The 51,290-nt window shown below is 72.3% G+C and carries 72 protein-coding genes (2 of these 72 running past the window's edge); 19 read left to right on the forward strand and 53 right to left on the reverse strand.

Going from position 1 to position 51,290, the window contains the following annotated elements; genetic code table 11:
- Positions 1-821 carry the 5' portion of an SAM-dependent methyltransferase gene (locus ACH4PY_RS21910; RefSeq protein ID WP_398185264.1) on the reverse strand. The gene continues 361 nt to the left of window position 1, outside the view, so the window shows 821 of its 1,182 coding nt (coding positions 1-821); it begins with the start codon at positions 819-821; its stop codon lies beyond the left edge, outside the window.
- Positions 822-841: 20 nt separating this feature from the next.
- Complete coding sequence (locus ACH4PY_RS21915; RefSeq protein ID WP_398185266.1) at positions 842-1,450, reverse strand: CGNR zinc finger domain-containing protein; 609 nt, start codon at positions 1,448-1,450, stop codon at positions 842-844.
- A gap of 95 nt (positions 1,451-1,545) precedes the next feature.
- Here ACH4PY_RS21915 and ACH4PY_RS21920 point away from each other — a divergent pair, with 95 nt between their 5' ends.
- Positions 1,546-2,349 carry an MBL fold metallo-hydrolase gene (locus tag ACH4PY_RS21920; RefSeq protein WP_398185268.1) on the forward strand — a complete coding sequence of 268 codons (804 nt, stop codon included), beginning with the start codon at positions 1,546-1,548 and terminating at the stop codon, positions 2,347-2,349.
- A gap of 27 nt (positions 2,350-2,376) precedes the next feature.
- Here the strand turns inward: ACH4PY_RS21920 and ACH4PY_RS21925 are convergent, their stop codons facing one another.
- From ACH4PY_RS21925 to tsaB, 6 genes are all read right to left on the reverse strand, one after another.
- Complete coding sequence (locus ACH4PY_RS21925) at positions 2,377-2,994, reverse strand: hypothetical protein (RefSeq protein WP_398185271.1); 618 nt, start codon at positions 2,992-2,994, stop codon at positions 2,377-2,379.
- Entirely contained in the window at positions 2,988-3,497 is a 510-nt protein-coding gene (locus ACH4PY_RS21930) for a hypothetical protein (protein WP_398185274.1), read from the reverse strand. The genes ACH4PY_RS21925 and ACH4PY_RS21930 overlap by 7 nt, the downstream gene beginning before the upstream one ends.
- A gap of 67 nt (positions 3,498-3,564) precedes the next feature.
- On the reverse strand, positions 3,565-3,822 hold the full coding sequence (locus ACH4PY_RS21935; RefSeq protein ID WP_398185276.1) for a hypothetical protein: 258 nt from the start codon (positions 3,820-3,822) through the stop codon (positions 3,565-3,567).
- 3 nt (positions 3,823-3,825) lie between these two features.
- A complete protein-coding gene (gene tsaD / locus ACH4PY_RS21940; protein WP_398185279.1) occupies positions 3,826-4,917 on the reverse strand; it encodes a tRNA (adenosine(37)-N6)-threonylcarbamoyltransferase complex transferase subunit TsaD in 1,092 nt (363 codons plus the stop codon).
- Between the two features lie 23 nt (positions 4,918-4,940).
- Complete coding sequence (gene rimI / locus ACH4PY_RS21945; protein WP_398185861.1) at positions 4,941-5,405, reverse strand: ribosomal protein S18-alanine N-acetyltransferase; 465 nt, start codon at positions 5,403-5,405, stop codon at positions 4,941-4,943.
- 29 nt (positions 5,406-5,434) lie between these two features.
- Positions 5,435-6,100 carry a tRNA (adenosine(37)-N6)-threonylcarbamoyltransferase complex dimerization subunit type 1 TsaB gene (tsaB, locus tag ACH4PY_RS21950; protein ID WP_398185282.1) on the reverse strand — a complete coding sequence of 222 codons (666 nt, stop codon included), beginning with the start codon at positions 6,098-6,100 and terminating at the stop codon, positions 5,435-5,437.
- A 101-nt stretch (positions 6,101-6,201) separates the two neighbouring features.
- On the opposite strand from tsaB, the gene ACH4PY_RS21955 reads away from it, so the two are divergent.
- Entirely contained in the window at positions 6,202-6,741 is a 540-nt protein-coding gene (locus ACH4PY_RS21955) for a hypothetical protein (RefSeq protein ID WP_398185285.1), read from the forward strand.
- Between the two features lie 643 nt (positions 6,742-7,384).
- On the opposite strand, the gene tsaE is transcribed toward ACH4PY_RS21955, so the two are convergent.
- From tsaE to alr, 3 genes are read right to left on the reverse strand one after another with little or no spacing between them, the layout of a single operon-like run.
- Complete coding sequence (gene tsaE, locus ACH4PY_RS21960; protein ID WP_398185288.1) at positions 7,385-7,930, reverse strand: tRNA (adenosine(37)-N6)-threonylcarbamoyltransferase complex ATPase subunit type 1 TsaE; 546 nt, start codon at positions 7,928-7,930, stop codon at positions 7,385-7,387.
- Positions 7,931-7,973: 43 nt separating this feature from the next.
- Complete coding sequence (locus ACH4PY_RS21965) at positions 7,974-9,203, reverse strand: alpha/beta fold hydrolase (protein WP_398185291.1); 1,230 nt, start codon at positions 9,201-9,203, stop codon at positions 7,974-7,976.
- A complete protein-coding gene (gene alr, locus ACH4PY_RS21970; protein ID WP_398185293.1) occupies positions 9,196-10,347 on the reverse strand; it encodes an alanine racemase in 1,152 nt (383 codons plus the stop codon). The genes ACH4PY_RS21965 and alr overlap by 8 nt, the downstream gene beginning before the upstream one ends.
- Before the next feature lie 71 nt (positions 10,348-10,418).
- Between alr and ACH4PY_RS21975 the strand changes: the two genes are divergently transcribed.
- Positions 10,419-10,841: an SRPBCC family protein gene (locus ACH4PY_RS21975; RefSeq protein ID WP_398185296.1), complete on the forward strand. Its 423-nt coding sequence runs from the start codon at positions 10,419-10,421 to the stop codon at positions 10,839-10,841.
- Positions 10,838-11,341: a MarR family winged helix-turn-helix transcriptional regulator gene (locus tag ACH4PY_RS21980; RefSeq protein ID WP_398185299.1), complete on the forward strand. Its 504-nt coding sequence runs from the start codon at positions 10,838-10,840 to the stop codon at positions 11,339-11,341. The genes ACH4PY_RS21975 and ACH4PY_RS21980 overlap by 4 nt, the downstream gene beginning before the upstream one ends.
- 8 nt (positions 11,342-11,349) lie before the next feature.
- On the opposite strand, the gene ACH4PY_RS21985 is transcribed toward ACH4PY_RS21980, so the two are convergent.
- Positions 11,350-12,762 (reverse strand): NAD(P)H-hydrate dehydratase, encoded by a 1,413-nt coding sequence (locus tag ACH4PY_RS21985; protein WP_398185302.1) that lies wholly within the window; start codon positions 12,760-12,762, stop codon positions 11,350-11,352.
- Positions 12,763-12,837: 75 nt separating this feature from the next.
- Between ACH4PY_RS21985 and ACH4PY_RS21990 the strand changes: the two genes are divergently transcribed.
- From ACH4PY_RS21990 to ACH4PY_RS22000, 3 genes are all read left to right on the forward strand, one after another.
- The gene (locus ACH4PY_RS21990; protein ID WP_398185305.1) at positions 12,838-13,206 is read left to right on the forward strand and encodes a holo-ACP synthase; all 369 of its coding nucleotides are present in this window, start codon (positions 12,838-12,840) and stop codon (positions 13,204-13,206) included.
- A 113-nt stretch (positions 13,207-13,319) separates the two neighbouring features.
- Positions 13,320-14,324 (forward strand): type I pantothenate kinase, encoded by a 1,005-nt coding sequence (coaA, locus tag ACH4PY_RS21995; protein ID WP_398185308.1) that lies wholly within the window; start codon positions 13,320-13,322, stop codon positions 14,322-14,324.
- Positions 14,325-14,336: 12 nt separating this feature from the next.
- The gene (locus ACH4PY_RS22000; protein WP_398185311.1) at positions 14,337-15,305 is read left to right on the forward strand and encodes a DUF389 domain-containing protein; all 969 of its coding nucleotides are present in this window, start codon (positions 14,337-14,339) and stop codon (positions 15,303-15,305) included.
- Here the strand turns inward: ACH4PY_RS22000 and glmM are convergent.
- The 4 genes from glmM to ACH4PY_RS22020 form a co-directional block, all read right to left on the reverse strand.
- Complete coding sequence (glmM, locus tag ACH4PY_RS22005) at positions 15,302-16,660, reverse strand: phosphoglucosamine mutase (protein WP_398185314.1); 1,359 nt, start codon at positions 16,658-16,660, stop codon at positions 15,302-15,304. The genes ACH4PY_RS22000 and glmM overlap by 4 nt on opposite strands.
- Before the next feature lie 387 nt (positions 16,661-17,047).
- Positions 17,048-17,563: a 30S ribosomal protein S9 gene (gene rpsI, locus ACH4PY_RS22010; RefSeq protein ID WP_398185318.1), complete on the reverse strand. Its 516-nt coding sequence runs from the start codon at positions 17,561-17,563 to the stop codon at positions 17,048-17,050.
- A 39-nt stretch (positions 17,564-17,602) separates the two neighbouring features.
- Positions 17,603-18,046 (reverse strand): 50S ribosomal protein L13, encoded by a 444-nt coding sequence (gene rplM / locus ACH4PY_RS22015; RefSeq protein WP_398185321.1) that lies wholly within the window; start codon positions 18,044-18,046, stop codon positions 17,603-17,605.
- A gap of 291 nt (positions 18,047-18,337) precedes the next feature.
- Positions 18,338-19,960, reverse strand: coding sequence for an ABC-F family ATP-binding cassette domain-containing protein (locus ACH4PY_RS22020; protein ID WP_398185324.1), 1,623 nt, complete (start codon positions 19,958-19,960; stop codon positions 18,338-18,340).
- 135 nt (positions 19,961-20,095) lie between these two features.
- On the opposite strand from ACH4PY_RS22020, the gene ACH4PY_RS22025 reads away from it, so the two are divergent.
- A complete protein-coding gene (locus ACH4PY_RS22025; protein ID WP_398185327.1) occupies positions 20,096-21,667 on the forward strand; it encodes a hypothetical protein in 1,572 nt (523 codons plus the stop codon).
- A gap of 215 nt (positions 21,668-21,882) precedes the next feature.
- On the opposite strand, the gene truA is transcribed toward ACH4PY_RS22025, so the two are convergent.
- The 32 genes from truA to rpsJ form a co-directional block, all read right to left on the reverse strand.
- On the reverse strand, positions 21,883-22,740 hold the full coding sequence (truA, locus tag ACH4PY_RS22030) for a tRNA pseudouridine(38-40) synthase TruA (RefSeq protein WP_398185330.1): 858 nt from the start codon (positions 22,738-22,740) through the stop codon (positions 21,883-21,885).
- A 78-nt stretch (positions 22,741-22,818) separates the two neighbouring features.
- Positions 22,819-23,343, reverse strand: a complete 525-nt coding sequence (gene rplQ / locus ACH4PY_RS22035; RefSeq protein ID WP_398185333.1) for a 50S ribosomal protein L17 — start codon at positions 23,341-23,343, stop codon at positions 22,819-22,821.
- Between the two features lie 268 nt (positions 23,344-23,611).
- Positions 23,612-24,634 (reverse strand): DNA-directed RNA polymerase subunit alpha, encoded by a 1,023-nt coding sequence (locus ACH4PY_RS22040; RefSeq protein ID WP_033177813.1) that lies wholly within the window; start codon positions 24,632-24,634, stop codon positions 23,612-23,614.
- 139 nt (positions 24,635-24,773) lie between these two features.
- Complete coding sequence (rpsD, locus tag ACH4PY_RS22045) at positions 24,774-25,400, reverse strand: 30S ribosomal protein S4 (RefSeq protein ID WP_398185338.1); 627 nt, start codon at positions 25,398-25,400, stop codon at positions 24,774-24,776.
- 26 nt (positions 25,401-25,426) lie between these two features.
- A complete protein-coding gene (gene rpsK, locus ACH4PY_RS22050) occupies positions 25,427-25,831 on the reverse strand; it encodes a 30S ribosomal protein S11 (RefSeq protein ID WP_003956432.1) in 405 nt (134 codons plus the stop codon).
- A 68-nt stretch (positions 25,832-25,899) separates the two neighbouring features.
- Positions 25,900-26,280 carry a 30S ribosomal protein S13 gene (gene rpsM / locus ACH4PY_RS22055; RefSeq protein WP_398185341.1) on the reverse strand — a complete coding sequence of 127 codons (381 nt, stop codon included), beginning with the start codon at positions 26,278-26,280 and terminating at the stop codon, positions 25,900-25,902.
- 186 nt (positions 26,281-26,466) lie between these two features.
- On the reverse strand, positions 26,467-26,580 hold the full coding sequence (rpmJ, locus tag ACH4PY_RS22060) for a 50S ribosomal protein L36 (protein WP_003956441.1): 114 nt from the start codon (positions 26,578-26,580) through the stop codon (positions 26,467-26,469).
- A 27-nt stretch (positions 26,581-26,607) separates the two neighbouring features.
- Positions 26,608-26,829: a translation initiation factor IF-1 gene (gene infA, locus ACH4PY_RS22065; RefSeq protein WP_003956442.1), complete on the reverse strand. Its 222-nt coding sequence runs from the start codon at positions 26,827-26,829 to the stop codon at positions 26,608-26,610.
- Between the two features lie 131 nt (positions 26,830-26,960).
- Positions 26,961-27,797 (reverse strand): type I methionyl aminopeptidase, encoded by an 837-nt coding sequence (gene map, locus ACH4PY_RS22070; protein ID WP_398185344.1) that lies wholly within the window; start codon positions 27,795-27,797, stop codon positions 26,961-26,963.
- 133 nt (positions 27,798-27,930) lie between these two features.
- The gene (locus ACH4PY_RS22075) at positions 27,931-28,599 is read right to left on the reverse strand and encodes an adenylate kinase (RefSeq protein WP_398185347.1); all 669 of its coding nucleotides are present in this window, start codon (positions 28,597-28,599) and stop codon (positions 27,931-27,933) included.
- Positions 28,599-29,915 carry a preprotein translocase subunit SecY gene (gene secY, locus ACH4PY_RS22080; protein WP_398185350.1) on the reverse strand — a complete coding sequence of 439 codons (1,317 nt, stop codon included), beginning with the start codon at positions 29,913-29,915 and terminating at the stop codon, positions 28,599-28,601. The genes ACH4PY_RS22075 and secY overlap by 1 nt, the downstream gene beginning before the upstream one ends.
- 233 nt (positions 29,916-30,148) lie before the next feature.
- Positions 30,149-30,601, reverse strand: coding sequence for a 50S ribosomal protein L15 (gene rplO, locus ACH4PY_RS22085; protein ID WP_031524770.1), 453 nt, complete (start codon positions 30,599-30,601; stop codon positions 30,149-30,151).
- 2 nt (positions 30,602-30,603) lie between these two features.
- The gene (gene rpmD / locus ACH4PY_RS22090) at positions 30,604-30,786 is read right to left on the reverse strand and encodes a 50S ribosomal protein L30 (RefSeq protein WP_031524772.1); all 183 of its coding nucleotides are present in this window, start codon (positions 30,784-30,786) and stop codon (positions 30,604-30,606) included.
- The gene (rpsE, locus tag ACH4PY_RS22095) at positions 30,786-31,391 is read right to left on the reverse strand and encodes a 30S ribosomal protein S5 (RefSeq protein WP_398185354.1); all 606 of its coding nucleotides are present in this window, start codon (positions 31,389-31,391) and stop codon (positions 30,786-30,788) included. Before rpsE ends, rpmD begins: the two co-directional genes overlap by 1 nt.
- Before the next feature lie 49 nt (positions 31,392-31,440).
- Positions 31,441-31,824 carry a 50S ribosomal protein L18 gene (rplR, locus tag ACH4PY_RS22100; RefSeq protein WP_398185356.1) on the reverse strand — a complete coding sequence of 128 codons (384 nt, stop codon included), beginning with the start codon at positions 31,822-31,824 and terminating at the stop codon, positions 31,441-31,443.
- 2 nt (positions 31,825-31,826) lie between these two features.
- Positions 31,827-32,366: a 50S ribosomal protein L6 gene (gene rplF, locus ACH4PY_RS22105; protein ID WP_398185359.1), complete on the reverse strand. Its 540-nt coding sequence runs from the start codon at positions 32,364-32,366 to the stop codon at positions 31,827-31,829.
- A gap of 21 nt (positions 32,367-32,387) precedes the next feature.
- Positions 32,388-32,786, reverse strand: a complete 399-nt coding sequence (gene rpsH, locus ACH4PY_RS22110; RefSeq protein ID WP_031524780.1) for a 30S ribosomal protein S8 — start codon at positions 32,784-32,786, stop codon at positions 32,388-32,390.
- A 211-nt stretch (positions 32,787-32,997) separates the two neighbouring features.
- Positions 32,998-33,183 (reverse strand): type Z 30S ribosomal protein S14, encoded by a 186-nt coding sequence (locus tag ACH4PY_RS22115; RefSeq protein ID WP_031524782.1) that lies wholly within the window; start codon positions 33,181-33,183, stop codon positions 32,998-33,000.
- A 2-nt stretch (positions 33,184-33,185) separates the two neighbouring features.
- The gene (rplE, locus tag ACH4PY_RS22120) at positions 33,186-33,743 is read right to left on the reverse strand and encodes a 50S ribosomal protein L5 (RefSeq protein ID WP_398185363.1); all 558 of its coding nucleotides are present in this window, start codon (positions 33,741-33,743) and stop codon (positions 33,186-33,188) included.
- Entirely contained in the window at positions 33,743-34,066 is a 324-nt protein-coding gene (gene rplX, locus ACH4PY_RS22125) for a 50S ribosomal protein L24 (RefSeq protein WP_031524786.1), read from the reverse strand. The genes rplE and rplX overlap by 1 nt, the downstream gene beginning before the upstream one ends.
- Before the next feature lie 3 nt (positions 34,067-34,069).
- Positions 34,070-34,438 (reverse strand): 50S ribosomal protein L14, encoded by a 369-nt coding sequence (gene rplN / locus ACH4PY_RS22130; protein ID WP_031524788.1) that lies wholly within the window; start codon positions 34,436-34,438, stop codon positions 34,070-34,072.
- 130 nt (positions 34,439-34,568) lie between these two features.
- Positions 34,569-34,853: a 30S ribosomal protein S17 gene (gene rpsQ, locus ACH4PY_RS22135; protein ID WP_031524791.1), complete on the reverse strand. Its 285-nt coding sequence runs from the start codon at positions 34,851-34,853 to the stop codon at positions 34,569-34,571.
- On the reverse strand, positions 34,853-35,086 hold the full coding sequence (gene rpmC / locus ACH4PY_RS22140; protein WP_398185369.1) for a 50S ribosomal protein L29: 234 nt from the start codon (positions 35,084-35,086) through the stop codon (positions 34,853-34,855). Before rpmC ends, rpsQ begins: the two co-directional genes overlap by 1 nt.
- A complete protein-coding gene (gene rplP, locus ACH4PY_RS22145) occupies positions 35,086-35,505 on the reverse strand; it encodes a 50S ribosomal protein L16 (RefSeq protein ID WP_031524795.1) in 420 nt (139 codons plus the stop codon). Before rplP ends, rpmC begins: the two co-directional genes overlap by 1 nt.
- 6 nt (positions 35,506-35,511) lie before the next feature.
- Positions 35,512-36,342, reverse strand: a complete 831-nt coding sequence (gene rpsC / locus ACH4PY_RS22150) for a 30S ribosomal protein S3 (protein ID WP_398185373.1) — start codon at positions 36,340-36,342, stop codon at positions 35,512-35,514.
- Positions 36,342-36,689 (reverse strand): 50S ribosomal protein L22, encoded by a 348-nt coding sequence (gene rplV / locus ACH4PY_RS22155; protein ID WP_031524799.1) that lies wholly within the window; start codon positions 36,687-36,689, stop codon positions 36,342-36,344. Before rplV ends, rpsC begins: the two co-directional genes overlap by 1 nt.
- Positions 36,690-36,734: 45 nt before the next feature.
- A complete protein-coding gene (rpsS, locus tag ACH4PY_RS22160; protein WP_014178772.1) occupies positions 36,735-37,016 on the reverse strand; it encodes a 30S ribosomal protein S19 in 282 nt (93 codons plus the stop codon).
- A gap of 12 nt (positions 37,017-37,028) precedes the next feature.
- Positions 37,029-37,865 (reverse strand): 50S ribosomal protein L2, encoded by an 837-nt coding sequence (rplB, locus tag ACH4PY_RS22165; RefSeq protein WP_031524803.1) that lies wholly within the window; start codon positions 37,863-37,865, stop codon positions 37,029-37,031.
- 45 nt (positions 37,866-37,910) lie between these two features.
- A complete protein-coding gene (rplW, locus tag ACH4PY_RS22170; protein ID WP_398185378.1) occupies positions 37,911-38,237 on the reverse strand; it encodes a 50S ribosomal protein L23 in 327 nt (108 codons plus the stop codon).
- A complete protein-coding gene (gene rplD, locus ACH4PY_RS22175) occupies positions 38,237-38,896 on the reverse strand; it encodes a 50S ribosomal protein L4 (RefSeq protein ID WP_398185381.1) in 660 nt (219 codons plus the stop codon). The genes rplW and rplD overlap by 1 nt, the downstream gene beginning before the upstream one ends.
- Positions 38,897-38,900: 4 nt before the next feature.
- The gene (rplC, locus tag ACH4PY_RS22180; RefSeq protein ID WP_398185384.1) at positions 38,901-39,545 is read right to left on the reverse strand and encodes a 50S ribosomal protein L3; all 645 of its coding nucleotides are present in this window, start codon (positions 39,543-39,545) and stop codon (positions 38,901-38,903) included.
- A gap of 14 nt (positions 39,546-39,559) precedes the next feature.
- Positions 39,560-39,868: a 30S ribosomal protein S10 gene (gene rpsJ / locus ACH4PY_RS22185; RefSeq protein ID WP_014144312.1), complete on the reverse strand. Its 309-nt coding sequence runs from the start codon at positions 39,866-39,868 to the stop codon at positions 39,560-39,562.
- A gap of 474 nt (positions 39,869-40,342) precedes the next feature.
- On the opposite strand from rpsJ, the gene cpt reads away from it, so the two are divergent.
- From cpt to ACH4PY_RS22210, 5 genes are all read left to right on the forward strand, one after another.
- Complete coding sequence (gene cpt / locus ACH4PY_RS22190; protein ID WP_398185388.1) at positions 40,343-40,885, forward strand: chloramphenicol phosphotransferase CPT; 543 nt, start codon at positions 40,343-40,345, stop codon at positions 40,883-40,885.
- 9 nt (positions 40,886-40,894) lie between these two features.
- A complete protein-coding gene (locus tag ACH4PY_RS22195) occupies positions 40,895-41,272 on the forward strand; it encodes a hypothetical protein (RefSeq protein ID WP_398185391.1) in 378 nt (125 codons plus the stop codon).
- A 54-nt stretch (positions 41,273-41,326) separates the two neighbouring features.
- Complete coding sequence (locus tag ACH4PY_RS22200; RefSeq protein ID WP_398185394.1) at positions 41,327-41,737, forward strand: SRPBCC family protein; 411 nt, start codon at positions 41,327-41,329, stop codon at positions 41,735-41,737.
- A 241-nt stretch (positions 41,738-41,978) separates the two neighbouring features.
- Positions 41,979-43,106: a DNA gyrase subunit B gene (locus ACH4PY_RS22205; RefSeq protein WP_398185397.1), complete on the forward strand. Its 1,128-nt coding sequence runs from the start codon at positions 41,979-41,981 to the stop codon at positions 43,104-43,106.
- Positions 43,107-43,193: 87 nt separating this feature from the next.
- Positions 43,194-44,057: a metallophosphoesterase family protein gene (locus ACH4PY_RS22210; protein WP_398185400.1), complete on the forward strand. Its 864-nt coding sequence runs from the start codon at positions 43,194-43,196 to the stop codon at positions 44,055-44,057.
- Here ACH4PY_RS22210 and ACH4PY_RS22215 read toward each other — a convergent pair.
- The 4 genes from ACH4PY_RS22215 to ACH4PY_RS22230 form a co-directional block, all read right to left on the reverse strand.
- A complete protein-coding gene (locus ACH4PY_RS22215) occupies positions 44,035-44,238 on the reverse strand; it encodes a hypothetical protein (protein WP_398185403.1) in 204 nt (67 codons plus the stop codon). The two genes, ACH4PY_RS22210 and ACH4PY_RS22215, sit on opposite strands and share 23 nt — an antisense overlap.
- A complete protein-coding gene (locus tag ACH4PY_RS22220) occupies positions 44,235-45,077 on the reverse strand; it encodes a MerR family transcriptional regulator (protein ID WP_398185406.1) in 843 nt (280 codons plus the stop codon). Before ACH4PY_RS22220 ends, ACH4PY_RS22215 begins: the two co-directional genes overlap by 4 nt.
- Before the next feature lie 33 nt (positions 45,078-45,110).
- Positions 45,111-45,806, reverse strand: coding sequence for an HAD family hydrolase (locus ACH4PY_RS22225; protein ID WP_398185409.1), 696 nt, complete (start codon positions 45,804-45,806; stop codon positions 45,111-45,113).
- Between the two features lie 96 nt (positions 45,807-45,902).
- Complete coding sequence (locus ACH4PY_RS22230; protein ID WP_398185412.1) at positions 45,903-46,169, reverse strand: hypothetical protein; 267 nt, start codon at positions 46,167-46,169, stop codon at positions 45,903-45,905.
- A gap of 123 nt (positions 46,170-46,292) precedes the next feature.
- Between ACH4PY_RS22230 and ACH4PY_RS22235 the strand changes: the two genes are divergently transcribed.
- Positions 46,293-46,604 (forward strand): hypothetical protein, encoded by a 312-nt coding sequence (locus tag ACH4PY_RS22235; protein WP_398185415.1) that lies wholly within the window; start codon positions 46,293-46,295, stop codon positions 46,602-46,604.
- Between the two features lie 46 nt (positions 46,605-46,650).
- On the opposite strand, the gene ACH4PY_RS22240 is transcribed toward ACH4PY_RS22235, so the two are convergent.
- A complete protein-coding gene (locus ACH4PY_RS22240) occupies positions 46,651-47,145 on the reverse strand; it encodes a hypothetical protein (protein ID WP_398185417.1) in 495 nt (164 codons plus the stop codon).
- A 166-nt stretch (positions 47,146-47,311) separates the two neighbouring features.
- Here ACH4PY_RS22240 and ACH4PY_RS22245 point away from each other — a divergent pair, with 166 nt between their 5' ends.
- The 5 genes from ACH4PY_RS22245 to ACH4PY_RS22265 form a co-directional block, all read left to right on the forward strand.
- Positions 47,312-48,682, forward strand: coding sequence for a UDP-N-acetylglucosamine--N-acetylmuramyl-(pentapeptide) pyrophosphoryl-undecaprenol N-acetylglucosamine transferase (locus ACH4PY_RS22245; protein WP_398185420.1), 1,371 nt, complete (start codon positions 47,312-47,314; stop codon positions 48,680-48,682).
- 84 nt (positions 48,683-48,766) lie between these two features.
- A complete protein-coding gene (locus ACH4PY_RS22250) occupies positions 48,767-49,354 on the forward strand; it encodes a Uma2 family endonuclease (protein ID WP_398185423.1) in 588 nt (195 codons plus the stop codon).
- Positions 49,355-49,383: 29 nt separating this feature from the next.
- Complete coding sequence (locus ACH4PY_RS22255) at positions 49,384-49,851, forward strand: SAM-dependent methyltransferase (RefSeq protein WP_398185426.1); 468 nt, start codon at positions 49,384-49,386, stop codon at positions 49,849-49,851.
- Between the two features lie 10 nt (positions 49,852-49,861).
- Positions 49,862-50,701: a phosphotransferase gene (locus ACH4PY_RS22260; protein ID WP_398185429.1), complete on the forward strand. Its 840-nt coding sequence runs from the start codon at positions 49,862-49,864 to the stop codon at positions 50,699-50,701.
- Positions 50,698-51,290, forward strand: the 5' portion of a protein-coding gene (locus tag ACH4PY_RS22265; RefSeq protein WP_398185432.1) for a hypothetical protein. 163 nt of this gene lie beyond the right edge of the window; the window shows 593 of its 756 coding nt (coding positions 1-593); it begins with the start codon at positions 50,698-50,700; the stop codon falls past the right edge of the window. The genes ACH4PY_RS22260 and ACH4PY_RS22265 overlap by 4 nt, the downstream gene beginning before the upstream one ends.

Here is a 51,290-nt window from a genome sequence, read left to right on the forward strand (position 1 = left end):
TAGCGGGCGACCGGACGGACCGGGGGGTCGGGCAGACCGCGGCCGATGAGGGTGGCACCGGAGGGGAGCAGGGTCGCGCGGCGCCCACCGGCACCGCCCGCACCGAACCACAGCACCGCTTCCTTGACGTCGCCGCCGTCCGAGATCCACTCGGCCTCCGCACCCTCCGGTACGGCCTCGTGCGGGATGCCCGGCGCGACCTTCACCGCGCCCGGGGAGCCTTTCGCGGCCGCCGCCAGGGCCCAGGACAGGGGCGGGGAGTACGCCTCGGGGTCGAAGACGCGGCCGCGGGCGGTGCGGCGGGCGGGGTCGACGAAGACCCCGTCGCGGGCCCCGGCGCCGACGTCCGCGACATCCGCGACGTCCCCGCACACGACCTCCAGCCGCTCGCCCAGGCCCAGCGCGTCGGCGTTCGCCCGGACGACCGCGCAGGTCAGCGGGTCGCGGTCGACCGCGGTGACGGCGAGGCCCGCCCGCAGCAGGGCGATGGCGTCACCGCCCACCCCGCAGCACAGGTCGGCGACGCTCCCGGCCCCGGACGCGGCGAAGCGCCGGGCGCGGTGGTCGGCGACCGTCGCCCGGGTGGACTGCTCCAGGCCGTGCGGCGTGAAGTACATGCGCTCGGCGTCGGCCCCGAACTTCGCGGCGCCGCGCTGCCGCAGCCGCGTCTGCGTGAGGGCGGCGGCGACGAGCGGGGCCTCGTACGTCCGCCGCAGCCGGGTGGCGACGGCGAGGTCGTCGGCGGGGTCGTGCCCGCGCAGCCCCGCGAGCAGTTCCTGCCCACTGGGCGCCAGCAGTATTTCCAGGTCCTCGGGCGTCACCCGCCCATTCTCCCCCGCCGTCAGCCGGAGGCGGCCCCGCGCTGGGCGTAGGCGCGGGCGGCGCGGGCGCGGTCGCCGCAGCGCGTGGAGCACCAGTGGCGGCGGCCGTGGGTGCGCAGCAGGAAGCGGTCGCAAGGGGCGGAGCCGCAGGCGGCGAGGATGCCTGCGTCGGGGCCGGTGAGCAGGTCGGCGGCGTCGGCGGCGAGGGCGGCCAGCACGTGGTTGACGGCCTCGTCGACGGGGTGCTCCTGGACGCGGTGCGGGCCCTCGGCCTCGCTCCAGGCGAGCAGGGGCGCGGTGGGGACGGCGGTGAGGGCCGTGTTCAGCGCGCGCAGGGACGCCTCGGGCGGTGCGGAGCCGTCGATGCGGGCGGCGAACAGGGCGCGTACGTGCGTGCGCAGCGTGCGCATCCGCTGCGTGCAGATCTCGTAGACGCGCACGTCCGGGCCGATCAGGTCGTGCGCGGTGAGCCAGCGGGTGGCGGACTCGGGGGTCGCGAGCAGGTCGTGGCTCTGCCCGGCGGGCAGGGTCGCGGTGGTGTCGGCGAAGTCGAGGGAGCGGTACCGATCGGCGCCGGGGGCGGGGGGCAGCGCGGGCTGCGCGGTGCCGGTGGCCGGGGTGACGTCCATGGGCCTCATGGTAGCGCTTGCGTTTTTCCGTGATGCCAACCTAGGCTGCTCTCACGGAAAACGCGATGTTTTCACGTGAGAAACGAGGGAGACCCATGTCCCAGCCCACCGCCGACCAGTTCCCGGTCCGCACGTTCGGCGGCCCGACCGCCGCGTTCGAGTACGGCGGCCTGCGCTTCCTGACCGACCCGACGTTCGACGGCCCCGGCGAGTACGGACGGCCCGGCCGCCCGCTCCTGACGAAGACCGCCCCCGCCGCCGGAACCCCCGCCGACCTCGGCCCCCTCGACGTCGTCCTGCTCTCCCACGACGAGCACGCCGACAACCTCGACGACTCCGGCCGCGCCCTGCTCGCCGACGTCCCCCTCACCCTGACCACCCCCGGCGGCGGCGAACGCCTCGGCGGAAGCCTCGGGGAGCGGGTCAGGGGCCTGGCCGACTGGGAGACGGTCGAGCTGAAGCGCCCGAGCGGCGGCACCGTCACCGTCACCGCCGTGCCCGCCGTCCACGGTCCGGGCCCGCGCGAGCAGGTCGAGCCGTCCACCGGCCAGGTCGTCGGCTTCGTCCTCACCGGGGAGGGCCTGCCGACGGTCTACGTCAGCGGCGACAACGCCTCTCTCGACGCCGTCCGGGAGATCGCCGCGCGCTTCGCCCCCGTGGACACCGCCGTCCTCTTCGCGGGCGCCCCCCGCTTCCCCGCCCTCTTCGACGGCGCCCCGCTCGTCCTCGACAGCGCCCAGGCCGCCGAGGCCACCCGCATCCTCGCCGCCCGCCGCGTCGTCCCGGTCCACCACGACAGCTGGGCCCACTTCACCGAGGGCCGCGAGGACCTCCTCGCCGCCTTCACGGCCGCGGACCTGACCGACCGACTGGACGCGGACTGGTCGCGACGCGGCTGACCCGGCGGCAGCGGTCGGGCCGCCCGGTCACCCCGAGGCCGGCGGTGCGCCGACGTCCAGACCCGCGTCCAGGGCCGCCGCCAGGCCGTCCGCGAGGGACGGAACGTGGTGGACGGCCCACCGGACGGCCAGGGAGAGGAAGCCGCGGAGATCCCGCTGGACGGCGTGGAGGAGTGGGGGGAGGGCACTCGGGGGGAAGTGCAGGGGCCGGGCGGTCTTCGCGGGGGTGTCGGGCCACACGCGGACGAGGCCGGGGGCGTGTTCGACGTGGGGGGACGGGTCGTGGCCGAGCCAGGGGGAGGCGCCGTCCGGGACGGCGAGCCATTCGCGCCAGTCCTCCAGGCCGCAGCAGCAGCCGGGGAGGACGCTGACGCCGGTCGCGGTGTCGTGGAGGCGCAGGCCGCCCGGGGCGAGGATCTTCTCCGTCTCCAGCAGGCCGCGGATCAGGCCCTCGGCGTCCGTGGGGTAGTCGCCGTCGCCCGCCCGCGCGTTGTAGTCGGCGAGCATCGCCAGCGCGCTGCCCACCTCGGGCCCCGTCATCCGCCCCGACAGCGGCGCGAACGTGTACGGCGGGAAGCCGGCCACCGGCCAGAAGGGGAAGTCCCGGACCTCCGGGGTCTCCAGGACAGGTGAGACGGTCAGCATCCCCTCAGCTCCTCCGGGGGCCGTCCGGCCAGGTAGCGGCGGGCCGCCTCGACCGCCTCCGTGCGGAAGTGGTCGTGGGAGACGTTCCAGCTGTCGCTCCAGTCGTCGAGGTTGTTCGCGCAGATCACCAGCTCCTGCAGCTCCTCGGGGTAGCCGAGTTCCATGGCGACGCTCCAGATGTCGTACGCACCGGCGGCCGGGTCGAGGGAGCCCTCTGCGATGCGGGCGGCGGTCCAGGTGGCCAGCGCCCACTGCGCGGCGACGGGGTCGGCGGGCGGGTGGAAGCGGAGGCCCAGCTCGTCCAGGACGTCGTCGAAGAGCGCGTGGGCTTCGGGCTCCTCCCGCTTCAGGAGGCCGGCCAGGAGAGCGAGGGACGGGGCGTCGACGTCGGCGAGAAGGGCGTCCAGACCTGCCTGGATGAGCCGGTCGGAGCCGGTGTACCGGCCGAACGCCTGCTCGCGGCCTATGTCGTCGAGCTGCTTGAGCGCTTCGTCGCGGGTCATCCGAGGTCCCCCGGTCGGCGGATGGGAGCAGCAGGCTCGCACACCGCCCGGCGCCGCCACCACCGGGTTAGGGCTGCTCCACCGCCACTGAGGTGAAGCGCCAGCGGTGGACGTCGCGGCGGATCAGCTCCTCCGGTGGGGAGGGGAGTTCCACCGCGTCCTCGGCGGAGGGCCACCAGGTCAGGACGAGGACGCGGTCGCCGGGGGCGGTGAAGAACTCGCGGCGCAGGTGGGGGCCGGGCGGGGCGGCGGCGCGGGCCCAGGCGAGGAGGGCGGGGCCGGAGCCGGGGGCGGCGGCAGCCTCCCACATCAGGGTCAGGGGCATCGCTCAGCCGTAGAGGTTCTCGGCGGAGACCTCGTGGACGTGCTCGTGGGTGTGGCCGGGGACGGAGACCTCCGTGACGGGGAGGGAGGAGTCGGCCGGGAGGTCGAGGGTGGAGGCGGCGCGCCCGCGGGCGACCATCTCGGCGCCGAGGGCGGCGACCATCGCACCGTTGTCCGTGCACAGGCCGGGGCGCGGGACGCGCAGCCGGATCCCGGCGGCCTCGCAGCGTTCCATGGCCAGGGAGCGCAGCCGCGAGTTGGCGGCGACGCCGCCGCCGATCATCAGGTGGTCGACGCCGTTGTCGCGGCAGGCGCGGATCGCCTTGCGGGTCAGGACGTCCACGACGGCCTCCTGGAAGGACGCGGCGACGTCCGCGACCGGCACGTCCTGGCCGTCGCGGCGGCGGGCCTCGACCCAGCGGGCCACGGCCGTCTTGAGGCCGGAGAAGGAGAAGTCGTAGAGCGGGTCGCGGCCGCCGGTGAGGCCGCGGGGGAAGGCGATGGCGGCGGGGTCGCCGTCACGGGCGTGCCGGTCGATCGCCGGGCCGCCGGGGAAGCCGAGGCCGAGGACGCGGGCGACCTTGTCGAAGGCCTCACCGGCCGCGTCGTCGATGGTGGAGCCGAGCGGCCGCACGTCGGAGGTGATGTCGGGGGCGAGCAGCAGCGAGGAGTGGCCGCCGGAGACCAGCAGGGCCATCGTCGGCTCGGGCAGCGCGCCGTGTTCGAGCTGGTCGACGCAGATGTGCGACGCGAGGTGGTTGACGCCGTAGAGCGGTTTGCCGAGCGCGTACGCGTACGCCTTCGCCGCCGACACCCCGACGAGCAGCGCGCCCGCGAGGCCGGGTCCGGCGGTCACGGCGATGCCGTCGAGGTCGCGGGCGCTGATCCCGGCCTGCTTCAGGGCCCGCTGGATCGTCGGGACCATCGCCTCCAGGTGGGCGCGGCTGGCGACCTCGGGGACGACGCCGCCGTAGCGGGCGTGCTCGTCGACGCTGGAGGCGACGGCGTCCGCGAGCAGCGTGTGCCCGCGCACGATTCCGACACCGGTCTCGTCGCACGAGGTCTCGATGCCGAGTACGAGGGGTTCGTCAGCCATGGGTTCGTTCCTCAGCCGTTGGTTCAGCCGTTGTCGTGGGTGGGTGCCGGGTCGGCGCGGCGCATGACGAGCGCGTCGACGTTGCCCGGCTGGTAGTAGCCCTTGCGGACACCGATCGGTTCAAAGCCGAACCGCTCGTAGAGCCGCTGCGCGCGCGGGTTGTCGACCCGCACCTCCAGCAGCACCTCGCGGCACTCCGCGTCCGTCGCCGCCTGGAGCAGCGCCCCGAGCAGCCGCGCGCCGAGCCCGGTGCCCCAGTGGTCGCGGGCCACCGCGATGGTCTGCACGTCGCCGGTGCCGGCGACCGCGGCGAGCCCCGCGTATCCGACGAGCCGGCCCTCGGGCGACTCCGCGACGAGGTACGTGCGGGTCGCCGCCGGGTGCCGGGCGTCGGCCAGCTCCGACCAGAACATGCCGCGCGACCAGGCGTCGTCGGGGAAGAGGTCGTGTTCGAGGCCGATGACGCGGTCCAGGTCCCACCACCGCATGTCCCGCAGGACCACTTCGAGGGCCGTGCTCACGTCGGCAGGACCGCCTTGTAGCCGGCCGGCACCTGCGCGTCCGGGCGGCGCAGGTAGAGCGGCAGCGGCGGCAGGAAGGGCGCGCCGGTCGCGAGCCGGTGGGCGGCGAGCGCGGCGAGCGCCCCGGCCGACTGGTGCGCGGGCTCGGGGCGGCGGTCCGGGAAGGCGTCGGGGTAGAGCGCGGCGCCCGCGCCGACCGCGGGCAGCGCGCGGACGTCCGCCGGGAGGTCGGCGGCCCGGTCCACGGCGGGCTCGGTCACCCGCGCGGTGGGGCCGTCGTAGCGCGCCCAGTACACCTCTTTGCGACGGGCGTCCGTCGCGACGGTGAAGGGCCCGGCGAGCCCCGCCTCCCCCGCGGCCCACGCCAGCCCGTCGAGCGTGCACACACCGTGCACGGGGACGCCGAGGGCGTCGCCGAACGCGGAGGCGGTGACCAGGCCGACGCGCAGACCCGTGTACGGGCCCGGTCCGACGCCGACGACCACGCCGGTGACGTCGTCCAGCCCGCGCTCCGCGGCGGACAGCACCCGGTCGACGGCGGGCACCAGCAACTCGCCGTGCCGGCGCGCGTCCACCACCGTGGACTCGGCGAGCACCCGCTCCCCGTCGTGCAGGGCGGCGGTCACGGCGGGCGTGGCGGTGTCGAAGGCAAGCAGCAGCACGCCCCCAGGGTACGGGCAGCGCCCGCGGACACGTTCCGCCGGTCGCAGCGGCTGCTACCGTCAACGGGGAGCGAGAGCGCAACCCGAGTGGAGGACACCCCGTGGCAGTCAAGGCCGGCACCATGGTCACCGGGCTGACCGCGGGCGCCATCGCGATCATCGCGGTCCTCGCGGCCCAGGCGTCGGGCTCCGCCCCCAAGACACCGGCCGCGCACTCGGCCCCGCCGCCGAAGAAGTCCGCGACGGTCAAGCCGACACCGAAGTCGTACCCGCTGCCGCCGCACTCGGGCATAGGCAAACGCGTCGTCTACAGCGTCGGCCAGCAGCGGGTGTGGCTCGTCGACGACGGCAACAAGGTGCAGCGCACGTACGCGGTCGTCGCGGGTGACGTGACCCCCACGAAGGGGCTGCACCACGTGTTCTTCCGCCGCGACCTCGGTACGGGCGGCGACGGGAAGCAGGTCGAGCACACGGTGCTCTTCGCGACCCGCGGGGTGGCGAACATCGGCTTCAGCGCCGCGGTGGACGGCTCCCTGCCGAAGGCGGGCGCGCACAGCTCGGCGATCCGCGCGTCGCGGGCGGACACGGATGCGATGTGGCAGTTCGCGACGATGGGTCTTGCGATCAACGTCATGGCCTGACGCTCCGGGCTGCCCCTTGCGGTGGCCGCCGCGACCGTCCCCCGGTGGTGGGTTGCGCGCGCAGTTCCCCGCGCCCCTGGTGTGTTGCCCTGCGCGGCGTGAGCGAGCTCCTGCCGCGCAGGGTGAGCTTTTTTAGGGGCGCGTGGGGGCACCTCCCGGGCGGAGCCTGGGGGAGAACTGCGCGACCAGCCCACCAGCGGCAGAAGATCCCGGTACGGCCGTAGGTGGCAGCCCCCGGGGCTCACCCGGAAGAGTTACGCCGCGTCCTGGGAGGGGACCTTCGCGGGGGGAGCCGGCGGGGTCGCCGGCGGGGGTGGGGGCGGTGTGGAGACGAGGCGCGCGGCCTCCGCCGAGGCCAGCACGTCCTTGAACGCAGGCGCCGCAGGCACAGGCATCGTGACCTCCCCGAACCGTGGAAGTTAGGCAGCCCTAACAAGGGGTACCGGAACCAGGACATCACGACCCGGCCCCGTATGCAACAACTTCCCGACAGCCTGTCGGTGCACACCCCCGGGCGCCCCCGGCGTACGCGCGCGCGCCCGGCGCGTCCGCCCCTCCCGGCGCACGCCGTCACATGCCCCCGTACGCCCCCGCGCCCGGCCGCGCGCGGCCACGTACCGTCACGCCCCGCACCGGACGGCGGCTACTCCGCGAGCGGCGCGAGCTCCACCGTGGACCAGCGGGGGCCGATGCCGCTCACGGTCACGATGCGCGCGTCGTCGTCCGCCTCGGGCGTGGAGCCGACGGTGCGTTCGATGACGACCTGGAGCCGCGCCTCGGACAGCTCCTCGACCTTGCCCTCGCCCCATTCGACGACGACCACCGACTCCGGCAGCGAGACGTCGAGGTCGAGGTCCTCCATCTCGTCGAGCCCGCCGCCGAGGCGGTACGCGTCGACGTGGACCAGCGCAGGGCCGCCGGTCAGCGAGGGGTGGACGCGGGCGATGACGAAGGTCGGGGACGTGACGGCGCCGCGGACGCCGAGGCCTTCGCCGAGCCCGCGGGTCAGCGTGGTCTTGCCCGCGCCCAGTTCCCCGTTGAGCAGGACCAGGTCGCCGGGCCCGAGCAGGGCGGCGAGCCGCCGGCCCAGGTCGCGCATGCGCTCAGGGGTGCGTACGGTGACGCGGATCGCCGGGGGGAGGCGGTCCTGCGTGCCCGTCGGGTGGCGGTCGTCGTGCGGTGTGCCCATGTACGGGAAGCCTACGCGCCGTACGGCCCCGATCCGCCGCACGTCACCCGCCGTACACGGGCTGTGCATCGCCCGCGGCGGCCAGCTCGCGCAACCCGTCGCCGACCGGCGCGCGGACGGAGTCGGCGGCGTGCGCTATGAGCCGGGCGAGCGCCGGGTTGACGACGTCGGGGCGTTCGAAGGTCACCAGGTGGCCGGCGCCGGGCACGATCACGGCCTCGGCGGCGGGCAGCCGCTCGGCGATCTCGGTGCTGTGGGCGCTCGGCGTGAGCAGGTCCTTGTCACCGGCGAGGACGAGCGCGGGCAGCCCGTCGAACACGGCGAGCGCCTCGCCCTTCTCGTGCTCGGTGAAGGCGGGGTAGAACTCGGCGACGACGTCGATCGGCGTGGATTCGATGAGCCGCTCGGCGAAGCGCTCGACGCCGGGTTCGACGTCCGAGCCGAACGAGTAGCGCTTGATGATGCCCGCGAACAGTTCGGCGGTCGCCTTCCGGGCGCGTTCGACCAGGTCGGCCTGGCTGCCCATGATCTTCAGCAGGCCCGGCGCGACCGCCCGGAAGGCCCGCGCGCCGACCGCGGGCAGACCGAAGGTGACGGCGGCGAGCTTGCCGGACGAGGTCGAGACGAAGCCGACGCCCGCGACGCGCTCGCGCACGTACTCCGGGTACTGGTCGGCGAAGGCCATGACCGTCATGCCGCCCATGGAGTGCCCGACGAGCACCACCGGGCCCTCGGGCGCGGCCGCGTCGAGCACCGCCCTGAGGTCGCGGCCGAGCTGGTCGATGGTGACCGGGCCGCCCGCGGCCTGGTCGCGGCCGCGTTCGCTGCGGCCGTGGCTGCGCTGGTCCCAGTAGACGGCCCGGACGGTGCCGCGCAGCACGGCACGCTGGAAGTGCCAGGAGTCCTGGTTGAGGCAGTAGCCGTGGCAGAAGACCACGGTGAGCGGCGCGGGTTCGGGTTCGGGCGCGCTCTCGCGGCGGCGGCGCCAGCCGCGCCGCGCGGGCTCGGCCACGGCCGGGACCTCGACCAGCTCGTCCGTCTCGTAGTACAGCTCGGTGCCGTCCTCGGCGGCGGCGGTGCCCGGCTGCCCGCGCAGGCTGCCGTAGGGACCCGCGGCGTCCAGCGCCAGCTGCGCCTTGCGGCGGACGCCGCGCCCGACGGTGACCCGCTCGATGGCCACCCCGGCGGCCGCGCCCGCGGCGACCACGCCGATGGCCGCGCCGACCAGCCCGGCCCGCTCCCACTTCACGCCGTCTCCCACCGGCTCAGGCACACCCGTCGTACACCCGCGGCACGCGCGGGCCGATGCGTGTGACGATCTCGTACGCGATCGTGCCGCACGCGCGCGCCCAGTCCTCCGCGGTGGGCTCGCCCCGGTCGCCGGGGCCGAACAGCAGCACCTCGTCGCCCGCGGCCGCGGCGTCGCCGCCGAGGTCCACCACGAACTGGTCCATCGCCACCCGCCCGGCCACCGTCCGCCACTTCCCGGCGACCAGGACCGGCCCGGCGCCGGACGCGTGCCGCGGCACACCGTCTGCGTACCCCACGGGGATCAGCGCAAGCGTCGTCGGGCCGGGTGTGACGTAGTGGTGGCCGTAGCTCACACCGTGGCCACCGGGTACGGACTTCACGTTCGCCAGCCGCGCCGCCAGTGTCATGACCGGCCGCAGCCCGAAGTCGGCGGGGTCGCCGACCTGCGGCACCGGGGAGATGCCGTACATCGCGACGCCCGGCCGGACGAGGTCGAAGTGCGACTCGGGCAGCGTCAGGGTGCCCGGCGAGTTCGCGATGTGCCGCACCTCGGGCTCCAGCCCGGCGTCCGCGGCCTGCTCGACGGCCCGCCGGAAGACCGCGAGTTCGCGGGCGATCGAGGGGTGGCCCGGCTCGTCCGCGCAGCTGAAGTGCGCCCACACGCCCGTGACCTGGACGAACCCGGCCTTCTCCGCCGCCCGCGCCGCAAGCGTCAGCGCGGGCCACTCGGCGGGCTGCGCCCCGTTGCGGCCGAGCCCGGCGTCGATCTTGAGCTGGATCCGCGCGGGGCGGCCCGCGGCCTGCGCCGCCGCCACCGTCTCGGCGAGCGCCCATTGCGCGCTGACGGTCACGTCGATGTCGTTCTCGACGCACGCGCGCCACGGCCCGCCCGGCGTCCACAGCCAGCACAGCACGCGGGCCTGCTCCGGCCCGATGCCCGCGGCGCGCAGCGCGAGCGCCTCCTCGGGGGTAGCCACGCCCAGCCAGCCGGCGCCCGCCTGCACCGCGGCACGCGCGCACGGCACCATGCCGTGACCGTACGCGTCGGCCTTCACGACGGCCATGAAGGCCGCACCGGGGGCCTTCGCCCGCAGCGCGGCGACGTTCGCCCGCAGGGCGGCGAGGTCGATACGGGCCAGAGCGCGCTGGTTCGTCATGTCGTTCATCCAGGTCAGTGTGTCAGGCGCTGAGCACCGGTGCCCTTGACGGCATATTAGTATGCGCGCATACTAATTGCATGATCACGCTGGCTACCGCACAGATCACGTCCTCCGCGGCCCCCGACGCCTTCTTCGCCCGCTGGGCCGACATGGAGACCTGGCCCGAGTGGAACACCGACACCGAATGGGTGCGGATCAAGGGCCCGTTCGTCAAGGGCGCCAAGGGCGAACTCAAGCCCAAGGGCGCGCCGAAGGTGCCGTTCGTCGTAGCGGCGCTGGTGCCCGGTAAGGAGTTCACGGACGTCTCGAAACTGCTCGGCGCCCGGCTCACCTTCCGCCACCTGGTCACCGTCACCACTGAGGGGACCACCCGGGTGGACGTCACCGTGACGATGCGCGGGCCGCTCGCGCGGATCTGGAACCTCGCGCTGGGCAAGGGCATCGCGCAGTCGCTCCAGCCCGACCTCGACCGGCTGCGCGCCGTCGCGGAGGCGGCATGACGCCGTCCGCCCAGAACGCGGGCCCGGCCGGTACGGGCGGGCCGCACGCCGGGCTCGCGACCGGGCACGCGTCCGCCGACGAGAGCACCGGGCTGCTGCTGTGGCAGGTCACCAACCGGTGGCAGGCCGCACAGCGTGCCGCGCTCAAGCCGTACGGGCTCACGCACGTGCAGTTCGTGCTGCTCGCGTCCCTGACCTACCTCCAGGCGGCGGAGGCACCCGCGCCCGTCACGCAGCGGCGGCTCGCCGACCACGCGGCGACCGACCCCATGATGACCTCGCAGGTCCTGCGCGCGCTGGAAGCCCGCGGCCTCCTGACCCGGGCCCCGCACCCGCACGACGCCCGCGCCCGCACCCTGACCGCCACACCGCAGGGCCGGGACCTCGCGAACGCCGCGGTCGCCGCCGCGGAGCGTTGCGACGCGGCCTTCTTCGCGCCGCTGGCGGCGGCGACACCCGCCTTCACCCGGTCCCTGCGCGCCCTGCGCCCCGCCGACTGAGCCGCGGGTCAGGACGTCGCCGACCGCCACGCCGCGGGGATCGCCTCCGCCACGTCCATCGCGGCCAGCGGCCCGCCCGCCAGACGGGCCGCGAGCCCGTGGAGGTAGGCGGCGGCGGAGGCCGCGTCCAGCGCGGGCAGGCCCGCCGCCAGCAGGGACCCGGCCAGGCCCGACAGGACGTCACCGCTCCCGGCGGTGGCCAGCCACGGCGTCCCCGTGGCGTTGACCCGCACGGGCCCGCCGCCGGGCGCCGCCACCAGCGTGGTCGAGCCCTTCAGGAGCACCGTCGCCCCGAAGTGCCCGGCCAGCTCCCGGACCGCCGCCAGCCGCGCCCCCTCGACCTCCTCCCGGGTGCGGCCGAGCAGCGCGGCGGCCTCCCCCGCGTGCGGGGTGAGCAGCGTCGGGGCGGTACGCGCCCGTACCGTCTCCCGCGCCATCAGCCGCAGCCCGTCAGCGTCCACGAGCACGGGGACGTCCGCGGCCAGCACCTCCGCGACGGCCGCCCGCGCCCCCGCGTCGTCACCGAGCCCCGGCCCGACCACCCACGCCTGCACCCGCCCCGCGGCATGCGGCGAACCGCTCGACACCAGCACCTCCGGATGCCGCGCCAGCACCGCGGGGCCGCCCCCGCCGACGTACCGTACGGCCCCGGCCCCGGCCCGCAGCGCCCCGGAGACGGCCAGCACGGCCGCCCCCGGATAGCGGTCCGACCCGGCCACCACACCGACCACGCCCCGGCGGTACTTGTCGCTCTCCCCCGCGGGCCGCGGCAGCAGCCGCGCGAGGTCGGCGTGCTGGAGCGCCTCCAGTTCGGGCGCGCCCGGCTCCAGGCCGATGTCGATCAGCCGCAGCGCCCCGGCCCGCCCGGCCCCCGGATCGACCAGCAGCCCCGGCTTGTACGTCCCGAAGGTCACCGTCACGTCGGCGCGTACGGCCGCTCCCGCGACCTCGCCGGTGTCCGCGTCCACCCCGCTCGGCAGGTCCACGGCCACGACCGCCCCCCGCACGGCGTCCAGCAGCTCCGCGGCGTTGTCCCGCAGCGCGCCCTTCCCGCCGATCCCCACGATCCCGTCGAACACCAGGTCCGCCCGCCGCACCGCGTCGGGCCCCTCCGCGACCCGGCCGCCCGCCGCCCGCAACGCCGCCAGCCCCTCGGCGTGCGCCCGCTCCGGTGCCAGCAGCACCGCCGTCACCCCGGCCCCCCGCCGGGCCAGCCGCGCCGCGGCGAAGAGCGCGTCACCCCCGTTGCTGCCGCTGCCCGCGAGCACCACGACCCGCCGCCCGTACACCCGCCCCAGCACGTCCGCCCCCACCGCCGCGAGCCCGGCGGCGGCCCGCTGCATGAGCGCCCCCTCCGGCAGCCGCGCCATGAGCACCGCCTCGGCGTCCCGTACGGCCTGCACCGTGTGCGCGTACCTCATCCGGTCACCCTCCCGTCCGCCTTTCCTCCGACCATACGGACCCGCCACCCGCCGGGCACCTCTAAGCTGATCGGCGTGATCATCGGAGTGGGCATCGACGTCGCGGAGATCGAGCGGTTCGGCGCCGCACTCGACCGCACCCCCGGCCTCGCCGAACGCCTCTTCACCCCGGACGAGCTCAAGCTCCCCTCCGGCGAGGACCGCGGCATCGCCTCCCTCGCCGCCCGCTTCGCCGCGAAGGAAGCCCTCGCGAAAACCCTCGGCGCCCCCGCCGGGCTGAGCTGGCTCGACGCGGAGGTCGTCGCCGAGGAGTCCGGCCGTCCCCGCCTCACCGTCAAGGGCACGGTGGCGGCGCGGGCCGCCACGCTGGGCGTCCGCACCTGGCACCTGTCCCTCAGCCACGACGCGGGCGTCGCCTCCGCGGTGGTCATCGCCGAGGCATAGCCCCTCCCGGGGGGTGCCCGGCTCTGCGCCCGGGGTGCGTTGTCGCGGTCCGCCGGGCAACCCACCCCCACCCCCACCCCGGAGCGAAACCCCCGCGCTGCGAAAATGCATCCGTGCCGACACCCTCGACCACCTCAAGCCCGGCCGCAGGCCACAAGCCCCCCACTCCCACCCCGTTCGTCGACCTCACGCGGGAGCAGTGGAGCGCCCTGCGCGACCGGACGCCGCTCCCGCTCACCGCCGACGAGGTGGAAAAGCTGCGCGGTCTCGGCGACGTCATCGACCTCGCGGAGGTCGAGGAGGTCTACCTCCCGCTCTCCCGCCTGCTCAACCTCTACATCGCCGCGCACAGCGGCCTGCGCGGCGCGCTCAACACCTTTCTCGCGGGCACCTCGGACGACGGCGCGACGCCGCAGCCGGGGACGCCCTTCGTGATAGGCGTGGCCGGCAGTGTGGCGGTCGGGAAGTCGACGACCGCCCGCCTCCTCCAGGCCCTCCTGGCGCGGTGGCCCGAGCACCCGCGGGTCGAGCTGGTCACGACGGACGGCTTCCTGTATCCGAACGCGGAGCTGGAGCGGCGCGGCCTGATGGCGCGCAAGGGCTTCCCTGAGTCGTACGACCGCCGCGCGCTGACCCGCTTCGTGGCGGATGTGAAGTCCGGCACGCCCGAGGTCACCGCTCCGGTGTACTCGCACCTGTCGTACGACATCGTCCCCGGCGAGCGGCTGGTGGTGCGCCGCCCGGACATCCTGATCGTCGAGGGCCTGAACGTGCTGCAGCCCGCGCTGCCGGGGCGGGACGGCCGTACGCGGGCGGGCCTGGCGGACTACTTCGACTTCAGCGTCTACGTCGACGCCCGCACCGAGGACGTCGAGCAGTGGTACCTCGGCCGTTTCCGGAAGCTGCGGGAGACGGCCTTCCAGAACCCGGACTCGTACTTCACCAAGTACACCCGGGTGGCCGAGCCGGAGGCGATGGACTACGCGCGGATGATCTGGCGCACGATCAACCGCCCGAACCTGGAGGAGAACGTCCTCCCCACCCGCGGCCGCGCCACCCTCGTGCTGCGCAAGGACCATGCGCACAAGGTCCGGCGCCTGTCGCTGCGCAAGCTCTAGGAGGGCCGGGACGTGCTGCACCTGCGGATGATCGTGCCCGCCGAGCGGACCGAGGCGGTGGCCGCGCTGGTGTCGGAGACACCAGGCGCCACGCATCTGACCGTGGTCAGGGGCGCCGCGTACGACCCGGTGGGCGATGTGCTGACGTGCGACGTGGCGCGCGAGGCCGCCGATCCGCTGCTCGCGGCCCTGCGGGAGCTGGGGGTGGCGGAGACGGGCTCGATCGCGGTCGAGACGGTCGACGTGACGCTGTCGCGCAGCGCGGACGACGCGGAGAAGGAGGCGCCGGGCGAGGGCGCGGACGCGGTGGTCTGGGAGTCGCTGGTCGAGGCGACGCACGAGGAGTCCACCCTGACCGTCACCTACCTGGCGTTCCTGACGGTCGCGACGATGCTCGCCGCGTACGGCGTGATGCTGGACAGCTCGATCCTGATCGTCGGCGCGATGGTGGTGGGCCCGGAGTTCGGGCCGCTGGCCGGGGTGTGCACGGGGCTGGTGCGGCGCCGGCCGCGGCTGGTGACGCGGTCGCTGATCGCGGTGGCGCTGGGCTTCCCCGCCGCGATGCTGATCACCGGCGGTTTCGCGTACGCGATGAACGGCCTGGGCCTGTTCTCGCAGGCCCGCTTCTTCGCCCCGCACCCGGCCACGCAGTTCATCTGGCAGCCGACGTGGGATTCGTTCGTCGTGGCGTTCCTGGCCGGCATCGCCGGGATGCTGTCGCTGACGTCGGCGAAGTCCGGCGCGCTCGTCGGCGTGGCGATCTCGGTGACGACGGTGCCGGCCGCCGCGAACGCGGCGCTGGCGATCGCGTACGGCTCCTGGCACGAGACGTGGGGCTCGTCCGTCCAGCTCGCGGTGAACCTCGCGGGCATCGTGTGCGCGGGCACCCTGACGCTGCTGACGCAGAAGGTCCTGCTGGAAAGGCAGCGGCGCTCGGCGGAGGCGAAGGCCCCCGCCGGGCGCCGCCCGGGTATCGGCTAGCCCAGCGCCGACTTCACCGCGTCGGCCAGGCGGCCGGCGACCGCGCGGGCGTGGTCGATGTCCGCGGCCTCCACCATGACGCGTACCAGCGGCTCGGTGCCGGACGGGCGCAGCAGCACCCGGCCGGTGTCGCCCAGCTCGGCCTCGGCCTCGGCGACGGCGGCGCCCAGCTCGGCGGAGGTGTGGACGCGGCTCTTGTCGACGTCGGGGACGTTGACGAGCACCTGCGGCAGGCGCTGCATGACGGACGCCAGGTCGGCCAGCGAACGGCCGGTCTCGACGACGCGGGCGGCGAGCAGCAGGCCGGTCAGCGTGCCGTCGCCGGTCGTGGCGTGGTCGAGGACGATGACGTGCCCGGACTGCTCGCCGCCGAGCGCGTAGCCGTGCTCCTTCATGGACTCCAGGACGTAGCGGTCGCCGACCGCGGTCTGCACGAGGGTGATGCCCTCGCGTTCCATGGCGAGCTTGAAGCCCAGGTTGGACATGACCGTGCCGACGACGGTGTCGTGCCGCAGCTGGCCGCGCTCGCGCAGCGCGAGCGCGAGGATGGAGAGGATCTGGTCGCCGTCGACCTCCTCGCCGTTGCCGTCGACGGCCAGGCAGCGGTCGGCGTCGCCGTCGTGGGCGATGCCGAAGTCCGCGCCGTGCTCCAGGACGGCGGCCTTGAGCGGCTCCAGGTGGGTGGAGCCGCAGCCGTCGTTGATGTTGAGGCCGTCGGGGCGGGCGCCGATCGTGACGACCTCGGCACCGGCCCGGGAGAAGGCCTCGGGCGACACGCGGGACGCGGCGCCGTGCGCCTCGTCGAGGACGACCGTGACGCCGTCCAGGCGGTTGGGCAGCACGCCGATGAGGTGGGCGACGTACTGGTCGAAGCCCTCGTCGTAGTCGCGGACCCGGCCGACGCCGTCGCCGGTGGGGCGCACCCAGGGGGCGCCGGTGCGGTGCTCCTCGTACATCGTCTCGATGCGCTCTTCGAGCTCGTCGTCGAGCTTGTGACCGCCGCGGGCGAGGAACTTCACGCCGTTGTCGGGCATGGCGTTGTGGCTCGCGGACAGCATGACGCCGAGGTCGGCGCCCAGCGCGCCGGTGAGATACGCCACCGCCGGGGTGGGCAGCACACCGACCCGCAGGACGTCCACACCCGCGCTCGCGAGGCCCGCGACGACGGCGGCCTCCAGGAATTCGCCCGAGGCGCGCGGATCGCGCCCGACCACCGCGACGGGCCGGTGTCCGGCGAAGCTGCCCGCTTCCGCGAGTACGTGCGCCGCGGCGACGGACAGGCCGAGCGCCATCTCGGCGGTGAGATCCGCGTTGGCGATGCCCCGCACCCCGTCGGTGCCGAAGAGTCGTCCCACTGTTGTGTCCTCCGATGTGTTACGGCTGCGCTGCCGTCTCGGCGATGTGCTGCGCCTGCGGCGCGCCCGCGGCGCGTCGTGCGGCTCGGGCCTGCGCGCCGTCCGGTGCCGCCTGCGTCGTCCCGACACAGGCGTGACAGCTCTTTGACGCCCGACGCCCTCTCTTTGGTTGTACCAGTCGTACAACCCGATGTCGCACAAGCGAACGTCGTACAACCCGATTTATACGCGTGCGGCGCCCCATGCGAACGCCCCGGAGGCCATGGTGTGCCTCCGGGGCGTTGCGATACGGCTACGGCGTGCCGCCGGCGACGGCGACCGCGCGTATGGCCCAGCCGAAGGGCCGGGCCAGGCCGCGGGGCCGACGGCGCGGAGCGCGCCGCCGGATCAGCGCTTGCTGAACTGCGGCGCCTTGCGGGCCTTCTTCAGACCGGCCTTCTTCCGCTCGACCGCGCGGTCGTCACGGGTCAGGAAGCCGGCCTTCTTGAGCGGGCCGCGGTTGTTGTCGACGTCCGCCTCGTTGAGCGCACGGGCGACGCCCAGGCGCAGCGCACCGGCCTGGCCGGAGATGCCGCCGCCGCTGATGCGGGCGATGACGTCGTAACGGTTGTCCAGCTCGAGCACCTTGAAGGGCTCGTTGACTTCCTGCTGGTGCACCTTGTTCGGGAAGTAGCCCTCAAGGGTGCGGCCGTTGATCTTCCACTTGCCGCTGCCCGGGACGATCCGGACGCGGGCGATGGAACGCTTGCGGCGGCCGGTGCCGGCGGCCGGCTGCGGGTCGCCGAAGCGCGAGGCGAGCGACTCGGAGGTGTACTCCCCCTCGACGGCCTCGGACTCGAAGGTGGTGATCTCCTCGTAGGACTCGTCGCCCTCGAGAACGTTCTCGGCAGTGGTCTCAGCCACGACTCTCCTCTGATTCTTTCTGGTAGCTGGTGGCCGGAACTACTGCGCGACCTGGGTGATCTCGAACGGCACCGGCTGCTGAGCAGCGTGCGGGTGCTGGTCGCCCGAGTAGACCTTGAGCTTGGAGAGCATCTGACGGCCCAGGGAGTTCTTGGGGAGCATGCCCTTGACGGCCTTCTCGATCGCCTTCTCCGGAGCCTTGGCGAGCAGCTCGTCGTAGCGCACCGAGCGCAGACCGCCCGGGTAGCCGGAGTGGCGGTAGGCCATCTTCTGGGTGCGCTTGTTGCCCGAGAGGTGGATCTTGTCGGCGTTGATCACGATGACGAAGTCGCCGGTGTCCACGTGGGGCGCGTAAATGGGCTTGTGCTTGCCCCGCAGGAGGGTAGCGGCCTGTGTCGCCAGACGGCCCAGGACAACATCCTGCGCGTCGATGACGTGCCACTGGCGCTGAACGTCGCCGGGCTTGGGGCTGTACGTACGCACGGTCGTAGCCTTCGCTTCTTCTCAGTAGTGGTTTCTCCCGCTCGCCCGCGGGCCGCGGAAGAAGGGTCCTGACAAGGCCACCCGGACGATCACGACAGCCATGGCGGCACACGGCGACGCAACCGTGTCCCTGCCGCTGGTCATCGGCCCGGTGGACCGGCGTAAGGGCCCCTCACGTGAGATAGAGCAAGCCAATACGCATAACAAACCAGGAGGATACCCGGGCGCCCCCGGCAGGGTCAAAACGCGCCCCTTCGGGTGACGGGCCCGGCGCGCCCCCCGCCGCGGCCCTCACCGCTCCCGTACGACCCGCGGCTCGTCCCACACCGGCTCCTTCGTCTCGCGTACCGTGCCGTCCGCCGCGAAGAGCAGGAAGCGGTCGAAGGTACGGGCGAACCAGCGGTCGTGCGTCACCGCGAGCACCGTGCCGTCGTAGGACTCCAGACCCTCCTGGAGGGCCTCCGCGGACTCCAGGTCCAGGTTGTCGGTGGGCTCGTCCAGCAACAGGGCGGTGGTGCCCTGCAGCTCCATGAGCAGGATCTGGAAGCGGGCCTGCTGCCCGCCGGACAGCTTGTCGAAGGGCTGGTCGCCCTGCCGCTCCAGCTCGTAGCGGCGCAGCACCGACATCGCCCGGCCGCGGTCGCGCGCGTGCTCGGCCCACAGGATGTCCACGAGGGTGCGCCCGGCCAGCTCCGGGTGGGCGTGGGTCTGCGCGAAGTGGCCCGGCACGACCCGCGCGCCCAGCTTCCACTCGCCGGTGTGCGCCACGCCCTCGTCCCCGGCCAGCAGCCGCAGGAAGTGCGACTTGCCGGAGCCGTTGGAGCCCAGCACCGCGACCCGCTCGCCGTAGAAGACCTCCAGGTCGAAGGGCTTCATCAGACCCGTGAGGCCCAGCTGCGCGCAGGTGACCGCGCGCACCCCGGTACGGCCGCCCTTGAGCCGCATGCTGATCTCCTGCTCGCGCGGCGGCTCCTGCGGGGCGCCCGCGTCCTCGAAGCGCTTCAGCCGGGTCTGCGCCGCGTGGTAGCGGGAGGCCATGTCGGGGCTGTTCGCCGCCTGCTGCCGCAGCCGCAGCACGAGCGCCTTGAGCTTGGCGTGCTCCTCCTCCCAGCGGCGGCGCAGCTCCTCGAAGCGGGCGAAGCGCTCCTTGCGGGCGGCGTGGAAGGTGTCGAAACCGCCGCCGTGCACCCACGCGGTGGCGCCGGTCGGGCCGGTCTCGACGCTGACGATCTTCTCGGCGGTACGCGACAGCAGCTCGCGGTCGTGACTGACGAACAGCACGGTCTTGCGGGTCTGCGCGATCTGCTCCTCCAGCCAGCGCTTGCCGGGGACGTCCAGATAGTTGTCCGGCTCGTCCAGCAGCAGCACCTCGTCGGGGCCGCGCAGCAGCGCCTCCAGCACCAGCCGCTTCTGCTCGCCGCCGGACAGCGTCCGCACCTCGCGCCACTGGGCCCGCTCGTACGGGACGCCGAGCGCGGCCATCGTGCACATGTCCCACAGCGTCTCGGCCTCGTAGCCGCGCGCCTCCGCCCAGTCGCCGAGCGCGTGCGCGTACGCCATCTGCGCGGGCTCGTCGTCCTGCGCCATGATCGCCAGCTCGGCCGCGTCCACGGCCGCGGCGGCCGCCCGGATCCGCGGGTGGGCGACGGAGACCAGCAGGTCGCGGACGGTCGAGTCGTCGCGGACGCTGCCGACGAACTGCCGCATCACGCCGAGCCCGCCGCTGACCGTGACGGCGCCGCCGTGCGGGGCGATCTCGCCGGAGATCAGCCGCAGCAAGGTGGTCTTCCCCGCGCCGTTCGCCCCGACGAGCGCGACGGCCGCGCCGTCACCGACGCGGAAGGAGACGTCGCCGAGCAGCGCCCGCCCGTCCGGCAGGTAGTACTCCAGGTGCGCTGCTTCCACATGTCCCATGGCACCGATTGTCCCCGCCCGGCCGGACGCCCCCCAACCCGTTTTTGCCACCCGACCGCAGCCCGCCGGACAGCCCCCGGGCCCCCTGGCGGGCGGCGGTAGGTCGGTGGGCGGCGCGGCCATATGATGCGCGACATGACCGATGGCCCCGGGCAGCAGCCACCGCAGGAACCGCGTCACAGCGCCGCCGACGGCGAGCGTGAAGTCCTGGAGGGACGCGTCATCCCCTCCCGCCAGAACACCGCGGACCCGCGCGCGCAGTTCCGGCAGCAGACCCCGCCCCCGCAGGCTCCCGAGCCCGGCCCGGCGTGGTCCCCGCAGCCCGACGCCGCGCCGCCCGCACCGCCCGCCGGGCCCGGCCCCGGCACCCCCTGGAGCGGGCAGCAGCCGCCCGCGGCGGAGGCGCCGCGCGACACTGACCCGTCGACGCAGATCATCCGCCCCGTCCCGCGCCACCGCGGCCCCGCCGACCAGCCGACCCCGCAGGGGCCGCAGGGCCCGGCGCCCGTCGAGCGCCCCGCGTACGCCGGTGACGCCGCTCCGGTCCAGGCGCCCGCGCCCGCACCCGCGCAGCAGCCGGGGTACGCCGCGACGCAGCAGACGCCCGTCGAGCCGCCGCCGTACGCGGGCCATCAGGGGCAGGGCCCGGCCCCCGCGCCCGCCCAGCAGCAGCCGCAGCAGCCGTACGTGCCGCAGCAGCAGCAACAGCCGCCGTCGCACTACGTCCCCACGCAGCCGTACGGGGCCCAGCAGCAGGCCCCCGCACCGGCCCCGGCGCCCGTTCCGCAGCAGGCCCCGGCGCCCGCGCCCGTCCCCTCCCCCGCGCCCGTCCCCTCCCCCGCGCCCGTCCCCTCCCCCGCGCCCGTCCCCTCCCCCGCGCCGGCCCCCGCCCCTCCCTCCGGGCCGGACCGCGGCACCCCCGACTGGAACGCGCTCGCCGAGCAGCAGGAAGCTTCCGGCACCCGCCGCAAGCGGGTCCTGATGCTCACCGGCGGGATCGTCGCCGTCGCCGTGATCGCCGGAGGTGTCGCCACGGCCGTGGTGATGTCCGGCAAGAGCGGCGACGACAAGCCCGTCGCGTCCCCGTCGTCCTCCGGCAGCACGACCGCGAGCGAGGAGCCGCTGCCGCCCGCCCCCTCCTTCTCCTCCGTCGCCCCGCCGCCCCCCGCGAACCCGCTCGACTACCTCGGCACCGCCGCGAAGGACAAGGCGCCGCTCACCCCGGACAGCCTCTTCCCCGGGAAGCAGTTCGTGTGGCAGGGCCGTACGTACGTCAAGTCGCGCACCGACGTCACGACGTCCTGCGCCGCGAACGCCCGCGCCTCCCTCGCCACGGCCCTCAGCGCCAACGGCTGCCAGAAGCTGATCCGCGCCACGTACACGAACGGCGACCTCGCCGTCACCGTCGGCGTGGCCGTCTTCCAGGACGCCGCCCACGCGAAGAAGGTCCAGGCGGTCTCGCAGTACGTCGCCCCCCTGAACGGTGGCGCCGTCCCCTCCTTCTGCCGCGGTGTCCGCTGCCAGATGACCTCCAACGCGGTCGGCCGGTACGCCTACTTCGCCATCTCCGGCTTCAAGAACGGGACGACGCTCGCGGCGGACGACACGGTGGGGAAACAGGCGGCGAACGACGCGAGTGATTTTGCGTTCACCCGCATCGTCCAGCGCGGCAAGGACGCCGCCGCTGCGGATCCTGCTCGCCAGTAGGCGCTCCGGGCTGCCCCTTGCGGTGGGGTCCGCGACCGTCCGCCGGTGGTGGGCTGGTCGCGCAGTTCCCCGCGCCCCTGATGGCTTGCCCTCCGCACGCAAGGTGAGCGCTTTCAGGGGCGCGTGGGGGCACCTCCCGGGCGGAGCCTGGGGGAGAACTGCGCGACAAGCCACGACGGATCCGCACTCGCCCTGCAAGGGCGCGGGGCAGCCCCTTAGGCGCACGTACCCCGCGGGGCGAGCGTGCGGAGGTTGCGGGATTCCGCGTTGCGCTGGGCCAGCAGGTGGGCCGGGGGGTAGCCGACCTCCTCCAGGGTGAGGCCGTGCGGCCGGACGACGTTCACCGCGGAGTGCCGTACCCGTCCGGCAAGGACCTCCGCGGGGAAGCCGACATGCTTGTGCCCGTCCCCGACGAGAATCATCGCCCCGACGAGCGCCCGCACCATGTTGTGGCAGAAGGCGTCAGCCTTCACCGTGGCGACGGCCACCCCGTCGTCCTCCCGCCGCTCCCAGCTCACCTGGAGCAGACGGCGGATCGTCGTCGCCCCCTCCCGCTTCTTGCAGTACGCGGCGAAGTCGTGCTCGCCGAGCAGCAGCTGCCCGGCCTCGTTCATGGCCTCGACGTCCACAGGCCGGTCGTGCCACAGGACGTGTCCGCGCAGCAGCGGGTCCACCCCGCCGGGGTGGTCCCCCACCCGGTAGGCGTACCGCCGCCAGATCGCGGAGAAGCGCGCGTCGAAGCCGGTGGGGGCCTCGGCGACGCCGAAGACCCGGACGTCCCAGGGGAGCCGCCCGGCGAGCCGTCGCCGTAGCTTGTCCCGCTCGGCGTCCCACACCTCGCCCGGCAGGTCGACGTGCGCGACCTGCCCGCGCGCGTGCACACCCGCGTCGGTGCGCCCGGCGACGGTGAGCTCGACGGGCTCGGCGAGCCGCAGCACCGTACGGATGGCGTCCTCCAGCTCCCCCTGCACGGTCCGCCGCTCCCGCTGCTTGGCCCAGCCGGAGAAGTCGGCCCCGTCGTACGCCAGGTCCAGCCGGACCCGTACGGAGCCGGGGGCGGGCTCGTCGCTCACGATCAGTCCTCCTCGAACGGGGAACGGACCCGCACCCCCGGGAGGGTGCGGGTCCGTCCGGTGTACCTGCGGGACGCCTCAGGCGTCCTTGGCCTCGTCCGACTCCTCGGACGGCTTCGCGTCCTCGACGTCCTCGGCCTTGTCGTTCTTGACCTCGGCGAGGGCGGCCTCGCCGGCCGCGTCCTTGTCCTTCGCGGAACGCTTGGTCGCGGCCTCGGCCTCGCCCACAGCGGACTGCTGCACGGTCAGCGCCTCGACCAGCTCGATGACCGCCATCGGAGCGTTGTCGCCGCGACGGGGACCGATCTTGGTGATGCGGGTGTAGCCACCCGGGCGGTTCTCGTACCGCGGGCCGATCTCGGTGAAGAGCGTGTGGACGATGCTCTTGTCCGTGATGACCTGCAGGACCTGGCGACGGTTGTGGATGTCGCCCTTCTTCGCCTTGGTGATCAGGCGCTCCGCGACCGGGCGCAGACGGCGCGCCTTGGCCTCGGTGGTGGTGATGCGGCCGTGCTCGAAGAGCGACTTCGCGAGGTTCGCGAGGAGCAGCTTCTCGTGCGCGGCGCTGCCGCCCAGACGGGCACCCTTGGCGGGCTGAGGCATGGTCTTTCTCCTTCTTCGCTGCACCGGCCGTATCAGGTACCGATGTCAGTGCGAACCGGCGGCCGCCGGCTCGTATGTCCCGGGGCTGAGCCCCGGAGTCCCCAGGGCTGCCGCCCTGGGAGGTTCTGTTCTGCCCCGAGGGGCAACCACCAGGTGCCCCCACGCGCCCCTGAAACAGGTGCCCCCACGCGCCCCTGAAAACGCTCGCCCTGCGCGGCAGGGAAAACGCTCGCCCGGGACGGGGTGCGGAAAACGCACCCCGCAGGGGCTAGTACTGCTCGGTCTCGACGAAGCCCGCGTCCACGTCGTCGTCGGCGCCGAAGGCGTCCGCCGCGGCGGTGGGGTCGAATCCGGGGGGGCTGTCCTTGAGGGCCAGGCCCATACCGGCCAGCTTCGCCTTGACCTCGTCGATCGACTTCGCGCCGAAGTTGCGGATGTCGAGCAGGTCCGCCTCGGAGCGGGCGACGAGCTCGCCCACCGAGTGGATGCCCTCGCGCTTGAGGCAGTTGTAGGAGCGGACGGTGAGTTCCAGCTCCTCGATCGGCAGGGCGAGGTCCGCGGCCAGGGCGGCGTCCGTGGGGGACGGGCCCATGTCGATGCCCTCGGCGTCGACGTTCAGCTCGCGGGCCAGGCCGAACAGCTCGACCAGGGTCTTGCCGGCGGACGCCATGGCGTCGCGCGGGCGCATGGCCTGCTTGGTCTCGACGTCGACGATGAGCTTGTCGAAGTCGGTGCGCTGCTCGACTCGGGTCGCCTCGACCTTGTAGGTGACCTTGAGCACGGGGCTGTAGATGGAGTCGACCGGGATACGGCCGATCTCCTGGCCCTGCTGCTTGTTCTGGACCGCGGAGACGTAGCCGCGACCGCGCTCGACGGTCAGCTCCATCTCCAGCTTGCCCTTGGCGTTGAGCGTCGCCAGGACGAGGTCGGGGTTGTGCACCTCGACACCGGCCGGCGGCGCGATGTCGGCGGCGGTGACGACACCCGGGCCCTGCTTGCGCAGGTACATCACGACGGGCTCGTCGTGCTCCGAGGAGACGACGAGCTGCTTGATGTTGAGGATGACGTCGGTGACGTCCTCCTTGACACCCGGCACGGTGGTGAACTCGTGCAGGACGCCGTCGACCCGGATGGAGGTGACCGCGGCACCCGGGATCGAGGAGAGGAGCGTACGGCGCAGGGAGTTGCCGAGGGTGTAGCCGAAGCCCGGCTCCAGCGGCTCGATCACGAACCGGGAGCGGAATTCGTCGACGACCTCTTCGGTCAACGAGGGTCGCTGAGCGATCAGCATGTTCTGTGGTCCTTCTGTCGTGGGCGCCCGCTATTTGACGCCCCCTGTACTACGAGGGTACGGGCGGTGCGGCGAAACCGTCGGGTGACGGTTGCCGCACCGCCCGTGACCACGAGCTTTCTCGAAGAAAGTACAGCGATTACTTCGAGTAGAGCTCGACGATCAGCTGCTCCTGCACCTGGGTGTCGATCACCTGGCGCTCGGGCAGGCTGTGCACGAGGATCCGCAGCTTGCCCGCGTTGGCCTCGAGCCACGCCGGCACCGTCTTGTCGCCGGCCTCGCCCTGCGCCACCTGGAAGGGGGTGAGGGTGCGGGACGACTCGCGGACCTCGACGATGTCGTTCACGGCCACGCGCGCCGACGGGATGTCGTTCTTGCGGCCGTTGATGGTGATGTGTCCGTGACGGACCAGCTGACGGGCGTGGTCGCGGGACTTGGCGAAGCCGGCCCGGTAGACCACGTTGTCGAGGCGGGTCTCAAGGATGCGCAGAAGGTTCTCACCGGTCTTGCCGGTCTTCTGGTTCGCTTCCTTGTAGTAGTTCACGAACTGCTTCTCGAGGACACCGTAGATGCGCGCGCACTTCTGCTTCTCACGCAGCTGAAGCAGGTACTCGCTGTCCTTGGTGCGCCCGCGCCCGTGCTCACCCGGGGGGTAAGGACGGATCTCGATCGGGCACTTCGCGCTCTCGCACTTAGCTCCCTTGAGGAAGAGCTTCTGCTTTTCCCGACGGCAACGCTTGCAGTCGGCCCCGGTGTAACGCGCCATTGTCTCGTATCTCCTGTGTCAGCTGGTCAGACGCGGCGGCGCTTCGGCGGGCGGCAGCCGTTGTGCGGGGTCGGGGTGACGTCCTGGATCGACCCGACCTCGAGGCCGGTGGCCTGGAGGGAGCGGATCGCGGTCTCCCGGCCGGAGCCGGGACCCTTCACGAAGACGTCCACCTTGCGCATGCCGTGCTCCTGCGCGCGGCGCGCGGCCGACTCGGCGGCCATCTGCGCGGCGAAGGGGGTGGACTTGCGCGAGCCCTTGAAGCCGACGTGACCGGCGGAGGCCCAGGAGATCACGTTGCCCGAGGGGTCCGTGATCGAGACGATCGTGTTGTTGAACGTGCTCTTGATGTGCGCGTGACCGTGAGCGACGTTCTTCTTTTCCTTGCGGCGCACCTTCTTGGCTGCACCCTGACGGCCCTTAGGAGGCATGTGTCATCTTCCCGGTGAGGTGGTCGGTCCTACGAAGCGAAGACCGCGGATGGGGTCCTGCTTGCGGACTACTTCTTGCCCGGCTTCTTCTTGCCGGCAATCGCGCGACGCGGGCCCTTGCGGGTGCGGGCGTTGGTGTGAGTGCGCTGGCCGTGGACCGGAAGGCCGCGGCGGTGGCGCAGACCCTGGTAGCAGCCGATCTCGACCTTGCGGCGGATGTCGGCCTGGATGGAACGACGGAGGTCACCCTCGGTCGTGTAGTTGTCGTCCACGTACTTGGCGATCTTGACGAGGTCGTCCTCGGCGAGGTCGCGCACGCGGATGTCGGGGCTCACACCGGTGCTCTTCAGGATCTCCTGGGCGCGGGAACGCCCGATGCCGAAGACGTAGGTGAGGGCGATCTCCACGCGCTTCTCGCGCGGGAGGTCAACGCCTGAAAGGCGTGCCATGTGTCTGGCTCCTGGTGATTCGGAGGTCTTCCGCAGTGCCGGTTCCCGGGCGGCCGTGTCAGGTACCGGCCGGGTCCCCGGCCTCCGCCGGGGGTGTCGTCACCCTTGGAGCAGGGGACGGGCACTGCGTATGTACGGATGTGCGTCGCGCGAAGTTCTGCGGGTGCAGAAGGTGGAGGTCGTGCGTCAGCCCTGGCGCTGCTTGTGGCGCAGGTTGTCGCAGATGACCATGACCCGCCCGTGACGGCGGATCACCTTGCACTTGTCGCAGATCTTCTTGACGCTCGGCTTGACCTTCATGGGATCAGGTTCTCCGGGTCGTGAGATCTACTTGTAGCGGTAGACGATCCGTCCGCGCGTCAGGTCGTAGGGAGACAGCTCCACCACGACCCGGTCATCCGGGAGGATACGGATGTAGTGCATCCGCATCTTGCCGCTGATGTGCGCGAGGACCTTGTGACCGTTCTGCAGCTCCACCTTGAACATCGCGTTCGGCAGAGACTCGATCACGGTGCCCTCGATTTCGATGGCGCCTTGCTTTTTGGCCATGTCCTGCTTTCGGGATCGGCTACCTTGGTCGACTGCGGGCATGCCGGAAGACATGCGAGAGCCGACGTGTCAGTCTACGACACGGTTCGAAGAAAGACGAATCCACTGTGTATGCCCAGGCGCGGTGATCATTACGCCACGGGGTCGGGAGCGGTCGTGATGCCGTACTCGGCGAGCTTGGCGCGGCCGCCGTCGGGGGCGGTCAGCACGAGCGGGCCCTCTTCGGTGAGCGCGATGGTGTGCTCCCAGTGCGAGGACCACGAGCCGTCGTCGGACTTCACCGTCCACTCGTCCTCCAGCACATGGGTGCGCGGTGTGCCCAGTGTCACCATGGGCTCGATCGCCAGGCACAGCCCGGGGACGAGCTTGATGCCGCGGCCGCGCTTCTTCGTCACGTAGTTCAGCACGTGCGGCTCCATGTGCATCGCGGTGCCGATGCCGTGGCCGCCGTACTCCTCGACGATGCCGTACTTCCCGGAGGCCGGGCGCGGCTGGCGGCGGATGTAGCCCTCGACGGCCTTGGAGATGTCCTCCAGCCGGTTGCCCTTGCGGAAGGCGGCGATGCCGGCCCACATGGACTCCTCCGTCACCCGGCTCAGCTCGGCCAGTTCGGGGGCGTGGCCGGTGCCGACGAGGGTGGTGAAGGCGGCGTCGCCGTGCCAGCCGTCGACGATCGCACCGGCGTCGATGGCGATGATGTCGCCGTCCTTGAGCACGGTCGCGCGGTCCGGGATGCCGTGGACGACGACGTCGTTGACCGAGGTGCAGATGTTGCCGGGGAAGCCGCCGTAGCCGAGGAAGTTCGGCTTGGCGCCGTGGTCGGCGATGACCTTGGCGGCGATCTCGTCCAGGTCCTTGGTGGTGGCGCCGGGTACGGCCGCGGCGCGGGTCGCCTCGTGGATCGCGGCGACGACCAGTCCGGCCCGCCGCATCGTGGCGATCTGCTCGGGGGTCTTGATCTCCACCATGCGGCTGACGCCTTCCTCGGGTCGTGGGGGGTGCTGAGGTACGGGAACACTCGAAAAGGGGCTCAATCAACGATACGGCCGTGGTGCCCGGGTGGGCACCACGGCCGTACGTCGTCGCTGCTGTCGGTCGCGCCTACGCGGCGCCGTCCGCCCGGCGGTCCTGGAGGGCGGCCATCGCGCGGGCGGTCACCTCGGCGACCGGGCCGAGCGCGGAGATCGTGACCACCAGGTTCTGCCGCTTGTAGTAGTCGATGATCGGCTCGGTCTCGCGGTGGTACACGTCGAGGCGGTTGCGCACCTTGTCCTCGGCGTCGTCGCTGCGCTGGTACAGCTCGCCGCCGCACTCGTCGCACACGCCCTCGGCCTGGGGCTTCTTGTACTCGACGTGGAAGACGTGCGCGCTGTCGTTGCGGCACACCCGGCGGCCGGCGATGCGCTTGACCACCTCGTCCTCGGGAACCTCCAGGTCGAGCACGCCGTCCAGCGCCAGGCCGTGCGCGGCGAGGTAGGCGTCGAGCGCCTGCGCCTGGTGCTCGTTGCGCGGGAAGCCGTCGAGCAGGAAGCCCTCGGCGGCGTCGGGCGCGTCCATCCGGTCCTCGGCCATGCCGATGGTGACCTCGTCGGGGACCAGGTCACCGGCGTCCATGTACGACTTCGCGCGCTTGCCGAGGTCGGTGCCCTGGCTGATGTTGGCGCGGAAGAGGTCGCCCGTGGAGATGTGCGGGATGGACAGGTTCTCGGTGAGGAACTTCGCCTGTGTCCCCTTGCCCGCACCGGGCGGCCCGACCAGGACGATACGCATCAGCGGAGGAACCCTTCGTAGTTACGCTGCTGGAGCTGGCTCTCGATCTGCTTCACGGTTTCCAGACCCACACCGACGATGATGAGGATGCTGGTGCCACCGAGCGGGAAGTTGCCGTTGCTCCCGTTGAAGATCGCGATGGCGACCGTCGGAACGAGGGCGATGAGACCCAGGTACAGCGAGCCCGGCCACGTGATGCGGTTCAGCACGTAGCTCAGGTATTCGGCGGTGGGGCGACCTGCCCGGATGCCCGGAATGAACCCACCATACTTCTTCATGTTGTCGGCGACTTCCTCGGGGTTGAAGGAGATCGCGACGTAGAAGAAGGCGAAGAAGACGATCAGCAGGAAGTAGGCCGCCATGTAGATCGGGTGGTCGCCCTTGGTGAAGTTCCGGCTGATCCACTGCGCCCAGCCGGCCGTGGATCCGGAGAACTGCACGATCAGCGCCGGGATGTACAGCAGCGACGAGGCGAAGATGACCGGGATCACACCGGCCTGGTTGACCTTGAGCGGGATGTACGTGGACGTGCCGCCGTACGACCGCCGGCCGATCATGCGCTTGGCGTACTGCACCGGGATCCGGCGTTGGGCCTGTTCGACGAAGACCACCAGGCCGACGATCGCGAGGCCGACGAGGATGACGGCGAAGAACTCGACCCAGCCGCCCGCGATGGTGCCGGAGACCTTGATCGCCCACAGGTTGCCCGGGAAGCCCGCCGCGATGGAGACGAACATCAGGATCGACATGCCGTTGCCGATGCCGCGGTCGGTCACCAGCTCACCGAGCCACATGATCATCACGGTGCCCGCGGTCATCGTCGTCACCATCGTGATGGTGGTGAAGATCGACTGGTTGGGCACGATGCCGCCGGCCTCGTTGCAGCCGGAGAACAGGCTGCCGGAACGGGCGGTGGCGACCAGGCCGGTGCCCTGCAGCACCGCGAGGGCGACGGTCAGGTACCGCGTGTACTGCGTGATCTTCGTGGTGCCGGCCTGGCCCTCCTTCTTCAGGGCTTCCAGGCGCGGAATGACCACGGTCAGCAGCTGGAGGATGATGCTCGCCGTGATGTACGGCATGATGCCGAGCGCGAAGATCGTCAGCTGGAGCAGCGCGCCGCCGCTGAACATGTTCACCAGACCGAAGAGGCTGTTGTTGCCCTTGGTCTCGTTCACACACTTGTTGACGATCGTGTAGTCGACGCCCGGTACCGGGATGTGCGCCCCGAGGCGATAGACCACCACGATGCCCAACGTGAACAGCAGCTTCTTGCGCAGGTCGGGCGTCCTGAACGCCCGTGCGAACGCGGTGAGCACGGTGCCTCCTGCACCCCCCGCGACAGCGCGGGCGGACGGTTTTGAGGTATCTGACGACACTGACGGGGTCTGGCGGGTCTGAGCGGTAGCACAAAGATGACAGCAGCGTCGGTCAGCCTACCGGCGACGTAGCCCCGCAAGGAATGACCAACCGGGGAAGGAAAATCACAGGAACGCACGACCGGGGACGCTCTGACGTTCCAGAGCGTCCCCGGTCGTGGTGGGCATCGGGCTCAGACGAGCTCGGTGACCGTGCCGCCGGCAGCGGCGATCTTCTCCTTGGCGGAGCCGGAGACCGCGTCAACGGTCACCTGCAGTGCCACGGAGACCTCGCCGGTGCCGAGCACCTTGACGAGCTGGTTCTTGCGCACCGCACCCTTGGCGACCAGACCGGCCACCGTGACCTCGCCACCCTCGGGGTAGAGGGCCGCGAGCTTGTCCAGGTTGACGACCTGGTACTCGGTACGGAACGGGTTCTTGAAGCCCTTGAGCTTCGGGAGGCGCATGTGGAGGGGCATCTGCCCACCCTCGAAGCGCTCCGGAACCTGGTAGCGGGCCTTGGTGCCCTTGGTGCCACGACCGGCCGTCTTGCCCTTGGACGCCTCACCGCGACCCACACGGGTCTTGGCGGTCTTGGCGCCCGGGGCCGGACGGAGGTTGTGGATCTTGATCGGGTTGTCACCCATGATCAGTCGACCTCCTCGACCGTGACGAGGTGGCGGACGGTGTGGACCATGCCGCGGATCTCCGGGCGGTCCTCCTTGACCACGACGTCGTGCAGGCGCTTGAGCCCGAGCGAACGCAGGGTGTCACGGTGGTTCTGCTTGCTGCCGATGTAGGACTTGGTCTGCGTGACCTTGAGGCGCGCCATCAGACACCCACCCCGGCACGAGCCCGCAGCAGGGCGGCGGGCGCGATGTCCTCGATCGGCAGACCGCGGCGGGCGGCGATCTCCTCGGGGCGCTGCAGCCCCTGGAGCGCGGCCACCGTGGCGTGCACGATGTTGATCGCGTTGTCCGAGCCGAGGCTCTTGGACAGCACGTCGTGGATGCCCGCGCACTCCAGCACGGCGCGCACCGGGCCACCGGCGATCACACCGGTACCGGGGGAAGCCGGCTTGAGCAGGACGACGCCCGCGGCCTTCTCGCCCTGGATGGGGTGCGGGATGGTGCCCTGGATACGGGGGACCTTGAAGAAGTGCTTCTTGGCCTCCTCCACACCCTTGGCGATGGCGGCCGGCACCTCCTTGGCCTTGCCGTAGCCGACACCGACGGTGCCGTCACCGTCGCCCACCACGACCAGCGCGGTGAAGCTGAAGCGACGACCACCCTTCACAACCTTGGCGACGCGGTTGATCGCGACGACCCGCTCGACGTAAGCGGTCTTCTCGGCCTGCTGGCCGCCGTCCCGCCTGTCCTTACGGTCCCGCCGCTCGCCGCCACCGGCACCGCTTCCGCGGCGCTGGGGTCCAGCCATTGGAATTACCTCTCGATCCTTTTAGCGTTTCTCCGCTGGTGACGGACGGCTAGAACTTCAGGCCGGCTTCACGGGCGGCGTCCGCGAGAGCGGCGATGCGCCCCGCGTACTGGTTGCCGCCACGGTCGAACACGACGGCCTCGACGCCCTTGGCCTTCGCACGCTCGGCCACGAGCTGGCCGACCTGCTTCGCCTTGGCGCTCTTGTCGCCTTCGCCGCCGCGGATGGACGCGTCGAGGGTCGACGCCGACGCGAGCGTGTGGCCCGCGAGGTCGTCGATGACCTGGGCGACGATGCCGCGGTTGGAACGCGTCACGACCAGGCGCGGGCGCTCGGGCGTACCCGAGATGCGCTTGCGGACCCGGATGTGGCGACGCTTGATCGCAGCGCCCTTGTACGCCTTGCCCTTGGCGATCTTCACACCGTATGCCATGGCTACTTACCAGCCTTTCCGACCTTGCGGCGGATGACCTCGCCGGCGTACTTGACGCCCTTGGCCTTGTACGGGTCGGGCTTGCGCAGCTTGCGGATGTTCGCCGCGACCTCGCCCACCTTCTGCTTGTCGATGCCCTCGACGGAGAACTTCACCGGGGACTCGACCTTGAAGGAGATGCCCTCGGGGGCCTCGACGAGAATCGGGTGGCTGTAGCCCAGGGCGAACTCCAGGTTGGAGCCCTTCGCCTGGACGCGGTAGCCGACACCGCTGATTTCGAGCTGCTTGCTGTAGCCCGCGGTCACGCCGGTGATCATGTTCGCCACCAGCGTGCGGGACAGGCCGTGCAGGGCCTTCGAGACACGCTCGTCGTTGGGGCGGGTGACCAGCAGAGTGCCGTCCTCGCCCTTGGCGATGTCGATCGGCGCGGCGACGGTGTGGGTGAGCGAGCCCTTGGGACCCTTCACCTGCACCGTGCGGCCGTCGATGGTGACGTCCACTCCGGCGGGAACCGAGATGGGCAGCTTGCCGATGCGCGACATTGCTTTACCTCGCTTTCCCGGTTACCAGACGTAGGCGAGGACTTCCCCACCCACGCCCTTCTTCTGAGCCTGCTGGCCGGTGAGCAGCCCGTGCGACGTGGAGATGATCGCCACGCCGAGGCCGCCGAGCACCTTCGGCAGATTGGTGGACTTTGCGTAGACCCGCAGACCCGGCTTGCTGATCCGCTTGATGCCGGCGATCGAGCGCTCGCGGTTGGGGCCGAACTTCAGCTCGAGGACGAGGTTCTTGCCGACCTCGGCGTCCTCGACCTTCCAGCCGGTGATGTAGCCCTCCTGCTGGAGGATCTCCGCGATGTGCGACTTGATCTTGCTGTGCGGCATCACGACGTCGTCGTGGTACGCCGAGTTCGCGTTACGCAGACGGGTCAGCATGTCTGCGATGGGGTCGGTCATGGTCATGAAGTGGCCCTGGGCCTCTCTCGCCGGGGTTTCCTGGTGCGACGTCCCTCTCCCCCGGCTGTGCGGGGACGGGTGCGATGCGGTGGACCTACGGCGTAGTAAGTCGATGCGGGCGGCGAACGCCCAACCCTTCTACCTTACGGGAAGAAGAGCGGGGCATTCACCGGCCCAACTGCTTACCGAGAGTTCCTGGTGATCCGGGGAACCGGAATTACCAGGAGCTCTTGGTCACGCCCGGCAGCTCGCCACGGTGCGCCATCTCACGGAGGCACACGCGGCACAGGCCGAACTTGCGGTAGACGGAGTGCGGCCGGCCGCAGCGCTGGCAGCGGTTGTACGCGCGCACCGCGAACTTGGGCTTGCGCGAGGCCTTGGAGATCAGTGCCTTCTTAGCCACGGTCAGTTCTCCTTGAACGGGAAGCCGAGGTGACGCAGCAGGGCACGGCCCTCGTCGTCGTTGGTCGCCGTGGTGACCACGGTGATGTCCATGCCCCGGACCCGGTCGATCTTGTCCTGGTCGATCTCGTGGAACATGACCTGCTCCGTGAGACCGAAGGTGTAGTTGCCGCGGCCGTCGAACTGCTTCGGCGACAGACCACGGAAGTCGCGGATACGCGGCAGCGCGAGCGACAGCAGCCGGTCCAGGAACTCCCACATGCGGTCGCCGCGCAGCGTGACGTGCGCGCCGATCGGCTGGCCCTCACGCAGCTTGAACTGCGCGATGGACTTGCGGGCCTTGGTGACCTGCGGCTTCTGGCCGGTGATCGTGGCGAGGTCGCGGATCGCGCCCTCGATCAGCTTGGAGTCGCGGGCGGCGTCGCCCACACCCATGTTGACCACGATCTTGGTCAGGCCGGGGATCTGCATGACGTTCTCGTAGGTGAACTCGTCACGCAGCTTGCCCGCGATCTCCTCGCGGTAGCGCGTCTTGAGACGCGGCGCAGTGGTGGCAGTCATCAGATGTCCTCACCGGTCCGCTTGGCAACGCGGATCTTGTTGCCCTCGTCGTCGAAGCGGTAGCCGACGCGGGTCACGACCTTCTTGCCGTCCTTCTCCACGACCAGCTGAACGTTGCTGACATGGATGGGGGCCTCGGTGGTGATGATGCCGCCGGTCTGCGAACCACGGTCGGTCTGGCCGGCCTTGGTGTGCTTCTTGACCCGGTTGACACCCTCGACGAGGACCCGGTCCTGAGCGGGGTAGGCCACGATGACCTTGCCCTGCTTGCCCTTGTCCTTACCGGTGATGACCTGGACCAGGTCGCCCTTCTTGATCTTCATCGGTTACAGCACCTCCGGCGCGAGCGAGACGATCTTCATGAACTTCTTCTCGCGCAGCTCACGGCCGACGGGGCCGAAGATACGGGTGCCGCGGGGGTCGCCGTCGTTCTTGAGGATGACGGCGGCGTTCTCGTCGAACCGGATGTACGAGCCGTCGGCGCGGCGGCGCTCCTTGACGGTCCGGACGATGACCGCCTTGACGACCTCGCCCTTCTTCACGTTGCCACCGGGGATCGCGTCCTTGACGGTGGCGACGATGACGTCACCGATTCCCGCGTAGCGGCGACCCGAGCCACCGAGAACACGGATGCAAAGGATCTCCTTGGCACCAGTGTTGTCGGCGACACGCAGTCGCGACTCCTGCTGGATCACGTCTTACTCCTGAAGTGTCGCGTCGGTTCCCGGCGGGCCACGCGAGCCCTCGTGCGAGGGGCTCGCGTGGCCGCGCCGAGCCTGACGGAACGGTCCTGAGCGGGTGCGCCCGCTCAGGGATTACTCGGCCTTACTTGGCCTTCTCAAGGATCTCCACGACGCGCCACCGCTTCGTGGCGGACAGCGGCCGGGTCTCCATCAGGAGGACGCGGTCGCCGACGCCGGCGGCGTTCTGCTCGTCGTGAGCCTTCAGCTTGTTGGTGCGGCGGATGACCTTGCCGTACAGGGCGTGCTTGACGCGGTCCTCGACGGCGACGACGACGGTCTTGTCCATCTTGTCGCTCACGACCAGACCCTCACGGGTCTTGCGGAAGCCCCGCTGCTCGCTGCTCTCAGTCACATTCTTCTCGCTCATCAGGCGCTCTCCACCGTCTCCACCGTCTCGATGCCCAGCTCGCGCTCACGCATGAGGGTGTAGATCCGGGCGATGTCCTTACGAACGACCCTGAGCCGGCTGTTGTTCTCAAGCTGCCCGGTGGCCGCCTGGAAGCGGAGGTTGAACAGCTCCTCCTTGGCCTCACGCAGCTTCGCGAAGAGCTCCTCGTCGCCGAGCTGGCGCAGCTCGGTCACCTTGGTACCGGCGGCCATCACGCCTCACCTGCCTCGCGCCGCACGATGCGGCACTTCATCGGAAGCTTGTGCGCGGCGCGGGTGAGCGCCTCGCGCGCAGTCTTCTCGTTCGGGAACGACAGCTCGAACATCACCCGACCGGGCTTGACGTTCGCCACCCACCACTCGGGCGAGCCCTTGCCGGAACCCATGCGGGTCTCGGCGGGCTTCTTGGTCAGCGGGCGGTCCGGGTAGATGTTGATCCAGACCTTGCCGCCACGCTTGATGTGGCGCGTGATGGAGATACGAGCGGACTCGATCTGCCGGTTGGTCACGTACGCCGGGGTCACGGCCTGCAGGCCGTACTCACCGAACGCCAGCTCGGTGCCGCCCTTGGCCATGCCGTCACGCTTGGGGTGGTGCTGCTTGCGGTGCTTGACCCTGCGGGGGATCAGCATTGTTACTCAGCCTTCCGTTCCGGGGGTCTCCGCCGCCGGAGCCTCAGCGGCGGGAGCCTCGGCGGCCTTGGGGGCCTGGGCGCCTTCCGTCTGAGGACGACGGCCGCGGCCACCGCGCTCGCCACCGCGGCGCTGCGGACGCTCGTTGCCGCCACCGCGCGCCGGACGGTTGCCCGCCCGCGCGGCCGCGTTGTCGGCGCGGACCTCGGCGATGTTCTTGACGTCGCCCTTGTAGATCCAGACCTTCACACCGATACGGCCGAAGGTGGTCTTGGCCTCGAAGAAGCCGTAGTCCACGTTCGCGCGCAGGGTGTGCAGCGGCACACGGCCCTCGCGGTAGAACTCGGACCGGGACATCTCGGCGCCGCCGAGACGGCCACCGCACTGGATCTTGATGCCCTTGGCGCCGGCCTTCAGCGTGCCCTGCATGCTCTTGCGCATGGCACGGCGGAAGGAGACGCGGGAGGACAGCTGCTCGGCGACGGCCTGGGCCACCAGCTGAGCGTCCATCTCCGGGTTCTTGACCTCGAGGATGTTCAGCTGGACCTGCTTGCCGGTCAGCTTCTCCAGGTCGCCGCGGATACGGTCGGCCTCCGCGCCGCGGCGCCCGATGACGATGCCCGGGCGGGCGGTGTGGATGTCGACGCGGACGCGGTCACGGGTGCGCTCGATCTCCACCTTGGAGATGCCGGCCCGCTCCATGCCCTGCGTCATCATCCGGCGGATGGCGACGTCTTCCTTGACGTAGTCCTTGTACAGCTTGTCGGCGTACCAGCGGGACTTGAAGTCCGTGGTCACACCGAGGCGGAACCCGTACGGGTTAACCTTCTGGCCCATTACCGGGAACCTTCCTTGCTGGCGACGACCACGGTGATGTGGCTGGTGCGCTTGCGGATCCGGTAGGCACGGCCCTGGGCGCGCGGCCGGAACCGCTTCAGGGTCGGACCCTCGTCGACATACGCCTCGCTGATGTACAGCGAGCCCGCGTCCGTGTGGTCGTAGTTGTGCGCCGCGTTGGCGATGGCGCTGTCCAGCACCTTGCCGACCGGCACGCTCGCGGCCTGCGGGGTGAATCGCAGGACCGCCTGAGCCTCCGTGGCATCCATGCCACGGATCAGGTCCACCACCCGGCGGGCCTTCATGGGCGTGACACGGATGTACCGTGCCTGGGCCCTGGCTTCCATGGTCGTCCCTTCAGTGTCTGTCTTCGTCGTCACGATTCAGCCCGCTCAGCGACGCCGCGACTTGCGGTCGTCCTTCTCGTGCCCGCGGAAGGTGCGGGTCGGGGCGAACTCGCCGAGCTTGTGGCCGACCATCGACTCGGTGACGAACACCGGGACGTGCTTGCGGCCGTCGTGCACCGCGATCGTGTGGCCCAGCATGGCCGGGACGATCATCGAGCGGCGGGACCAGGTCTTGATGACGTTCTTGGTGCCGGCTTCGTTCTGGACATCCACCTTCTTGATCAGGTGGTCGTCGACGAAGGGCCCCTTCTTGAGACTGCGCGGCATCTAAACCCGCTCCTAGCGCTTCTTGTTCGTCTTGCGGCGGCGGACGATGTACTTGCTGCTCGCCTTCTTGGGCGAACGCGTACGTCCTTCCTTCTGACCCCACGGGGAGACCGGGTGGCGACCACCGGAGGTCTTGCCCTCACCACCACCGTGCGGGTGGTCCACCGGGTTCATGGCGACACCGCGGACGGTCGGGCGGACGCCCTTCCAGCGCATACGGCCGGCCTTGCCCCAGTTGATGTTCGACTGCTCGGCGTTGCCGACCTCGCCGATCGTGGCGCGGCAGCGGACGTCGACCATCCGGACCTCGCCGGAGGGCATACGAAGGGTGGCCATGGTGCCCTCCTTCGCCAGCAGCTGGACCGAAGCGCCCGCGGAGCGGGAGATCTTCGCGCCGCCGCCCGGACGCAGCTCGATCGCGTGGATCGTGGTACCGACCGGGATGTTGCGCAGCGGCAGGTTGTTGCCGGGCTTGATGTCGGCGTTGGCGCCGTTCTCCACCCGGTCACCCTGCTGGAGCTTCGCGGGGGCGAGGATGTAGCGCTTCTCGCCGTCCGCGTAGTGCAGCAGCGCGATGCGCGCGGTGCGGTTGGGGTCGTACTCGATGTGCGCGACCTTGGCGGGCACGCCGTCCTTGTCGTGCCGACGGAAGTCGATGACACGGTAGGCGCGCTTGTGGCCACCGCCCTGGTGGCGGACGGTCACACGACCGGCGTTGTTACGGCCGCCCTTGCTGTGCAGCGGGCGGACCAGCGACTTCTCCGGCGTGGACCGCGTGATCTCGACGAAGTCGGCGACGCTGGAGCCACGACGGCCCGGGGTCGTCGGCTTGTACTTGCGGATACCCATTTCTCAGTCCTCGGAATATTCCGGACTTCAATCGGCCGGTCCCCGTTAGGAGACCGGGCCGCCGAAGATGTCGATACGGTCGCCCTCGGCGAGGGTCACGATGGCGCGCTTGGTGTTGGCGCGCTTGCCGAAACCGGTGCGGGTGCGCTTGCGCTTGCCCTGCCGGTTGATCGTGTTGACCCCGGTGACCTTGACCTGGAAGACCGTCTCGACGGCCTGCTTGATCTGGGTCTTGTTCGCGCGCGGGTCGACGACGAACGTGTACTTGTTCTCGTCGAGCAGCGCGTAGCTCTTCTCGGAGACCACGGGCTTGATCAGCAGGTCACGGGGGTCCGTGAAGGTCTTGCTGGTGGTCACGGTCTGCTCGGCCATCAGGCGTCGCTCCCTTCCAGCTCGGCCTCGTCCGCGGCACCGGAACCGGTGAAGCGGTCGAACGCGCCCTTGGTGAAGACCACGTCGTCCGAGACGAGCACGTCGTACGTGTTCAGCTGGCCGGCCTCCAGGATGTGCACCTGGGGCAGGTTGCGGGCGGACAGCCAGGCGGCCTCGTCCGAGCGCTCGATGACCAGCAGCACGTTCTTGCGCTCACTGATCTTGCCGAGCAGCGTGCGGGCGGCCTTGGTGGACGGCGCCTCGCCCTCGACCACGCCGGTGACGACGTGGATGCGGTTGTGCTGCGCCCGGTCCGACAGGGCCCCGCGCAGCGCGGCCTTGATCATCTTCTTGGGCGTGCGCTGCGAGTAGTCGCGCGGCACGGGGCCGTGGACGACGCCACCGCCGGCGAACTGCGGCGCCCGGGTCGAGCCCTGACGGGCGCGGCCGGTGCCCTTCTGCCGGTACGGCTTCTTGCCACCACCGCGGACCTCGCCACGCGTCTTGACCTTGTGCGTGCCCTGACGGGCGGCGGCCAGCTGCGCGACGACGACCTGGTGGATCAGCGGGATGCTGATCTTCGCCTCGAAGATCTCGGCCGGGAGCTCGACGGTCCCGGCGGTGTCGCCGGACGGCGACAGAATGTCAATGGTGCTCATATCCTCAGGCCCCCTTGGCCGCGGTGCGGACCAGGACGAGGCCGCCGTTCGGACCAGGAACCGCGCCCTTGATCAGGAGCAGGCCCTTCTCCGCGTCAACGGCGTGGACGGTCAGGTTCTGGGTGGTGACCCGCTCGTTGCCCATGCGGCCCGCCATGCGCAGGCCCTTGAACACGCGGCCCGGGGTGGCGCAGCCGCCGATGGAGCCCGGGGAGCGGTGCTTGCGCTGCACACCGTGGCCGGCGCCGAGGCCCTTGAAGTTGTGGCGCTTCATGACACCGGCGAAGCCCTTGCCCTTGCTCTTGCCGGTCACGTCGACCTTGACCCCGGCCTCGAACACGGAGGCGGTGATCTCCTGGCCGAGCGTGTACTCGGCGGCGTCGGACGTGCGCAGCTCCACGAGGTGGCGGCGCGGGGTGACGTCCGCCTTGGCGAAGTGGCCCTTGAGCGGCTTGTTCACCTTGCGCGGGTCGATCTCGCCGAAGGCGATCTGCACCGACTCGTAGCCGTCGGCGTCATTGGTGCGGACCTGGGTCACGACGTTCGGACCGGCCTTGACGACGGTCACCGGGACGACACGGTTGTTCTCGTCCCAGACCTGGGTCATGCCGAGCTTCTCGCCCAGGATGCCCTTGATCTGCTTGGTCATCTTCTCCGCGCCTCTCAGAGCTTGATCTCGATGTCGACGCCGGCCGGCAGGTCCAGGCGCATCAACGAGTCAACGGTCTTGGGCGTCGGGTCGAGGATGTCGATCAGGCGCTTGTGCGTGCGCATCTCGAAGTGCTCGCGCGAGTCCTTGTACTTGTGCGGCGACTTGATGACGCAGTACACGTTCTTCTCAGTGGGCAGCGGCACCGGGCCCGCGACCTGCGCACCGGTACGGGTCACCGTCTCGACGATCTTCTTCGCCGAGGAGTCGATGACCTCGTGGTCGTAGGCCTTGAGCCGAATGCGGATCTTCTGTCCCGCCATGGCTACTCCGTAGTCCTTGTCTCTTCTCAGCTCTGGCATCCGCCTGCTCCGACCCACGCGGTCGGGCGTGTCGCGCCCCTCGCACATGGTTTTCCGCAAGCGGAATCCCTGCTCAAGGGGTTTGCGTGGGAGAAGTCACCCACCGGATGCCTGGTCTGCCCCGCACTGACACTTCCCGGAAGATTCCCGTACGTCCGCCCCAGCGCTGCCACCTGGGCAGTTGGAGCGACGAGTACCGTGGGACTCGCTTCCGGTCCCCCCGACGGGAGGCGCGCAGCATCGGCGCTCGACCGAGCAACTTGAGTAGTCTGCCATACGCCCCACAAGGGGCGCCAATCGAGCCGGGTAGCTTACCCCTCGGTGACAGGTGCGCAAACGCGGGTGCCCGGCACCCCCGGAAAACGCGTCGCCGGCACGCGGACCGCGGCCGTAGGGTCGGCGGGTCCACCCGTGCCGTACCGGAGGAAAGCGCCCGTGCCCCAGGTCATCGTGCTCAACGGCGGATCCAGCTCCGGCAAGTCCAGTATCGCCCGGTGCCTCCAGGAGATCCTCCCCGAGGCATGGCTGAGCGTGAGCGTCGACACGTTCGTGGACGCGCTGCCGCCCCGGCTCCGGGAGGGCGGCGAGGGCCTGGTCATCGGCCCCGGCGGCGAGGTGACCACCGGACCCGCGTTCGACGAGCTGGACGCCGCCTGGCTCGCCGGGATCGCCGCGACGGCGCGGGCGGGCGCGCACGTCGTCGTCGACGACGTCTTCCTCGGCGGCCCCCGCTCCCGCGCCCGCTGGTCACGCGCCCTCACCGGCCTCGACGTCCTGTGGGTCGGCGTCCGCTGCGCCCCCGAGGCCGCCACCGCCCGCGAGGCCGCCCGCGGCGACCGCACGCCGGGGATGGCCGCCAAGCAGGCCGCCCTCGTCCACGAGGGCGTCCCCTACGACCTGGAGGTCGACACGACCTCCACCTCCGCGGCCGACTGCGCCCGCGCCGTCGCGGAGTACGCGGCCGGGCGCGGAGCGTAAGGAGAACGCATGCCACGCAGCAGCCGCAGGGCCCGCCGCCTGCTGGTCGGCGAGGCGGCGTACCGCTGGTCGGTACGGCACCGGCACCACGTCCCGGACGGGGGCGGCTACCAGCACTGCACGGAGGTCGTCACGCTGCGCCGCGACGGCGCCCGCGGCGCGGTACGCGTCAGCTTCACCGGCGGCCCCGGCCGCGCCGTCCCCGACGGCATCCTGCACTCCGGCGCCGTCGGCACGGACGAGGGCTACCTCAACCTCCACGAACCCGGCACCGCCCGCGCCCTCCTCGACGAGGCCCTCGCCCGCGGCTGGGACCCCGACACCCCCTCCCCGCTGCTCCTCGACGGCTGGACCCTCTTCTCCGCCGTCCGCGCCCGCACCGCGTGAGGGCGACCGTTTCGTTCAAGCCGGACGCGGGCGGCCCGCACTAGCGTCGCCGCCATGAGCAGCCCTTCGCACGAGTCCCGCCATCTCGCCGTCCGCATCGCCCGCCCCGCCGCCGACGTCTACGCGTACGCCGCCGACCCCACCCATCTGCCCGCCTGGGCGCACGGCCTCAGCGGCGCGATCCGGCAGGAGGGCGAGGTGTGGATCGCGGACTCCCCCCTGGGCCGGGTGACCGTCGTCTTCGCCCCGCCCAACGAGTTCGGCGTCCTCGACCACGACGTCACCCTCCCCACCGGCGAGACCGTCCACAACCCCGTCCGCGTCCTCCCCGACGGCGACTCCGCGAGCGAGGTCGTCTTCACCCTCCGCCGCCTGCCCGGCACGACGGAAGCCGACTTCGCGACGGACGCGGCCACCGTGACCGCGGACCTGGAGAGGCTGCGGGGGCTGCTGGAGGCGAACTGAGCGGTTGCCGTGCGGAGTTGGCGGAAATCGCGGCTCTGGCGGCGCGGGAAGGGCCCTTCCCGGGGCTGGGCCGGGGCACCGGGCGGGTGCCGGGCCGGGGGTGGACGGAGGCGGCCGGGGTGGCCGCGGGAGGCCCGCCGTGAGGCGCTCAGGACGTTGCCACACCCGGCCTGACCTGGCGTTTTCCCAGAATCCCCCTACGCTGGCGGAGCTGCTGCGGAACCGGTCCGAGGGGGATTTCATGGGTGACGACGGCATGACGTACGACGCGAGCCACATCACGGTCCTGGAGGGCGCCGAGGCCGTTCGCAAGCGGCCCGGGATGTACATCGGGAGCACGGGCCCGCGAGGCCTGCACCACATGGTCACCGGCGTCGTCGAGTGGGCCGCGGACGTGGTCCTGGCCGCCCCCGACGCCGGGAGCCGCAGGCACATCGCGGTGACGCTGGCGCCGGACGGCGGTGTGCGGGTCACCGACGACGGGCCGGGCGTACCGTTCGCGGCGCAGGAGGCACCGGGGGCGCCCGGTGTGCCGCCGCTGGACGAGCAGTTGAGCCGGTTCGGCCCCGGGCCGCGCCGGAGGGCCTTTCTTCTGAACGGATGGGAGCTGATGACCGCCTGCGCCCTCTCCACCCGGCTCACCGCCGAGGTCCGCCGTGAGGGCGTCCGGCGCGTCCAGAACTACATCCGCGGCACGGCGACCGCACCGCCCGCCGACGCCGGCCCCGCGGCGGACAGCGGCACCGCGATCACCTTCCACCCCGACCCCGAGATCTTCACGACGGTCGAGGTGGACCGCACTGTCCTCGCCGACCGCCTCCGCGAGCTCGCGTTCCTCACGCCGGGCCTGACGCTCACCCTCACCGACGAGCGCCCGCCGGGCCCTCCCCGTACCGCCCGCTTCCATTCCCCCGCAGGCGTGGCCGGCCTCCTCGCGCACCTGGACGGGCCGGTGGCCGGGGCCACGGAGGTCGTCACCGTCTCCGTCACGACGACGCGCGGCGCCCTCGACGCGGCCCTGCGCCGACGCGGCCCGGCCGAGGGCCCGCCGGTGATCCGGTCGTACGCGAACTGCTTCCCCACCGCCGAGGGCGGTGTGCACGTCGAGGGCCTGCGCGACGGTCTGACCGCCGCGCTCGCCGGGTACGCCCGCGCGCACGGGCTGCCCGAGCCCGACGCCGAGGGCGCGTGCGCGGGACTGACGGCGGTGGTGTCGGTGAGGCTGGACGCCCCCTCGTTCGAGGGCTCGACCCACGGCCGGCTCGGCAACACCGAGGTGCGGCCGTGGGTCGCCGCAGCCGTGCGGGAGCACGTCGGCGCGTGGTTGGACGCGCACCCGGAGCAGGCGGCGGGGCTGCTCGGCGGGTAGCACGGCGGCGGGGCGGACCGCCCCCGTGTCCCGGCACGGCGGGAATTCCCCTCGCCGCTGCCCGTGCCAGGTGGCTAGGGTCGGGCGATGCGGATACTCCATCTCTCCGACACCCACCTGGACCGGCGCGGGGGGCCCGACGGCGACGGGGCCGACGGGACGGCCGCGTTGCGGCTGCTGCTCGCCGGGCTGGAGCACCTGGGCGCGCTCGGGGCGGTCGTCGTCACCGGTGACGTCGCGGACGACGGGTCGCGCGAGGCGTACGCGCGGACGCGTGAGCTGCTCGGCGCGTACGCGGAGCAGCGCGGGGCGCGTGTCCTCTATACGACTGGCAACCACGACGACCGTGCCGCCTTCGCCGAAGTGCTCGGCAGCGGGCACGCCGAGCCGGACGCGGTGTACGACGGCCCGGCGGGCGAGCGCGCGGCCGCGACCACCGTGGACGGGCACCGGCTCGTCACCCTCGACTCGCTCGTCCCCGGCAAGGGGTACGGTCACCTGTCGGCGGGGCAGCTCGGCTGGCTGCGCGGCCTGCTGGCCGAGCCCGCGCCGCACGGCACGGTGCTGGCCTTCCACCACCCGCCGCTCGCGCTGCCCGGCGTGGAGGTCCAGCGGGTCTTCGGCCTGGACAACGCCGGGGAGCTGGCGGCGGCGATCGACGGGACGGACGTCCGCCTCGTCCTGTGCGGCCACTTCCATCTCCAGCTCACGGGCCGCCTCGCGCAGGCGACCGTATGGGTCACGCCCGGCGTCGTGACCCGCATCGACCTGACGGCCCCGCCCGGGACCGAGCGCGCGGTGCACGGCCCGTCCGCGACCCTGGTCGACCTCACCGCCGATTACGGCCCGCTCCTGCACACCCTGCACGCGCGCGACCCGCGCATGGGCACGACCGTCTACGAGGCCGACGCCCCCGAGATGAGCGAGGTCATCGCCCGTCTCGGGCCGTGACCCGGCGGGGCCGCAGCCGTACGAACGTGGCGGCGGCCTGCACGGCGAGCGCGATCGGCACCGCGAGCAGCACGTCCCACGGCACCGCGCCGAGAGCGGCGAGCAGGCTCAGCAGCGGGAGGGTCAGGAGCAGCGGGAGCGTCCGGGCGACGACGGTACGGGCACGGGCGGTGCGGTTCACTGCGGGTCTCCTTCGGTGGCGGTGTCGGTGGCGGTGTCGGTGGCGGCCGGGTCCGGGTCCGGCCTCGTGCGGGCCGCGTCGAGGTAGTCGGCGAGGGCGCGCCACTCGTCCGCCGGCGCGGCGGGCTCGCCGGACATCGCCGCGGGGTCGTCCCGCCAGGCCGCCCGCACGCCCGCGGAGATCCGGGTGTCGCCGCCGGTGAAGAGCGTGCTCAGCTCGTCCATGCGGGCCGCGATCCGCCGCACGCGCGGGTCCTGCGGCGGGACGCCGCCCGTCCGGAGCCTGTCGGCGCGCCGGTAGAGCTCGGGCCATTCGACGTCGCGCAGGTAGTGCGCGGCGGGGCCGAGGCCGGCCGCCCGCGCCCGCAGCACGCGCTCCTGGTCGGCGTCCAGGTGCCGGGCCAGGACCTCGCGCCCCTCGGGCCCGGTCCCGCCGAGCGCCCGCAGCGCCCCGAGCAGGTCGGCGGCGTCGGGCTCGCGGTCGGCGGCCAGCTCGTCCCGCAGCCGTACCAGCCGTTCCCGCAGCGCCCCGAGCGCGGCGATCTCCGCGTCCACCCCGGCGAGGTGGTCCCGGACGAGCCGCGCCGGGTCCGGCCCGGCGTCCAGGCAGACCGCGATCGTCTCCAGCCCCAGCCCGAGGCTGCGCAGCGCCAGCACCAGGTAGAGCCGCCCGAGGTCGTCCTCGGTGTACTCCCGGTGCCCGCCCGCGCTCCGGGAGGAGGGGCTGAGCAGCCCGATCTCGTCCCAGTGGTGCAGCGTCCTGACGGTGAGGCCGCTGGCCTCGGCCAGTCGCCCCACCTTCCACGTCGCCGTCCGGTCGTCGTCCCCGTTCGTCCGCATGCCCCCACTGTGGCCCCTCACGCGACGTGAGGTTCAAGGCCGCCCGGTGGCGGCGGCGACGACCTCGGTGAGCGAGCCGAAGGACGGGCCCGGCCAGTCGTCCTCGCGGGCGTGGGCGTCGTTGGACGCCCAGTCGTCGGCCCGCAGCATCACGGCCGTCATGCCCTGGGCCGTCGCACCGGTCAGCTCGCTGCCGCCGCCGTCGCCGACGTAGAGGCAGTCGGCGGGCGCGGTGTCCAGCGCCGCGGCGATCCGCCGGAAGAGTTCGGGGGCGGGCTTGCGGTGGCCCTCGGTGCAGGAGAGCACGGCGGCGTCGACGAGCCCGGCGAGCGGCAGATCGGCCCAGCAGTCGGCGAGTTCGACGGTGCAGTCGCTGAGCACGCCGACCCGGACGCCCGCGCCGCGCAGCCGCTCCAGCGTGCCGACCGCGTCCGGGCGCAGCACGAACAGCTCCCGCTGGCAGGCGAGCCTGACGGCGGCGGCCGCCGCGACCGCCTCCTCGCCCGGTTCGACCCCGCAGCGCCGGGCGAGGGTACGGATCGTGTCGGGCAGGTCGCCGAGCGCACCCACGGCCCGCTCCGGGAAGGACGCGTTCAGCACCTCCCGCCACTGGTCGGCGGGGATCCCCAGCGGAACCGCGCCGAGCGCCGCGTGCCCGTCCCAGACGGCGGTGGGCGTGCTGGGGGTGAGGGTGCCGTAGAAGTCGAAGATCACGGTGGGGAAGGCCATGCCGGGACGTTACCGGGTGGGTGAACTCCCGTACGCCCAGGGCGGTTCGGCCCCCTCCGGGCGGGGGGGCGCCCGGAGGGGGCGGGGCCGCAGGGGTCAGTGGCGCGACCGGCGCCAGGCCGCGTACCCGCGGATCACCTGGATCACGAAGAGCAGCAGCGCGATCCCGGCGAGTATCTCCAGGAACCACTTGTGGTCGGTGATGGAGTCCGACGCCCACCACGCCAGCAGGGCCGACGTGATCAGGTAGAGGGGCGCGAGGATGAGCGCCATCCGCAGCCGGGGGTCGCGGCGGCGGGCGTGGGCCGGTCCGCGCGACGACCGCTCGGTGTCCTCCGCCGGGGGCTTGTGCATCGTGGTCACGGCAGCCTCCTTCGCTCCTGGCGCCGACGCCCGTGGCGCCGAAAAATCGCCACCAAAGCCACAATCGTCGGATAACCGGAACGACGGCCCGCAAACCGCGACGCCCTCCTGGGATCCGGGGACGTGAGGGGCTCCTACGACCTCTTCCTCGCCGTGGACCTGCGGCCCGACCTCCCGGGGCCGGCGCTCCGCGAGCTGCGCCGGCTGCTCGACGAGGGCGGCGAGGACGGCGAGGAGATCCCCGCGGAGCAGCCGGCCTCCGCGGACTGGAAGGGCTTCGGCGGCGCCTGGAGCGCCCTCGACGGCGGCGCGGCCTCCCACGCCTTCGCCGGCGCCGACGTATCCGCCCTGATCAGGGCGGTGGACCGGCCCGCTCTCGACGGCAGCGCGCCCTGGGCCCTGACCGTGCGGCCGTCCGCGCGGCGGGCGCCGTGACCCGGGTGCCCTGGTAGCGGCCGGGCGGCCCGGCGGCCCGGCGGGGTCAGGTGCCGGAGACCTTCGTGCAGGTGAGGGTGCCGTCGAGGGTGATCGAGCCGCCGGAGGCGTCCGCGGCGCCGAGTTCGGTGCCGGAGACCTTGACGGTGTAGGTGCCGCCCTGCTCGGAGGTGGAGATGCCGTCGGCGCCGAGCTTGACGAAGGTCTTCTTCTCGGGGGTGACGAGGGTCGCCATCGCCTGGTCGCCGATCGTGGCGACGAACGACGGCGTCGCGGAGTCGCCGCTGTCGGGAGCGGGGGCGGTGACGGCGACGACCTTGCCGCCCGCGGTCGCGCAGGCCACGCTCATGGTGACGTCGAAGCCGCCGGAGGCGGAGCCGGTCCAGTCGAGGCGGCCGTGGGTGCCGCCGCCGGACGACGCACCGGACGTGGCGGCGGGCGCGGTGGCCGACGGCTTGCCGTCGTCAGCCTTGTGGTCCTTCGACGACGAGCAGGCGCCCAGCGCGGCGACCGCCGCCGCCGGAAGCACTACGGCTGCCAACACCCTTGCGGTACGCGGCACTTGTCCCCCTTGGTACGTAAGCCATGTCGCGTGCAGCGGAAGGCTATCCGAGCGCGTCGCCGTCCGGCTCGGCCACGCGCCGGGCCTGCGGCTACTGTGACCAGCACCACCGGGGCGCGGGCCCCGTCAGAAGGGGAGCCACCTCGTGAACAGTGACCCTGACCTCGTCGCGCCGCGTCCGGCGGACACCCGGCCCTTCCGCCTCATCGTCACCGGTGGCGGCACCGGCGGGCACACGTACCCCGCGCTCACCGCGATCCGCACGCTGCGGGCCCGACTCGCGGACGAGGGGCGCGCGTTGGAGGTGCTGTGGGTCGGCACCGCGGACAGCCTGGAGGAGCGGGTCGCGACCGGCGAGGCGATCCCCTTCCGGACGGTCGCGACCGGCAAGGTGCGCCGCTCGGCGAATCCCCTGATGCTGCTGTCGCCCGCGAACCTGCGGGACATGACACGCGTGCCGCTCGGCGTGCTCCAGGCCCGCCGCGTGGTCGCCGGCTTCCGGCCGGACGTGGTGCTCGCGACGGGCGGCTACGTGGCGGTGCCGCTCGGGCTCGCCGCGAAGGCCAACGGGCGGCCGCTGGTGGTGCACGAGCAGACCGTACGGCTGGGGCTCGCCAACCGGCTGCTGGCGCGGGTGGCGACGGCCTTCGCGGTGTCGTCGGAGTCGACGCTGCCGCTGCTGCCGCGCCGGGCCCGCGCGTCCGCGGCCGTCACCGGCAACCCGGTACGCCCCGAGGTCCTCGCCGGGCGCGCCGACAAGGCCGTCGAGTCGCTGGGGCTCGGCGGCTTCGACCGCGCGCTGCCGACCGTCTACGTCACGGGCGGCGCGCAGGGCTCGCAGCAGATCAACGACGTGATCGTGACCGTCCTGCCGTGGCTGCTGGCCCAGGCGAACGTCATCCACCAGTGTGGGCCGGGCAACTTCGCCTCGCTGCGCTCCACCGCGGCGCTGCTGCCGCGGGAGTTGGCGGGACGGTATCTGCTGACGCCGTACGTGAGCGCGGAGTTGCCGGACGTGCTGGCCCTCGCGGACGTGGTGATCTCGCGCAGCGGCGCGGGCACGCTCGCCGAACTCACCGCGCTGGGCAAGCCCTCCGTGCTGGTGCCGCTGGCCTCCTCGGCGGGCAACGAGCAGGTCCACAACGCCCAGCACCTCGCGGACGCGGGCGCGGCGGTGGCCCTCGTCCACACCGTGACCCCGGACACGCTCTCGGCGGCGGTGGCCCCGCTGCTGGCCGACCCCGCCCGCCGCGCGGCGATGGCGGAAGCGGCGCGGACCCACGGCCGCCCGGACGCGGCGGACCGCCTGGTGGACACCCTCCTGACCGCCGCCGCCCCGCCCCCGGCCGCCCCCGAGCCCACCCCGACACCCCCGCCGCTCCCCCCGACCCCGCCGCTGCCCGCAGCCCCGCCCCAGCCCCCGACCCCGCCGGAGAAGCCCGCAGCGGACAAGCCCGCCCGGGAAGAGCCCGTTCGGGAAGAGCCCGCGGCGGAGGAGCTCGCGGCGGAGGAATGAGAGAGGGCGCGGACACCGGGGCACGTCTGTGGCCCCCCGCCAGCGTGAAGAGCACGGGTCCACGGAGCGAAAGGAGCGGATGCCATGACCATCGCCCCCGGTGACGCACGGCGTGACGCGCTCCCGTACCTGGCCATGCGGGACATCGTCGAGCAGATGCGGCACGCCGTGCCGGGCAAGCTGGAGATCACCAAGGAAGGCATCGTCCACGACACGATGTCCCCCGGCGGCCCGCACGAGCTGACCGCCGCACGCGTCAGCCGCAGGCTGGAGAAAGTCATGCCGGAGGGCCTGCTCGCGCACACCGGCACGCCGGACGTGGAGGACGTCCACGAGGGCGTCATGCGGCACCCGGACGTCATGGTCATCGCCGAGGCGGACATGGAGGTCGAAGGCTCCTTCGACCCCGGCACCCTGCTGGCGGCCATCGAGGTCGTGTCGCGGTCGAACCCGGACAACGACTGGGTCGGCAAGATGCGCGACTACCCGCTCCTCGGCATCCCCGTCTACGTCCTCTTCGACCCCCGCACCGGCGAGGGCGCCGTCCTGAGCGACATCCGCCCGACGCCGAACGGCCCGCGCTACGCGACGCGCACCGACTTCGTCTACGGCGAGGACGTGACGATCGGCGAATGGACGATCTCCACGGAGAACCTCCCGCGCTACTCCTGACGCGGGCGCCGAAGCGGTAGAACACTGCCATGGTCAGCTTCGAGATCACACCGATCGGGACGGTCCGCAACGACCGGACGGATGTCCAGGACACCGACAACTGGGGGGCCGTGCGGAGCGTCATCACCGTGGACGAGCGGTTCGGAGAGGCGTGCCTCCAGGGGATGGAGGGCTTCTCGCACGTCGAGGTCCTGTTCGTCTTCGACCGGTTCGAGGAGAAGGACGACTACCGCGAGCCGCTGCCGTACCGCGGGCGGGCGGATCTGCCGCCGATGGGGATCTTCGCCGGGCGCGGGCCGCGCAGGCCGAACCGGATCGGGGTGACGTGCTGCGCCGTCGAGTCCGTGCGGGGACGGGAGTTGACGGTCGTGGGGCTCGACGCGGTGTCGGGCACGCCGGTGATCGATCTGAAGCCGGTGATGGAGGAGTTCCGCGTGCTGGACGTCACGCAGCCGGAGTGGGTGAGCCGCATGATGGCGGACTACTTCACGCCGTAGCCTGACCGCCATGGCGACGGGGCGCGGGGACGGCGACGGTACGGCCGAGGTACTGGCCGGGGGGATGGCCAACGCCGGGGCGGTCTTCCGGCACGGGGACGTCGTCGACCGGCCCGCCCCGCGGACCGCCCGCGCCCTGCACGCACATCTGCGGGCGCTGCGCGAGCACGGCTTCACGGGGGCGCCGACTCCCGTACGCGGCCCGGCGGAAGGGCGTGAGCAGCTGAGCTTCCTGCCCGGCGACGTGGCGCTGCCGCCCTTCCCCGCGTGGGTGATGACGGACGACGCCCTCGCGTCGGTGGGGCGGCTGCTGCGCGATCTCCACGACGCGGCCGCGCTGATCCCCGTGGACCCCGGCGCCGACTGGCCGCACGACCTCGCCGACCCGGCGGGCGGCCCGCTGCTGTGCCACAACGACATCTGCCCGGAGAACGTCGTCTTCCGCGACGGCCGCGCCGTGGCGTTCATCGACTTCGACCTCGCCGCGCCCGGCCGCCCGCTCTGGGACGTCGCCATGGCCGCCCGCTACTGGGCACCCGTGCTCGACCCGGCGACCGCCGCGGACCAATACCCCACCGCCCCGGACCCGTTCACCCGCCTCCGCGTCCTCGCCGACAGCTACGGCCTGTCCGGCGCCGACCGCGCCGCCCTCCCTGCCACCGTCGAGGAGGCGACAGCCGCGGGCCGCGCCTTCGTCACCGCCCGCCTCGCCTCGGGCGACCCGACATACGTCCGCGCGCACGCCGAACGGGGCGGCTGGGAGCGCTGGGACCGTCTCCAGTCCTGGCAGACCGCCCACCGCGACCGCTTCACGGCGGCCCTGACGGAGGGGACGGCGGGGACGGCGTGAGCGAAGGGACCCCGTTCGGGACGCGGTTGGGGCTGCTGCTCGGCCATCGCGGCCTGCCCGCCTCGGAGTTGGCGTCGCGCACCGGGCCGGACGCGGACGCCCTCCGTGCCGTCCGCTCCGGCGAGGCTCCCGCCGCGGACCTGCTCCGGCGGCTCGCGCCCGCGCTGGGCCTGCACACCGTCGACCTCTTCGTCCTCGCGGACCTGGACGTCCCGCCGGATCTGGAACCGCGGCACCCCGACGCGGAGGGGGAGGTGGGCAGCGTCGTCACGCACGCGGTACGGCTTCCGCCGACGGAACAGCGCCGACTGCTGGCGCACATGCGCGCGTTGCCCGACGAGGAGGCGAGCGGCGCCCCGTTCGGTCGGCCGACGGACGACGGTTACCGCCACACTCCGGGCGGCCGTATCGTCCGTATGCTCCGGCACCGCAACCTGAGCTGGTCGGGCATCGCCCACGTCCTCGGCGCCTGCACACCCACGTATCTGTCGGCCGCGACCTACCATGCGATCCGCACCGAGCGGACGGAGCTGACGCCCCGGCTCGTCACCGACTTCGGCACCGTCCTGGGCATCGACGCCCACGAGTT

The sequence above is a fragment of the Streptomyces sp. NPDC021224 genome (assembly GCF_044332905.1).
GTDB lineage: Bacteria > Actinomycetota > Actinomycetes > Streptomycetales > Streptomycetaceae > Actinacidiphila.

Excerpts from the sequence above, each read along its gene's own strand:
- ACH4PY_RS21915 (WP_398185266.1), bottom strand. The coding sequence starts at position 1,450 with ATGGACGTCACCCCGGCCACCGGCACCGCGCAGCCCGCGCTGCCCCCC.
- ACH4PY_RS21920 (WP_398185268.1), top strand. The coding sequence starts at position 1,546 with ATGTCCCAGCCCACCGCCGACCAGTTCCCGGTCCGCACGTTCGGCGGC.
- ACH4PY_RS21925 (WP_398185271.1), bottom strand. The coding sequence starts at position 2,994 with ATGCTGACCGTCTCACCTGTCCTGGAGACCCCGGAGGTCCGGGACTTC.
- ACH4PY_RS21930 (WP_398185274.1), bottom strand. The coding sequence starts at position 3,497 with ATGACCCGCGACGAAGCGCTCAAGCAGCTCGACGACATAGGCCGCGAG.
- ACH4PY_RS21935 (WP_398185276.1), bottom strand. The coding sequence starts at position 3,822 with ATGCCCCTGACCCTGATGTGGGAGGCTGCCGCCGCCCCCGGCTCCGGC.
- tsaD (WP_398185279.1), bottom strand. The coding sequence starts at position 4,917 with ATGGCTGACGAACCCCTCGTACTCGGCATCGAGACCTCGTGCGACGAG.
- rimI (WP_398185861.1), bottom strand. The coding sequence starts at position 5,405 with ATGCGGTGGTGGGACCTGGACCGCGTCATCGGCCTCGAACACGACCTC.
- tsaE (WP_398185288.1), bottom strand. The coding sequence starts at position 7,930 with ATGGGCACACCGCACGACGACCGCCACCCGACGGGCACGCAGGACCGC.
- alr (WP_398185293.1), bottom strand. The coding sequence starts at position 10,347 with ATGAACGACATGACGAACCAGCGCGCTCTGGCCCGTATCGACCTCGCC.
- ACH4PY_RS21975 (WP_398185296.1), top strand. The coding sequence starts at position 10,419 with ATGATCACGCTGGCTACCGCACAGATCACGTCCTCCGCGGCCCCCGAC.
- ACH4PY_RS21980 (WP_398185299.1), top strand. The coding sequence starts at position 10,838 with ATGACGCCGTCCGCCCAGAACGCGGGCCCGGCCGGTACGGGCGGGCCG.
- ACH4PY_RS21985 (WP_398185302.1), bottom strand. The coding sequence starts at position 12,762 with ATGAGGTACGCGCACACGGTGCAGGCCGTACGGGACGCCGAGGCGGTG.
- ACH4PY_RS22020 (WP_398185324.1), bottom strand. The coding sequence starts at position 19,960 with ATGGGACATGTGGAAGCAGCGCACCTGGAGTACTACCTGCCGGACGGG.
- ACH4PY_RS22025 (WP_398185327.1), top strand. The coding sequence starts at position 20,096 with ATGACCGATGGCCCCGGGCAGCAGCCACCGCAGGAACCGCGTCACAGC.
- rplQ (WP_398185333.1), bottom strand. The coding sequence starts at position 23,343 with ATGCCTCAGCCCGCCAAGGGTGCCCGTCTGGGCGGCAGCGCCGCGCAC.
- ACH4PY_RS22040 (WP_033177813.1), bottom strand. The coding sequence starts at position 24,634 with ATGCTGATCGCTCAGCGACCCTCGTTGACCGAAGAGGTCGTCGACGAA.
- rpsD (WP_398185338.1), bottom strand. The coding sequence starts at position 25,400 with ATGGCGCGTTACACCGGGGCCGACTGCAAGCGTTGCCGTCGGGAAAAG.
- rpsK (WP_003956432.1), bottom strand. The coding sequence starts at position 25,831 with ATGCCTCCTAAGGGCCGTCAGGGTGCAGCCAAGAAGGTGCGCCGCAAG.
- rpsM (WP_398185341.1), bottom strand. The coding sequence starts at position 26,280 with ATGGCACGCCTTTCAGGCGTTGACCTCCCGCGCGAGAAGCGCGTGGAG.
- rpmJ (WP_003956441.1), bottom strand. The coding sequence starts at position 26,580 with ATGAAGGTCAAGCCGAGCGTCAAGAAGATCTGCGACAAGTGCAAGGTG.
- infA (WP_003956442.1), bottom strand. The coding sequence starts at position 26,829 with ATGGCCAAAAAGCAAGGCGCCATCGAAATCGAGGGCACCGTGATCGAG.
- map (WP_398185344.1), bottom strand. The coding sequence starts at position 27,797 with ATGGTGGAGATCAAGACCCCCGAGCAGATCGCCACGATGCGGCGGGCC.
- ACH4PY_RS22075 (WP_398185347.1), bottom strand. The coding sequence starts at position 28,599 with ATGCGTATCGTCCTGGTCGGGCCGCCCGGTGCGGGCAAGGGGACACAG.
- rplO (WP_031524770.1), bottom strand. The coding sequence starts at position 30,601 with ATGGGTGACAACCCGATCAAGATCCACAACCTCCGTCCGGCCCCGGGC.
- rpmD (WP_031524772.1), bottom strand. The coding sequence starts at position 30,786 with ATGGCGCGCCTCAAGGTCACGCAGACCAAGTCCTACATCGGCAGCAAG.
- rpsE (WP_398185354.1), bottom strand. The coding sequence starts at position 31,391 with ATGGCTGGACCCCAGCGCCGCGGAAGCGGTGCCGGTGGCGGCGAGCGG.
- rplR (WP_398185356.1), bottom strand. The coding sequence starts at position 31,824 with ATGGCATACGGTGTGAAGATCGCCAAGGGCAAGGCGTACAAGGGCGCT.
- rplF (WP_398185359.1), bottom strand. The coding sequence starts at position 32,366 with ATGTCGCGCATCGGCAAGCTGCCCATCTCGGTTCCCGCCGGAGTGGAC.
- rpsH (WP_031524780.1), bottom strand. The coding sequence starts at position 32,786 with ATGACCATGACCGACCCCATCGCAGACATGCTGACCCGTCTGCGTAAC.
- rplE (WP_398185363.1), bottom strand. The coding sequence starts at position 33,743 with ATGACTGCCACCACTGCGCCGCGTCTCAAGACGCGCTACCGCGAGGAG.
- rplX (WP_031524786.1), bottom strand. The coding sequence starts at position 34,066 with ATGAAGATCAAGAAGGGCGACCTGGTCCAGGTCATCACCGGTAAGGAC.
- rpsQ (WP_031524791.1), bottom strand. The coding sequence starts at position 34,853 with ATGAGCGAGAAGAATGTGACTGAGAGCAGCGAGCAGCGGGGCTTCCGC.
- rpmC (WP_398185369.1), bottom strand. The coding sequence starts at position 35,086 with ATGGCCGCCGGTACCAAGGTGACCGAGCTGCGCCAGCTCGGCGACGAG.
- rplP (WP_031524795.1), bottom strand. The coding sequence starts at position 35,505 with ATGCTGATCCCCCGCAGGGTCAAGCACCGCAAGCAGCACCACCCCAAG.
- rpsC (WP_398185373.1), bottom strand. The coding sequence starts at position 36,342 with ATGGGCCAGAAGGTTAACCCGTACGGGTTCCGCCTCGGTGTGACCACG.
- rplV (WP_031524799.1), bottom strand. The coding sequence starts at position 36,689 with ATGGAAGCCAGGGCCCAGGCACGGTACATCCGTGTCACGCCCATGAAG.
- rpsS (WP_014178772.1), bottom strand. The coding sequence starts at position 37,016 with ATGCCGCGCAGTCTCAAGAAGGGGCCCTTCGTCGACGACCACCTGATC.
- rplB (WP_031524803.1), bottom strand. The coding sequence starts at position 37,865 with ATGGGTATCCGCAAGTACAAGCCGACGACCCCGGGCCGTCGTGGCTCC.
- rplW (WP_398185378.1), bottom strand. The coding sequence starts at position 38,237 with ATGGCCGAGCAGACCGTGACCACCAGCAAGACCTTCACGGACCCCCGT.
- rplD (WP_398185381.1), bottom strand. The coding sequence starts at position 38,896 with ATGAGCACCATTGACATTCTGTCGCCGTCCGGCGACACCGCCGGGACC.
- rplC (WP_398185384.1), bottom strand. The coding sequence starts at position 39,545 with ATGACCAAGCAGATCAAGGGCATCCTGGGCGAGAAGCTCGGCATGACC.
- rpsJ (WP_014144312.1), bottom strand. The coding sequence starts at position 39,868 with ATGGCGGGACAGAAGATCCGCATTCGGCTCAAGGCCTACGACCACGAG.
- ACH4PY_RS22195 (WP_398185391.1), top strand. The coding sequence starts at position 40,895 with ATGCCACGCAGCAGCCGCAGGGCCCGCCGCCTGCTGGTCGGCGAGGCG.
- ACH4PY_RS22200 (WP_398185394.1), top strand. The coding sequence starts at position 41,327 with ATGAGCAGCCCTTCGCACGAGTCCCGCCATCTCGCCGTCCGCATCGCC.
- ACH4PY_RS22205 (WP_398185397.1), top strand. The coding sequence starts at position 41,979 with ATGGGTGACGACGGCATGACGTACGACGCGAGCCACATCACGGTCCTG.
- ACH4PY_RS22210 (WP_398185400.1), top strand. The coding sequence starts at position 43,194 with ATGCGGATACTCCATCTCTCCGACACCCACCTGGACCGGCGCGGGGGG.
- ACH4PY_RS22220 (WP_398185406.1), bottom strand. The coding sequence starts at position 45,077 with ATGCGGACGAACGGGGACGACGACCGGACGGCGACGTGGAAGGTGGGG.
- ACH4PY_RS22225 (WP_398185409.1), bottom strand. The coding sequence starts at position 45,806 with ATGGCCTTCCCCACCGTGATCTTCGACTTCTACGGCACCCTCACCCCC.
- ACH4PY_RS22250 (WP_398185423.1), top strand. The coding sequence starts at position 48,767 with ATGACCATCGCCCCCGGTGACGCACGGCGTGACGCGCTCCCGTACCTG.
- ACH4PY_RS22255 (WP_398185426.1), top strand. The coding sequence starts at position 49,384 with ATGGTCAGCTTCGAGATCACACCGATCGGGACGGTCCGCAACGACCGG.
- ACH4PY_RS22260 (WP_398185429.1), top strand. The coding sequence starts at position 49,862 with ATGGCGACGGGGCGCGGGGACGGCGACGGTACGGCCGAGGTACTGGCC.